The sequence below is a fragment of the Ruegeria profundi genome, from assembly GCF_049800715.1.
GTDB classification, from domain to species: domain Bacteria; phylum Pseudomonadota; class Alphaproteobacteria; order Rhodobacterales; family Rhodobacteraceae; genus Ruegeria; species Ruegeria profundi_A.
Genome location: NZ_JBNAFO010000016.1, coordinates 1 through 52368 on the forward strand (window position 1 = coordinate 1; position 52368 = coordinate 52368).

The window sequence follows — 52368 nt, forward strand, 5'->3', positions numbered from 1 at the left end:
TGTCTGACGTCAGCGCCAATGGGACAGTTTAGGTCGATTTGATAAGAGAGGGTTTCTGGCTCATCGTAACCGCCAAGGAGTGGAGATGAGAAAGAAACCCGGAACCAAGCAGAGCCACGGTGAGAAGGTCGTAAAGGACATTCGCCGTGCGACCCGCAAACAGTATTCCGCAGAAGAGAAGATCAGGATCGTGCTGGACGGCCTAAAAGGCGAGGACAGCATTGCAGAGCTGTGCCGTCGTGAGGTCATCGCGCAGAGCCTTTATTACAGCTGGTCCAAGGAATTTCTGGAGGCCGGCAAGAAACGTCTGGCAGGCGACACGGCCCGCGCGGCAACTTCCACCGAAGTGAAGGATCTGAGACGGGAAGCCCGTGATCTGAAGGAGGTGGTTGCCGAACAGGCTCTTGAACTGCGGTTGCTCAAAAAAAGCATGATCGCGGATGGGGACGACGACGCATGAGATATCCCGCATCCGAAAAACTGGAAGTCATCCGCTTGGTTGAGCAATCGCATCTGCCGACCAAGCGCACTTTGGAGAAGCTGGGCATTCCGAAGACCACCTTCTATCGCTGGTACGACCGATATCTCGTCGGCGGCCCCGAGGCGCTTGAAGATCGTAGACCCACGCCGTCACGGGTCTGGAACCGCATTCCCACGCCAGTGCGCGAGAAGATCAAGGATCTGGCTCTGAAGGAAAGTGAGCTTTCCCCGCGTGAATTGGCTGTTCGCTTCACTGACACAGAAAAGTACTTTGTGTCAGAGGCTTCGGTCTACCGCATCCTCAAGTCTTACGATCTGATCACCAGCCCAGCCTATGTGGTTTTGTCAGCCGCAGACGAGTTCCAGGACAAGACAACACGACCGAACCAACTCTGGCAGACCGATTTTACCTATCTCAAGGTGATCGGCTGGGGCTGGTTCTATCTCAGCACGATCCTGGACGATTACAGCCGCTACATCATCGCCTGGAAGCTTTGCACGACGATGAAGACCGAGGATGTGACCGACACACTGGACCTCGCCCTGCACGCCTCAGGCTGTGATCAGGCAACGGTGCTGCACAAGCCACGTCTGCTCAGCGACAACGGGTCCAGTTACATCTCTGGTGAGCTTGCCGAATGGCTGGAAGATCAGAAAATGGATCATGTTCGAGGGGCACCATACCATCCGCAAACTCAGGGAAAGATCGAGCGCTGGCACCAGACGCTCAAGAACCGCATCCTGTTGGAAAACTACTATCTGCCCGGTGATCTCACGCAGCAGATTGACGCCTTCGTCGAGCACTACAATCACCGGCGTTATCACGAGAGCCTGCAAAACCTCACGCCCGCTGATGTCTACTTCGGACGCGGGCAGACCATTCTAAAACAACGAGAAAGGATCAAACGAAAGACTATCGAAACCCGGCGCTTGCTTCACCGCAAAACCGCCGCATAATCAATCTAACCAGATGAGACAGATACTCTCTTAGATCACGCCGCCATCCGTCCCAAAACCCCTGACAACGGACAGTCTGCTTTGGGCTGATTGCCGTCCTTTGGAGCAATACTGCGGATGGCAGTATTCTTGCGCGAAGGAGACATTGGAGAAAGTTTCGAGGAATGACAGCTCTGCGGACAAAGCGATGGTTCGCTGCGACTGCGCAAGTGTCCGCCCCCGTTCGGTGAGGTTAGGAGGATCGTTTTTGTCCCTCAGGACGTTTCAGCCAGTACAATTCGAAGCACTACGGCACAGACTCTACCATGCGCACTGTCAACGCATATGTTATCATGAATTTGTGGCACAACTTCAATGACCCGCGCGCCAAACGTTTAGAGATTCTTCGCAGCATATTCCTGACAACCGTCGCATCTTCGTGCATGATGAAAAAATAGGCAGGCTCTTTTTGCCTTCCAGGAAGTGCTTGAATTCTCAAGGGGCGCGCTTTGGAAATATTGGTTAGCGGCATAAACACGGTTCTTTGGAACTACGTATTGATCTACGGCCTTCTTGGAACCGGTATCTTTTTTACAATTCGTCTTGGTGCGCTTCAGTTTCTCCATTTTGGGGAAATGTTACGCGTCCTCACGTCTGCGAAGAGCACGGACAAAAGAGGTATTACTCCTTTTCAAGCGCTGACAGTAAGTCTGGCTTCTCGCGTCGGCACTGGAAACCTTGCTGGCGTAGCGGTAGCTCTGACCTTGGGAGGTCCGGGCGCAATCTTTTGGATGTGGATCGTGGCATTGGTTGGAATGGGCACCGCCTATTCCGAAAGTACTTTGGCCCAACTCTACAAAGTCACATCTTCCAACGGAAGGTTCAGAGGAGGTCCTGCGTTCTACATGGCCAACGCCTTGAACGCTCCTTGGGCTGGGGTCATTTTCTCGATCTGCCTGATTGTCAGCTTTGGTTTGGTTTTTGTCGCGGTTCAATCCAATTCGATTGCTGAAGCATTCGAGGGCGCATTCGGTTTAAACAAATTGGTGGTTGGCATAGCGCTGGCCGCAGCCGCAGCGGTAGTCATATTCGGTGGAATAAGAACCATCGCAAAGTTTGCAGAGATCGTTGTACCACTCATGGCAGGTCTCTACCTCTTGCTTGCCTGCGTTGTCGTAGTCCTGAACATTTCCGAAGTACCCGCAATGTTGTGGTCGATTGTTGCCGGGGCATTTGGCCTTCAGGAAGCTGCCGGAGGCGTGACAGGAGGCGTCATGGCTGCTGCGCTTAACGGCATCAAACGGGGACTTTTCTCAAACGAAGCGGGCATGGGCTCGGCCCCAAACATTGCAGCGGTTGCAACACCTGATCCCCACCATCCTGCCAGCCAAGGTTTCGTTCAGGCGTTTGGGTGTTTTGTGGATACGATTTTGGTCGCAACGGCAACTGCCCTGCTCATTCTTCTATCGGGCGCAGTCGAAATTGATGGGCCTACCGGAATGCGACTGACTCAAGACGCGGCGGCGGTCCACTTGGGCGAAATCGGCCGCCACTTTATCGCGATTGCCATCGTCTTCTTTGGCTTCACATCCATACTTGGCAACTACTCCTATGCCGAAAACGCAATGACGTTCCTAAAATTGGAAGGCAAATTGCCGATTTACATCTTGCGATTGGGCTGCCTTTCAATGGTTGTCTGGGGCGCTGTGCAAGCTGTTGCCACAGTGTTCAACTTTGCGGATGCGGCCATGGGAATAATGGCGACCATCAATTTGGTAGCAATAGTGCTGCTGTCTGGAACCGTCTACAAACTAACAGTCGATTATTTCTCGCAACGCCGACAGAACGTTGAACCTCGCTTTGTCGCAAGCAAATTTCCCGAGCTGAGTAAGGGCGTAGATCACACTGTCTGGACGGAGGAGATCCATGCCGACACTCAAAACCACTGAAAGCGAAAAGCTTCAGGAAGTCTTGGACGATATCGCAGATCGCATCGCCGGCATGTCCGAAAGGGGCAAAGTAGCACAGTATATTCCAGAACTCGCCACAGTTGATCTGAACCAATTCGGTATTGCAGTTGCACCAATCAACGGTCCGCTCGTGTCTGCTGGCGACGCGAGCACGCTGTTTTCAATCCAAAGCACCTCAAAAGTTTTCTCGCTTACTTTGGCGCTGCAACAGGTTGGCGCCACCTTGTGGCAGAGAGTTGGCCGAGAACCTTCCGGCGATCCGTTCAATTCGATCGTTCAGCTTGAACACGAGCGCGGAATTCCAAGGAACCCGTTTATCAACCCCGGTGCGATCGTAGTGGCCGATATTCTGCTCGAAAACCGTTCTGCTGACGACGCAATCAACGACCTTTTGACGTTGTGCCGAGAGCTTTCGGAGGACAACTCGATTGAGGTTGATGTGTCGGTTGCGGACTCAGAGATCCGAACCGGTTCCAGAAATCGTGCGCTTGCCCATTTTATGCAGGCGGAAGGCAACCTTAAGTCTCCCGTAGAGGATGTTCTGTCGCTCTACTTTCGCCAGTGTAGCATCGCTATGTCTTGCGAACAGTTGGCGCTAGCAGGTCGTTTTCTTGCGGCGGCGGGTCAAAATCCGGCCACCGGCGCCACAATATTGTCAGCGCAACGAGCGAGAAGAGTTACTGCGCTCATGATGATGTGTGGATCCTACGATGCCTCGGGCGAGTTTGCCTTCCGTGTTGGCTTGCCAGCGAAAAGCGGTGTCGGCGGCGGAATCCTGTGCATTGTACCTGGTATTGCATCTGTTGTTGCCTGGAGCCCCGGGCTCGATCAAAAAGGCAATTCCCATTTGGCAACAATCGCATTTCAAGAACTGGTACGCGCCACGGGGTGGTCCATCTTCGGTCCAAGTGTATGACCCGGATTGGGTGAACCGGGTTCAAATAAATTGTGTTGCGCTTCAATGACCGGCATAGAACACAACTGACGTCAGACCGGAATGGGTGGCGGCGATGTCAGACCAGTGATCCGAGAATAGGTTTCCAGCGCTTTGAGCGGCGATCATCTTTTCATGGATAGAAGCTTAGATAGCGCCCTACGCGCCTCAAACCAAGTTCTTATGACAAGACTGCTCCAAGGGTATCTTCTCGGCAATCAACTCGCGCGACTTGTTATCCAATGGTTATAAGGCCTTAGCTAGATTTTCTGGCAAGACCGAGGCGCTGCTGTCAATCACTCCGCTTTCTGCAAACTGCCGATTAAGCCTGCCTCACAGAAACTCAAAAGGTTCAAGGTCATGCTCTCGCGATCCGCCTCGCCAATGTTTCCGCTTAGGGCCAAAATTCGCCACTGCGACGTACACAGGGCGAGCATTGAAGACACGGCAAACACCAACGCACCCGCAACTCGTTCTGGACTAGCCTCTGGGTGTTTTGAGCACAGCTTTTCTACAACCCGCATGGCCACCGGATCAAAGTGGGTTTTGGCCAAATCTCGCCACCGTGTATCAGCCGAGACAATCGCCACTATTCGTGCATACGCAAGCCACTGAGGATCTCCGCTGAAGGCTCGCGAAACGAGCGGCAGCATGAAGGCTGACAACAAATCACCGACACTCCAGTCCGAATGTGCGTCCAACAATTCAATTCTAGAGAGACGTTCTTCAGACAGCTCAGAAGCTCGACGCGCCACTATTTGCTCGAACAACTCTTCTTTCGGACCCCCGTGAAAATTCACGTTGGCTTTCTGAACACCCGCGCGTTCAGCAATGTCTCGAATTGAAGCGCCCTCGAATCCCCTCTCAGCAAAAACCTGTTCTGCAGCATCGAAGATTCGTTCTCTCGCGGCGACGGATCGCCGCGACGGAGCCCTTTTTCTTTCTTTTACAGCATGTTGTGGCATCTCAAAAACCAGTTTGCCTTATTTAGAACGTTCGTTCAAGATAAATACTGTCGCAGGAGGAGACGCGAATGGAACAGGCGCAGGTGAGAGCGGGCCAGCTGGTTGAGGCAAAGGCCCGCCCCGAAGAGTGTTTTGCTTTGATCGGTGCGGGGCCAATGGGCCTTGCAATGGCAAAGACGCTTGTCGAGCAGGGAGTGCCATTTCAAGGATTTGAACTGGCCGACGATGTGGGTGGTCTGTGGAACATCGATGCACCTCGGTCCACGATGTACGAGACCGCCCATCTCATTTCTTCTAAGCGCATGACGGAATTCACTGATTTCCCGATGCTGGAGGATACGGCAGAATATCCGTCACATCGCGAAATGAAGACCTATTTCCAAGACTTCGCAAAAGCGTTTGACCTGTATCAGCACTTTCATTTCGGAGCTGAAGTTCTCAAGACCGAACCATTGGAACGCGGCGGATGGGAAATAACCTGGCGAGACAAGACCGGCACCCATCATATCCAAAATTTTGCAGGGTTAATGATTGCCAACGGCACGCTGTCAGAACCCAACATGCCCGAATTCCAGGGTGAATTCACAGGTGAGCTCATCCATGCGTCCGAGTACCGCTATCCCACCCAATTTGCCGGTAAGCGCGTTCTGGTTGTTGGCGCGGGCAACTCCGGTTGCGACATAGCGGTCGATGCCATTCACCATGGCGTATCTTGCGACCTCTCTATGCGCCGCGGGTACTACTTTGTTCCCAAATATGTCTTCGGAGTCCCTGCTGACACCATGGGGGGTAAGATCCGCCTGCCCATGTGGCTTAAGCGAAAAGTCGATGGCGCGATCCTGAAATGGTTTGTCGGTGATCCGCAGAAATACGGGTTTCCGAAGCCGGACTACGCTCTTTACGAGTCGCATCCAGTGGTCAATTCCCTCATTCTGTTCCACGCGGGTCATGGCGATCTGAAGGTCCGTCCGGATATTGAGCGTTTGGACGGCAAAACCGTTCATTTCCGCGATGGAACCTCGGCTGAATACGACATGATACTGGCCGCGACCGGGTACAAGCTTCACTACCCATTCATCGACAAGAAACATCTCAATTGGAAGGGTTCCGCGCCTCACCTCTACCTAAACTGCATGCACCCAGAACGAGATGACCTGTTTGTTCTTGGCATGGTTGAAGCATCGGGGTTGGGCTGGCAAGGACGTCATGAGCAAGCCGAAATGATCGCTCGTTACATAGCTGGATTGCGGTCAGGCAACTCTGCGGCGCAGGCAATCCGCTCCACCAAGTCCGATGGATATGAGAGAGCAACAGGAGGTATGAACTACATCGACCTTCCGCGCATGGCCTACTACGTGGACAAAGCGACCTACCGGAGAGAGGTAACGGGCCAAATCGCTGCACTCAAGGCGGCTGAAGTATGAACGGAATAGATCAGGTCGTTCTGAATTTTGATGCCGGAAATCTTAGGGTTCTCAATGCCATCCTAGCGATCGTCATGTTCTCGATCGCGCTGGATTTGCGTACGGACGACTTTCGACGCATTGCAGGTGCACCCAAGCCCCTCATTGTTGGTCTTGTGTCACAGTTTCTGGTACTTCCAGCGCTTACTTTTCTAATGATAGTCGCACTGCGGCCGATGCCATCTGTTGCGATGGGCCTTATCCTCGTTGCTGCGTGCCCTGGTGGGAACATATCAAATTTCATGACCCACCGGGCGAAAGGAAATGTGGCGCTATCGGTTTCAATGACCGCTTTCGCGACGGTCGGAGCCATCGTCGTAACACCCGCAAACATTGCATTTTGGGGTAACCTTTATGGCCCGACGCGCGAGATCCTGCAGCGCACTGAAATCGACCCAGTCGCCGTCGCAATAACGGTCGGGTTCATGCTGATCCTACCATTGGTCCTGGGAATGCTAGTAAACGCGCGGTTAAAACCATTGGCTGATCGCATTCGCCGCCCAATGCAATGGCTCTCAATGGCCATCTTTATTGCCTTCATTGTGCTCGCGCTGGCTGCCAATTGGGCGAATTTTCTTCAGGTCGCCGGAGCCGTCATTGGTCTCGTAGTTGTCCACAATGCGCTGGCATTCCTTGGAGGGTACACAACGGCAACGATCACAGGGTTGTCCGAGCGGGATCGCCGTTCAGTTACAATTGAAACAGGTATTCAGAATTCGGGGCTGGGGCTCATCCTGATCTTTGCCTTTTTTGGAGGAATGGGAGGTATGGCTGTTGCCGCCGCTTTGTGGGGCATATGGCACGCGATTTCTGGCTTGGTTCTTGCGGGCTTCTTCGCAAGGCAGGAGCTTCCGGTATGAAGCGCCTTCTCATCACTGGCGCTGCTGGTGCAGTCGGAACAGCGCTGCTAAGTCGTCTGGCGCATAAGGACAACTATGCCGTCATAGCTACGGATATCCGAGAACCAGCAAAATTGCCGCCTAACGCGCGGTTCATCAAGATAGATGTGACCAGTAGCGACCCACACGACGTCATCATGTCAGAACGCCCCGACACGGTCGTGCATCTTGCTTCGATTGTAACCCCCGGGCCAGACACAACGCGGGACCTCGAGTACCAGGTCGATGTTGAAGGTACGCGGAAAGTTCTTGATGCCTCCATCTCCGCGGGAGTACAGCGACTGGTCGTTACGTCCTCTGGCGCGGCCTATGGCTATCACGCCGACAATCCTGCGCTATTGCGAGAAACGGACGCAATTCGCGGCAATCGGGAATTCGCGTATTCTTGGCACAAAAGACTGGTCGAGGAGATGCTGGCAGACGCGAGAAAAACAGCCCCGGAATTAGAGCAAGTCGTATTGAGGGTTGGGACGGTTCTCGGGAACCATATCGAGAACCAGATAACGTCTCTGTTCCAAAAGCCTCGCCTACTTGGGCTGAAAGGATCAGAAAGCCCCTTTGTCTTCATATGGGACAAGGACCTGGCAGAAATACTGCTGCGCGCATCGACAAACGGGCCTGCGGGCATTTTCAACGTCTCTGGCGACGGTGCGCTTACTGTTTCCCAAATCGCCAAGGCCATGGGCAAGACTGTGCGCTGGTTGCCGCCAAAGTTGGTCAAGATGGCACTGGCCGTGGCCCGACCCGTAGGGCTTTCTCGCTATGGTCCTGAACAAGTTCGATTTCTGCAGTTTCGACCTGTGCTGGACAACACTGCACTTAAGGTGAAGTTCGGCTATCAACCCAAATACTCAAGTGCAGAAGCATTTGAGCTCTGGTGGGAGCACGCGAAGTGAAAAAAACTGCAGTCATAACTGGCGGTGCTGGCGGACTGGGGCAGGCTTTATTTGAGGCATTGCGAGAACAAGGTTGGCATACCGTAATCATTGACCTTACAGGCCCACGCCTCGACGCTTTGGTTGATGACAAAGATCTTAGTGTCTACGCTTGTGACCTGACAAAACCTAAGCAGTGTGCAGATGTATGCACTCAGATTTTGAAGGATAGACCTTCAATTGACATGGTTATTTACAACGCAGGGGTTACGCAAATCTCGGCGTTTTCCGACAGTGACATGAGCTCTCATCGCGACCTTTTTGAGATCAACTATTTTTCTGCAATTGAGTGCGCTCGGCACTTCTTACTTCCACTAAGAAAGTCCAAGGGAACGCATCTGGCGATCTCATCAGTCGCGGGATTTGCGCCGCTTTTCCATAGAACTGCCTACGCCGCTAGCAAGCATGCAATGGAAGGTTTTTTTAAGTCTCTGAGAGCCGAGGAAACCCGTCACGGGGTGTCCGTTACTATTGCTGCACCTTCCTTTGTCGCAACGAATATCGGGCAGACCGAAAAAGATACTAAGGGTTTCGCCCGTCCGGGTTCCGCAACTGACGGTGTTGACTACATGGCGCCACAAGACGCAGCCCAGATCATTCTCCGCGGGGCTCGGAACCGAAAAACATTTGTGCCCGTTGGTCGAGTTGCAACCCTATCGAACGCCATGAACCGGTTAGCTCCGTCGCTCTTCTTCCGCCAAATGATGCGCACAATTGGAAGGAGTTAGTTCTAGAAGGGTGCTGTCAGACGAATTGGAAACAGTCTCAACTAGGCCAGTAGAGCTATCCTTCATTCCGCGCCAAGTTCGCGTTAATCGGCGAGAGCAGCAGAGCTTGTAAGCTTGAAGGCACCTCGGCTGGTGAGAGACCGCTCCTGGTTAAAGTGGTTGTAGAGGGAGGATTGAATGGCGGCGAATTTCTGTAAACTTTGCATACGCCAAAAACGCTGCATCCCGCGTTCTTTTCCTCAATGTCATTCGTGCCACCGACTATCGACCTTTCTGCTTCCAATCCAGCCCGAGACAAAACTATGACCGTTTAGAAATGCCAAAAGTGGTCATTCTGGCTCATTGCAGCATCCCACAAAATGGGCTCTGAGCGGAAGATAAACCGGAGAGTTCGAAAGTCTGCTTGGGAGCGGCGAGCGGACGATCCCGTCCGCCTATTTGGTTACATATCGATGCTTTCGGCAGCATTAAGGGCGTCTTCAAGCTCGACGCCAAGGTAACGGACTGTGCGGTCTACTTTGCTGTGACCGAGCAGAAGTTGAACGGCACGTAGGTTTCCAGTTTTTCTGTATATCAAAGCCGCTTTTGTGCGCCTCAGCGAATGCGTGCCATAGTTAGATGGATCGAGACCAATCGCTAACAATCATTCCCGGACAAGCCTAGCGTATTGCCTTGTTGAATTATGCGTTAAAGCGTGTACACGACTCGGAAAAATATACCGTTTTCCACTCGTGGACGGCGAAGAGATCTAATGCGATACGACTTCACGTTTATTCTCTGTGACTTCAAAATGCACTGGCTTTGAAGTTTTGCTTTGAACAACGGACACCCGATCACGAACAGTATTGCCAACGGCGAGATCGTTAAACCTAAGGCGGACGAGATCGCACCCGCGCTTACTTGCTATCGACGCCAAGATTATACTCAACGAGGTTTCTCAGCTTGTTTGCGAGTTTGAGCCGGGCACGAATGGCCCAGACCTGCTTCTACTGCGATAGCCGCTTCTGTCCGACTAGTCTGCCTTTATCCCAAGGCGGGCGGCGCGTTGTGACAACGGGAAGTAGAATTTTTGGCATCTTCGGTCTCCGCCCATTCCCCTTCGTCCCAAACATCGAGGCCGTGCCGACAGTTGCAGTCTAGTTGCTGCTCGCGTGCCTTCAGCACAGGAAAGTCCTCAGGTTTCAGGAACTGCCACCGCCGGTCTACTTAACCATCAAATCAGCTGCCTGCCGCAACGGGTCGGTGCATTCGTCGAGATTGAACCTCAGCGGGCCAACACCATGATGGAGACTGCCCGCAACGTGGATATGACCAACGGCATAGCTGGTCTGGAAGAACTTGCATCCTCGTTCTACGAACTGGCTGACAGGTTAATGCCCAACGAGACCCACGAAGCCCTGGCCGAAGCGGTGTACCAACACCAAGCTGGGTGTGATGGACGGAAGGTGATGGTTGGCGGCACACCTGTATCACTCGAAGTTGCTGTGAAGCAGCAGATCATACGTTTCATCCGACGTTAGCAACAGCGGGCCTGAGTATCTTGCATGGGGGGGGGGACGTCACTCAAAATTGGTAGGATATCCAAAAACATTGACCGGATTTCAATAGTTAAGTCACTCCGCAAGGCATTACCTAAAAGCTAGCTCGGAATACCGAAACAACCGTAAGATACTTAAGTGATGTATTGACGGAAACTTTTGCTGATTTCGCTCTAGTCATCGCACTGCTGTTCACGCTGTGGCTTTACGTCTATTTGCCCATGCGTATGGCAAGCAACAGGCATCGCAACCCATGGCTGTGGCTTTTGATCAGCATATTTTTCACACCGATTTTCGCAATAATCGGGATACTTTTGTTACAGGAAATCTGCCCCAAAAACCGACGCGAAGGACACGAATTATGCCCGACCACGAAGAAAACGACCTTGGATGGAACAACGCCGTGAATCGCCCTAAGACAAAATGGGAAGCTCGGGCTGATGGGGTAGTCGCCGCGACAAAGCTGACGATACTGGGCGTGATCGTTCTCGCAGCCATTATTGCGATGCTTTCCTAGTGTTTCGCCCTGCTTAGAGAGAAATAAACGAAGCCATCAATTGTTAGAAAAATGAAGAAAACTGAGGTCCGACGTGAATTCCCTTTCAAGCCAGCTGACTAACAAAGGGGCTTCTGCACAGGCAATGGATACACACTAAGGCAAGCGAACGACTGCTAAGGCCGCGGTTCTAGCTACAAGCGTATCAGTTACAAAACGTCCCGCGGTAGCAGCGGGTCGACACGCAGACTCGGTCGCCGAGCAGTCTATATGTGAACAACATCACTGAACACAAAACCGAAAGCCGCCATAGTCAACACTGTAACGAGTTAGCGTTCATGGTGTGTTTCGAACGCGAGATCGGTTTCTCCTCCCTGAGATAGGGGCGCGCTTTGTTTCCAGCGCGCCCCGTCTTTTTTTGGAACGATGTCACTTTTACCGACCCAACTCGGGCTTGCGTAGAAGCCGCGCGGTACGACTTTGTCAAACGCTCTCACCGTCCTACAATTTGGGTGTGAACAAACGAAGCGAATGGCCATGCTGGAAGACAAGCGCAAAGATCTTGATTCGGAGAAGCAGAAACAGCTCCTACGGAAGTTGGTTGAAGATCTGAGTAAACAGCAGATCGACCTTTACTATCAGCCCACAAGCGAAATCGCCGCGTTTCTTGAGAAACAGATCGAAAGCGGTGAGTCTCTTCTGGCAGAAGACAGGGCGCTTCTGCGTCGGTTGAGCCGCCGCGATATCGAAGTGCTTCTCAGTCTACACTGATAGATTTGCCAACATTTTCTGCTAGAGAAAGTGGTGGGCGACCCTGGAATCGAACCAGGCGTGCGTCTCCGCGAGGGAGTTACAGTCCCCTGCCACACCTTGCGGCCTGTCGCCCACTGTCAGGCGTTGCACCTAACGTGGAGGCGTGATTACTAGCGCACCAAAGGAGCGTCAACAGGAAAATACCGCTTTGACGCATGAAATCGAACGCCCGGCCCGGAGGCCAATAAAATGAAGAAACCCAAGTGGGTCGTGGAAAAGGAACAGGCGCGCAAAGCAGCCGCTTCGGAAACGGTTTGGCTGTTTGGTCTGCACGCTGTGCGCGATGCGCTGATGAACCCGAAACGGCAGAAATTGCGCCTGATTGTGACCCGAAATGCCCGTGATAAACTGGCGGAAGCCATTGATTTTGCTGGGATCGAGGCCGAGATGGTCGATCCACGGAAGTTCAACGCTCCGATTGATCAGGGATCAGTCCATCAGGGTGCCGCCCTTGAGGTCAAGCCGCTGGAATGGGGCGGGTTGGCAGAAAACTGCATAGGGCGCGAACACCCTCGAGTGATTTTACTGGATCGGGTGACAGACCCGCACAATGTCGGGGCGATTCTGCGCTCGGCCGAAGTGTTGGGCGCCAGCGCTGTGATCGGGACTCGGCACCATTCCGCGCCTGAGACTGGGGCGCTGGCCAAAACCGCAAGCGGCGCTTTGGAGCGTCAGCCCTATTTGCGGGTTCGCAATCTGGCCGACGCGATTGTCGAGTTGCAGGGCATGGGCTTTCTGGTGCTAGGCCTCGATGGTGAGGCCGAGGATACGATCGAGGCGTCCATAGGGGATCACCGTGATCGTCCCGTGGCGCTGGTGCTGGGTGCAGAAGGCCCCGGATTGCGGCAAAAGACCAAGGAAACCGTGGACAATCTGGTGAAAATTGACGCAGCTGGCGGTTTTGGATCTTTGAACGTCTCAAACGCGGCGGCGATTGCCCTATATGCCTCACGGTACACAGGATAGGAGCGCGTCATCTCTGGCCCATCGAAAATCGCCACCTGCTGCTATTGCGGGACCCGAGCGGCGCTTGTCCTGAAGGGAAAGCAGCGGCACGAGTTGAGCTGTTCCAGTTGCGGCGCACCGTTGCATGACCTCAAGATGCTACCCAAGCGCAAGGTGACCGAAAGCGCGCCCAGGAAACACGCCGTATCCCATACCGCCCCACCGAAATCCAAGCGCAAGAAAAAGAAGAAAACGCTGTTTTCGCGCGTGATGGATGAGGCCTGGGATGTGATCGAGGATATCTTTGACTGATCCTGGGTCTTGGGGGTGATCACAACCGCGTCATCTGGGGTGTCTCGCAGCGCAAAACGTTGCAGATTGAGACGCTGAGTCCATGATTCCGTTATACCTATGCCAATCCGCCACGCTCTCATTGGCGCGCTGAGCGCCACTCTTCTCGCTTCTGCCGCTATTGCGCAGCCCATGCCCGTATATTTCGCGCCCGAGGGGGCTGCGATGGCGGGATACGATCCCGTGTCCTATTTTCAGGGCGACGTACCCGTGCAAGGCCGCCCCGAGATTTCGGTGACGTGGAAGGGAGCCGAATGGCATTTCGCCTCTCTCGAAAATCGCGCGCTTTTTGAGGCGAATCCGCGCGCCTTTGCCCCTCAGTTCGGGGGGTATTGTTCCTATGCGATGGCACAAGGCATCCTCAAGGGAACTGATCCGGGGGCCTGGCAAGTGGTAGATGGGCGCCTATACTTGACGTTTTCGCCTGAAATTGAGCGGAAATGGCGTGAGGATCAGTTGGAATACATCCATCAGGCCGAAGGGAACTGGCCTGAGATTCTGTACCGGGAATAGGCGATCCTCCGCCGTTTGTGAAAAGTCATCACAAAAATGAGCGCGCCCTCTTTTTTTTAACCAAAACATGCCTAAATGTCACAGTGACCGCGGAACGGAACTGCCGCGGGTCATTTCACTGTCCCTCGTTCCAACAACTGGCGCCCAAGGTTTCTTGGGCGCTTTTTTCTTTTTCAGCCGTCGCATAGGGTAGCGGCATGGCTGACTATTCTGATGAGTTCCTGAGATCCATTCTGAAGCGCACCAAGACCGTTGCCGTGGTCGGGGTGTCCATGAACGAGGTGCGGCCGAGTTTCTACGTGGCCCGCTATCTGTCGCTGAAAGGCTTTACCGTGATCCCGGTTAATCCCGGCCATGCGGGAAAGCAACTTTTCGGTCAAACCGTGCGCGCCAGCCTGTCAGAAATTACGAAAGATGTTGATATGGTGGATATCTTTCGCCGCTCTGAGGCCGTGCCTCCGATCGTGGATGAGGCGCTGGAGGTATTCCCATCCCTGCGCACCGTCTGGATGCAGATCGGCGTTGAGCACGCAGAGGCTGCCGCCAAGGCAGAGGCGCGCGGCGTAGATGTGGTGATGAATCGCTGCCCCAAGATCGAATATCAGCGCCTGTTCGGAGAACTGCGCATGGGCGGCTTTAGCACTGGTATCATTTCATCCAAGCTATAGCGTTACTGCGCCGGGTAGGATTTGAGGCGGGCCACCTGCTCTTGCCTGCGCTTTTCCAGAACAACCTCACGCGGGACCCATTCATATCTTGTGTCTTCCTGCAGCGGAGACCAGAAAAGAACCCCGCCATAACGCCACGGGTCCAAAACCACGCCATCATAGAGCGACTCGCCGCGCGCGCTGATAATGGCTGTGCTGTGGTCGATTCGCAGCGGATTGTCGGCGTTGGCAATGGCGCGATGCATGTCCAGCGTTTGGAAGTTCTCTTGCTTCAAGCGCCGCTCGATATCTTCGGCCCAGTGCCAGCATAACCCACGCGGGCGCAGGCCCTTGTTGACCTTGGCATTGTGGATCAACGGAGGGTCGGTGATCTCATATTCGTGCACCAGCTGCGCGGTGTAAGAATACGCAATGCGGGCGGCCCGGTTGGCCTCAGCCGGGTCGATATCGGGACCGAGGCTTTGGATTTCCGAGGCAAGACGCTCAACTTCATCACCGGTGGACGGTGGCGGGGTCGCACAGGCGCCCAAAGTCACGAGGGCCAGAACGCAGGCCAAAGCTCTGATCATTGTGATGTCCCTCGCCCGATAGACCGTGAAACATGATCATAGAACCGCTTCGGCGCGGACGGAAGACTGAGCTTAACTTTTTGGGCGTGCGGCCTTTTCGGCGATACCGCTAAGGCCCTGACGCCGAGCCAGCTCCGACAGCACATCGTCCAGCGCAACGTCGCGCGCGGCCAGCATGACCAGAAGGTGATACAGCACGTCGGCGGCCTCGGCCGTTAGCCCGTCCTTGTCGTTCTTGACGGCTTCGATGATGGCCTCAACAGCTTCCTCGCCGAATTTCTCAGCGCATTTTTCTGGGCCCTTGGCCAGCAGCTTTGCTGTCCAGCTGCTCTCCGGGTCCGCCCCTTTGCGCGCCTCGATTGTGGCGGCCAGATCGTGCAGAATGCTCATGTCAGCCTCATCGGGATACCGGCGGCGGCCATGCGTTCTTTGGCCTCGCGGATGGTGTATTCACCAAAATGGAAGATCGAGGCCGCAAGTACGGCGCTCGCCCCGCCCTCGGTGACGCCTTCGACGAGATGGTCCAGATTGCCAACCCCACCCGATGCGATCACAGGCACATCCACCGCGTCGCTGATTGCGCGGGTTAGCGGCAGGTTGAACCCTGACTTGGTTCCGTCCCGATCCATCGAGGTCAGCAGGATTTCTCCAGCACCTTTGGCGACCACGGTTTTCGCGAACTCGACCGCGTCGATGCCGGTGGGCTTGCGGCCACCATGGGTGAAGATCTCCCATTTTCCGGGGCTGACGGTTTTGGCGTCGATCGCGCAAACGATACACTGGCTGCCGAACTGGTCTGCCGCCTCGGCAATCACATCTGGGTTGGCAACAGCGGCGGAATTGAAGCTGACCTTGTCCGCCCCCGCCAGCAGCAGGGCACGCACATCATCCTTGGTCCGCACGCCACCACCTACGGTCAGGGGAACAAAGCACTGCTCGGCCGTGCGCTGAACCACGTCGAACATGGTGCCGCGGTTTTCATGCGTGGCGTGAATGTCCAGAAAACAGATCTCATCCGCGCCGGCGGCGTCATAGGCCTTGGCCGATTCCACCGGGTCGCCTGCATCGCGCAGACCCACGAAATTCACACCTTTGACCACGCGGCCATCGGCGACATCCAGACAGGGAATGATACGGGTTTTCAGCATGCGCTTTCCTTTGTTGCCCGCACCCTTACCGGCAAAGCCCCGCCGATGCCAGACTTGTGATTGTCACCCCTCTCAAACCTGTGAAAACTGTCCCCAAATTCATCAGGAGATCAACAAGATGCGAAACCTTATTCTGACCACTACCTTCCTTTTTGCAGGAGCAGTTGCCGCAATGGCTGACGATATCATCAAAGTAGAAACCGCAAAATCCGTGCCCGAGGCGCTGGACGCCCTCGAAGCCGCAGTGGGGAACGCAGGCGCGACGGTCTTTGCCCGCATCGACCACGCAGCCGGTGCCGAAAAGGTTGGTACGCCAATTCCGCCCAATCAGGTGCTGATCTTCGGCAACCCAGCCCTCGGGACACCCGCGATGCAGATCGACCCGCGTGCAGGCCTGTTCCTGCCGCTAAAAGTGCAGGCCTATGAGGATGCGAACGGGCAGGTCTGGCTGGCCTATGAAGACCCAAAAGAGACGATGGATGAACTTGACGAGGTCGAAAACTCGCCCGTGATCGAAAAAATGCGCGGCGCGTTGAAGAAACTGACCTCGGCTGCCGCGCAGTAAGGCATTTAGCTCAGGGCGCGAATGGCCTCAGCCAAGTCAATCGCGCCATCATACAGCGCCCGGCCCGAGATAGCGCCGTTCAGTTCAACTCCGCAATCGCGCAGGGCGATGAGATCGTCCAATGAACTGACACCACCCGAGGCAATGACCGGGATGGAGACGGCTTGGGCCAGCGCGGCTGTGGCTTCGATATTCGGGCCTTGCATCGCGCCATCGCGGTTGATGTCGGTATAGATGATTGCCGCAACGCCAGCATCTTCGAAGCTGCGGGCCAGATCGGCGACCTGCACGTCCGTTTCCTCGGCCCAGCCTTTGGTTGCGACCATGCCGTTGCGGGCGTCGATGCCCACTGCGACCTTGCCGGGGAAGGCTTTTGCGGCCTCACGCACCAGATTGGGGTTTTCGACAGCAACGGTGCCAAGAATGACCCGCGCCAAACCCTTTTCGATCCAAGTCTCGATGGTGGCCATGTCCCGGATACCGCCGCCCAACTGGGCGGGCACGTCGCAGGCCTTCAGGATCGCCTCGACCGGAGCGGCGTTGACCGGCTCGCCCGCGAAGGCACCGTTCAAGTCGACAAGGTGCAGCCACTCACATCCTGCATCAACAAAGGCACGGGCCTGCGCGGCCGGGTCTTCATTGAAAACGGTGGCTTTGTCCATTTCACCGCGCAGCAGGCGAACAGCGTTGCCGTCTTTCAGGTCGATGGCGGGATACAGGATCATGTCGGGCGGCCTTATCTGAATGTTACACGGGCGGCGTATCGCACAAGCGGGTTAGCGACGCAAAGTCAATCTTGCCCGAAGCCCGACACCGGGCCAGAGTGAACCCAAATCAGGGAGGTTATCATGAAGAAACTTGCACTTTCGATTGCTTTTGCATCGCTGGCCACAGGCGCGATGGCGGCAGATGCGGCGGATGGGCTGTGGAAAACACAACCCGGCGACACAGGTGGGTACCTGCACGTGTCGATCAGCGAATGCGGCAGCGCAATTTGCGGCACTATCGACAGCGCCTTTGACGGCAATGGCGACCAGATACTGGACTATGAAAACCTGGGCAAACAGATCATCTGGGACATGGTTGCAGAAGGCAGTGGCAGCTATGACAACGGCAAGATCTGGGCCCCCGATCGCGACAAGACCTACAACTCCAAAATGACACTGGACAGCCAGAACCAGCTGACGGTCAAAGGCTGTGTCGCAGGCGGATTGGTCTGCCGGGGGCAGACCTGGACTCGCATTCAGTAACGCCCTACGGCGCCCAAGTCAGGAAGTTGCCGATCATACGCAGGCCAACATCCTGGCTTTTCTCGGGGTGAAATTGCATCCCAAGCATCGTGTCGCGGCCAATCACGGCCGTGACATCCTGCCCATAGTCCACATAAGCCAACCGCTGCGCCGGATCCGCGACGCGAAAATGGTAGGAATGGACGAAATAGACGTGATCGCCTGATTTCACACCGTTAAACACCGGGTGATCGCTATCCAGAACCAGATCGTTCCAGCCCATATGCGGCACCTTGAGCGAAGCGTCAGAAGGCTCGATCCGCAGCACGTCCCCAGCCACCCAATCCAGACCATCGGTTTCGGTATATTCATGGCCTTTTGAGGCCATCAACTGCATCCCAACGCAGATTCCAAGGAAGGGGCGACCTTTCTGTTCAACCGCCTCAACCATCGCATCATAGATGCCCTTGTGTCCACGCAGCTCGGCGGCGCAGGCTGGGAAGGCTCCGTCCCCGGGTAGCACCAGCCGGTCCGCGCGCGCGGCGACATCCGCGTCCGAGGTCACAACGACCTCACCCGCGTCCAGCTCTTTCGCCATACGCTGAAAGGCTTTTTCGGCCGAGTGCAGGTTGCCGCTCTCGTAGTCGATGATCGCGGTGAGCATTTGAGTCCTTTCTGTGCGCAACTTGTCCGAAAACCGGTGCCCACTTTTCGGGTTACGCTTACAACGCGCCCTTCGTTGACGGAATCGCATCCGCCTTGCGTGGGTCGGTTTCGACCGCATCCCGCAGTGCGCGGGCAACGGCCTTAAATGCAGCCTCCGCGATGTGGTGGCTGTTGAAACCGTGCAGCTGGTCGATATGCAGCGTGATGCCGCCATGGGTGCTGAGCGCCTGAAAGAACTCGCGCACCAGCTCGGTGTCGAAGGTGCCGATCTTCTGGGTTGGCAGGTCCACGTTCCAGATCAGGAACGGGCGCGCGGACAGATCCAGCGCACAACGCACCTGAGCGTCGTCCATAGGCAAGTGACACTCGCCATAACGGCGGATGCCCTTCTTGTCGCCCAATGCCTGCGTCAGAGCCTGACCCAGCGCGATGCCGGTATCCTCGACCGTGTGGTGGTCGTCGATGTGATAGTCGCCCTTGGCACGGATCGTCATGTCGATCAGCGAATGACGCGCCAACTGATCCAGCATATGGTCAAAGAAGCCAACGCCGGTCTGGTTGTCATACTGGCCGGTGCCGTCCAGATTGACCTCGACCGAGATCTCGGTCTCGGCGGTCTGACGGCTGATCTTTGCGCTGCGCATGGGCGAATTCCTTTTGCTACAGGCGCGCTTATAGACGGGGTTGGGCGGGTTGATCCAGTGCCCGCAGCGCAATCGGTACAAACTGTTGCAGGGGATTGCACACAGGTCCGGGCCATGCCAGCCTGCCGGAAACTCAAGTCAAAAGGCCCGGCACATGTCCACCTGCGTTTTCATCCAAATCCGCTGCAAACCCGGCACCACCTACAAGGTAGCCGAAGAGATCGCCCTGCGCGAGATTCACTCGGAGCTTTACTCCACCAGCGGCGAATACGACCTACTGCTGAAACTCTATATCCCAGAAACCGAGGATGTCGGCCATTTCATCAACGAACATCTTCTGGTGATTCCAAACATCGAACGATCCTTGACCACGATGACCTTCAAAGCGTTCTGAGATGAACCTGCACTCATGATGCGGCAGAATCGGCCCGGTCGCGAAAGACCTCCGGGCCAATGCCAAACACAGACGCTCAGGCACCGCGTTCAAATCGAAATCAACCAGTTGGAAAGGTTTGTATCTGGAGCGGGCGAGGCGATTCGAACGCCCGACCCTAACCTTGGCAAGGTTATGCTCTACCCCTGAGCTACGCCCGCATCAGATACACATGTTGGTCCGAAGACCTTAACTCAATGGAGCGGGCGAGGCGATTCGAACGCCCGACCCTAACCTTGGCAAGGTTATGCTCTACCCCTGAGCTACGCCCGCGCCGTTGAGTGAGGAGGGATGTATAAATTCCCGCGCGAGCCTGCAAGCGGAAAAAGACAAAAACCTGCAAAAATCTTTCGACGGAATTTCGGGGCTGAAGCGTTAGAGGGGTAACGAGGCTTACAAAGCGAAGGGACGCGTGATGAAATCAAGAGCTTTCGCACAAATGAAGACGGCACTGTTGGCGGCGCTGATTGTTTTCGCGGTATTGCTCTGCCCGCCCGAGGATGATCCGTTGGCCGAGGCCCCCTCCCCTATTTACGAGCGGCAGGTTTTGACTGGATAGGTCATCTTGCCGGGATTTGCCAAAAGGTTGCCGCATTTGGCGCAGCCGTAGTTCAAGCCAACCTCTGCGGACAGGTGGCACGCCTCGATTTACGTGCGATGACTCCAGCAGCCAACAAACCGCTTGTCAGTTACGGCATTTACCGATGAAGGCGCAGGCTGTAACACCGGAGAAAGGAGCCCGGCAAAAACAGGACGAAGATGCAGGTTGTTATCCACGCAGGCGTGGCCTTTTCCGACAATGACCGGTTGATCGAAACCCTAATGGCGAACATCGCGGTTCTAAGCCAGCAGCGGGTCATCCCTCTGGACCTCGCACAGGGGCGGCAGTTCGTGAAAGTAGCCTCGGATTCCATGACGACCGGAGTGCCTCTGCCAGATGTACTGATGGGCTTGAATGAGGTTCTTCCCGACCGCAACACCTGCGATCGCGTTGTCCTGTCGAGCGACAAGGTTTTTGGCCCCAGACGCGCCGCGATTCTGCACGGGCAGTTTTATCCAAATGCGGCCGAGCGGATTGCGTTCCTGGACCGGGTTTTGGAGGCGGATCAAATCGAGCTGTGTTTCGCGCTGGTGAACCCGGCGAGCTTCATCTCGAAATTGCTGATGTCACTGCCCGCAGAGCGGCGGAAAGCCGTTCTGGGGAACACCGACCTGAGCAACCTGAACTGGCTGACCATGGTCCACGACCTGCGAGAAAGAGCTCCGAACGTTCAGATCACGCTCTGGGCCAATGAAGACACTCCGCTTATCTGGGGCGATATCCTCAGAACGCTTGCCAGACTACCCGACAAGGCGGCCCTGCAACATGAATACGCGTTCCTTGCTTCTGTGCTGACGGACGCGGGCCGTGCAGAGCTGACGCAACTGTTGGAACAAATAGCGTGGCAGGATCGGGACATGCTGCGGGATAGTCTGATCCATCTGTTTGATGAACATGCCGACCCGGCGCAGATCGAAGAAGAGCTTGAGATTTCGGGTTGGAATTCCGATGTGGTCAGCGCGTTTTCCGAGATCTACGAACAGGATCTCGCGGCACTACACGCCATGCCGGGCGTAAGGGTGCTGCAGCCCTGAAACGGGCTGCAGCGCATTACATACCCAGAGCTTCCTTATACATTTCGAGAACCGCCTCTTCTTCGGCGATATCATCCTTGTCGCGCTTGCGCAGAGCGACCAATTTGCGCATGACCTTGGTGTCGTAGCCGCGCGCTTTCGCTTCGGCCATGACCTCTTTCTGCTGCTCGGCCAGATCTTTCTTTTCGGCATCCAGACGCTCGATCCGTTCGATGAACTGGCGCAGCTCGCCTGCAGTCACGCGATAGTTGGCGGCGGCCTGATCTTCGGTCATGTCTTCCATGTAGGTCTCTCCCAGAGGCTGAATTGCGATGCTGAGACATCGGGCATGGTGCCGGATACATCGCCGGTGCCCGGGTCGCAAGCACCCAATCCCATGGGCGGGCTTGTCGGCAGGCCCCTGATCCGGTAAGCGCAAAAACACGGCACCAGCAGAGGCAGGCAACCATGTTCGAAATCATTACCTGGGGCGGCGCCGCCCTGTCAGTAGCCGGGCTTGTCGGTCTGATCTGGTGTATTCTTCGCGTAATGAAGGCCCGCAAAGCGGGCCTTTCAGATGACGAACTGCGCGCTGTTGTTCAGGGTGTTCTGCCCTGGAACCTTGGGGCGTTGTTTCTGTCGGTCATGGGGCTAATGCTGGTCATCCTCGGCATTTCGCTGGGATAACCCGACCGATCAGATCGGCAAATTGTCAAACCGCGCTTCCATCGCGTCCTCGCACAGGGCCGCATCCAGTCGGCGCATGCGCGACGGAACATGCATCCCTTGCTGACGCATGCGATCTACGATCTTGCTGAAACTGGGCTGCAGCGCCAATCGGGTATCCAGACACGCGTTCTGAAGTTTTTGCTCTAGCTCTTGCGCTTCGAAATAGAGGTTATCTGTCGTCATTGTAATCCTCCCAATTGTCAGTATCCCCGATATAGGTAACGCGGATACGACACGAAGATGCTACCGGAAACGATGGCGATTTATTGCCCGCTAAAATAGCCTGTTCGGCAAATCTGCGCGTCTGGGTTAAAGTTTAGGCAAATTTCATATGTCGTGCCTTGACGGACATCAAAAACCGAACTGACTCTTGTAACACATTCTGCTTTTCTTATATGTCGTCTTAGTGGAGGAAACCATGAAGCCAAAAGTGAAAGCGTTCTTCGACGACCAGACCTTTACGGTCTCGTACGTCGTCCACGAAGACAGCAGCCGCGCTTGTGCGATTGTCGATAGCGTTCTGGATTTCGATCATGCCTCGGGTCAGACCGGGACAAGCTCTGCCGACCAGATCATCGCTTATGTACACGCCAAAGACCTCAAGACCGAGTGGATTTTGGAAAGCCATGTGCATGCAGACCACCTCTCGGCTGCGCCATATCTGCAGCAGGAACTGGGCGGCAAAATCGGGATCGGACATCACATCGTCGAGGTGCAGGAAACCTTTGGCAAAATCTTCAACGAAGGGACCGAGTTTCAGCGCGATGGCAGCCAGTTTGATGCCCTCTTCCGCGAGGGCGACAGTTTCCACATCGGGCAGATGCGGGGCGATGTGCTGCACACACCCGGTCATACGCCGGCCTGCCTGACCTATGTGATCGGCGATGCCGCTTTTGTCGGCGACACCTTGTTCATGCCCGATTTCGGCACCGCACGATGCGATTTCCCAGGCGGCTCGTCCGAGACCCTTTTTGCTTCAATCCAGAAAATCCTGTCTCTGCCCGATGAGACCCGCATTTTTGTGGGGCACGACTACAAGGCTCCGGGCCGGGATGAGTATGCGTGGGAGACAACGGTGGGTGAGCAAAAGGCGCTGAACATCCATATCGGGCAAGGTCGCAGCATCGAAGAGTTTGTGGAAATGCGGGATGCGCGCGACGCGACACTCTCCAAACCCCGGCTGATTCTGCCGTCGCTTCAGGTCAATATGCGCGCGGGCCAGATGCCCCCGGCCGACGAACAGGGCGATGTTTTCCTGAAGTTGCCGATCAACAAGCTGTGACCCGCGCCAACAGTATAGGATGGACATAGAATGAACCCGGACTGGATATGGGGCCTTTGTGGCGGCATCCTGATCGGCTGCGGCGCTGCGCTTTACCTGCTTGGCAATGGCCGGATCATGGGGGCCAGTGGCATTCTGGGAGGTTTAATCGACGGCCCGGCAAGGCGCGAGAAACTGGTATTTGTCTTGGGGCTGATCGGTATGCCGCTGATCATGAGCCGCCTGATGAGCGAACAGCCTCAAACTCACCTGACAGAAAATCTGGGCCTTTTGGTCGTGGCCGGGCTGCTGGTTGGCATTGGTACGCGTTTGGCCAACGGATGCACATCGGGCCATGGGGTCTGCGGCATCTCTCGGTTTTCTCTACGCGGGATTGTTGCGACCCTTATCTATATCGGTGCCGGAGCGGCGGTTTTGGCCCTGTTCCGCCACGGTTTGGGGGTGATCTGATGCGGTTGTTGATCGCGTTGATATCGGGCGCGCTGTTTGGCGCGGGGCTGTTGCTATCGGGCATGACGGACACACAAAAGGTTCAGGGCTGGCTGGATGTCTTCGGCGCGTGGGACCCGACTCTGGCCTTTGTTATGGGCGGCGCGATTCTTCCCATGTTGGTCGCGTGGCGCGTGACCAAGACCCGCCAACCGTTGACTGGCGGCACATTTCCCGCACCTGCACGGACCGAACTTGACCGAGGGCTGATCCTCGGCTCAGTCCTGTTTGGCGCAGGCTGGGGGTTAGTCGGCCTATGCCCCGGCCCAGCCATGGCGGCACTGTCCTATGGCGGGACCAGCAGCGCCGTCTTTCTGGTGGCAATGGCGGCAGGGATGCGGCTGGCACCGGGGCTGCGCGCGCAACTGGACACGGCGGCCAACGCGGCCTAATCAATTGGCATGGAGATTCGACCAATAACCCCCCGCTACGCCGTCTCCCCGCAGATCACTGTCGAGGACGTGCCCGCCATTGCCGAGGCCGGCTTCGTCAAGGTTATCTGCAACCGACCCAATGCCGAGGTCCCCGAGATCATGCAATCCGATGCCATCGGAGACGCGGTCCGCGCAGCCGGTCTGGAATACGAGGTGCTGGAACTGACCCACCAGACCATGACGCCCGAAAACGTCGCACGGCAGCGGGATATGGCCGAAAATTGCTCTGGCCCGGTTCTGGCATATTGCGCGTCCGGTACGCGTTGCTCGGTCGTCTGGGCTCTGGGTCAATGCGACCAGATGAGTACGGATGAGATTCTGACTGCCACCACCAATGCCGGGTATCAGTTGGATCAGCTGCGCCCCACTCTGGATCAACTGCGCAACACGTCAGACTAGATCAGACCTCCCCATCCTTCGGGCCATCGAGGCCCGCCAGTTGCGAGATTTCCGCGACCATTCGATCGGGTTCAACAAGGCTCAGGTCGTCGTCGAGGGGATCGACGCCTGTAGAGCTCGCGACCAGATCGAGAGGGTCGGACAGGACATCTAAGCCTGTGTCAGCCATATCGCCCCGGACATTGGCCGGGCGACTTTCTATGAATTCAGCGGACTCCAAAGCATCCAGCGCGGGCAGCGGTACGTTTTCGTTCAGCCGAACGGCGCGCATCCCGCCCGACTGCCCCAGACGCCCGACCGAGGCGCGGGTGCGTTCGATCGTCAGAACCTCAGTCCGGTCCAAGCGTGCGCCGGTCAGCGGCAACAGGCTGCCTACCTCAAGCGTAGAAAGATGTGCCAAAGGCAACCTCATCCGGCACACCACGGCGTTCAGCTCGGCCCGGACAACGCCTGATGACTGCTCCAGCCGAGGGCCCGTATCGACGTCCAGCTCGATCTCAGCCTCATCGGGCGCGGGCGGATCAGGCAGCACAATCGTGATCTGACCCTGATGCAACCCGCCTCCAAGTTCCACGGTCAGGTCAAAAACGCGGTAGCTGTCTGCCACCAGCGACAAGATCAGGCCACGCAAATCCGCCGCCCGTGAGGCATACTCATATCCCGTCAGACCCGGCTGATCTGCCGCATCGACCAGCCCGACGGCACGGCGCAATGCATCCTCGACCAGCGGAGCCGCCATGACGGCATCCGTATCCGTAAAGCCCCGCTCTGTGGGCGGGTCCGGTGCAACCTCACCAATGGTTTGGGTCTGTACGATGGCCGAGACGCAGTTCAAATCCAGACAGGCCGCCGCAACCCCCTCTGGCCCGGTGAACTTCAACAGCAACCAATCCTCGGCCAATGTGGCCGCAAGGCCAGCCTGCGCCCGATCTGCCTGTTTCGCCCCGATAACAGCCAGCGGAAGGTTCAAACGCTCACCCGCGGCCCGCGCAAAGCCCAGACGCAACGCCCGCAGGATCGAGCGGGGTCGATCCCCCAAATCCCCCTGCCCCAATGACAATTTACGCGCCAGAGCGGCGCCGGCCGTGTGTGCCATGGCTTCGGTACCATCCGATTTCTTGTCGTGAGTCTTGGTGTAACCCGGCAGAGGTTACGAACTTCTTTAAACCGGACTATTGCGCCGCTTGCCGGTAGGCCAAAGGCAGGCTGACGCGGAACGCAGCACCGCCCTGCCCCGGCAGATATGTGATATCGCCGCCCAAACGGTGCATAATCTCGCGGCAGATCGCCAATCCAAGCCCGGCGCCGCCAGCCTTGTCCCCTCCGACCCGCGCGAATTTCTCAAAGATCATCGACCGCGCCTCAGGCGGCACCCCGCTGCCATTGTCGATGAAGTCCACAACCAGCTGCCCGCCCACATCATGCGCCGAGATCGTCAGAACGGGTTCATCGGCATCACAGTATTTCCGCGCGTTGGAGATGAGGTTGATAAACACCTGCCCCAAGCGGTCGAGATCAGTTTGCAAGGGAATACGCTCAGACGCCTTGCTGCGCCGCACAACGAGCCGTTGATCCGTGCCCGCCAGTGCGCTGGAGATCGACCGATCAAGAACCGAACGCAACGTATCGTCGCCAAGGTTCAGCCTGACCTGCCCGTTCTCAAGAACGCTGAGGTCGAGCAGATCGTCCAGCAGACGTGTCAGGCGAAGCGCCTCGTCGTGAATGATGGCGGCATAGCGGGTCTGTTCTTCACCGCTCAGCCCCTGGGTGTCGCGCATGATCTCGGAAAAGGCCCGGATCGAGGTCATAGGCGTGCGCAATTCATGACTGACCTGGCTGAGGAAGCTGTCCTTCTGCTCGGATATTTGGGTGAGCTTGGCGTTGGCATCGCGCAACTGTCGTGCCGTGCGGCTAAGTTCGGCAGATTTCTCTTCCAACTGGCTGGAGTATTCCAGCAATTGCGCAGATTCGTCAGCAACGGCCAAGAGGTCCTCAACCGAAACCGAGGCACCGCCCACGATCTGCCCGATCATCGCATGTGCCGTGGCCGCCCCTACTGAGCCGCTGAGCTCCCTCTCAAGCCGGGCCAGAAATCCGGGTGTCGGCTCGGGCAAAGGCGAGCGTCCGCCCTGAAGCTCGGCCTCGCGCTGGAACAGTTCCTGGGCGGGTGATGTGCCCAGAATGCGCTGCGTCATGATCATCAGGTCTTCGCTTTGCGCAACCGACCCGGTCCAACCGCGCGGCGCGACCGAGTGGTCAAAGACATTGACGAACTGCGCGCCCTGAAGCCGCTCCAACGGGCTGGGAAAGCTCAGCAGGGACGCAACACAGAACACAATCGCATTCAAGGAAATTGACCACATGACCGAATGCACCATTGGGTCGATACCTTCGATCCCGAACAAGGCCTGAGGTCGCAGCCATGCAATACCGAATGGGCCGTTCAGCAGCACACTCTCGGGCATCCATGCCGCCCCCATTCCGGGTAGAAGCAGGGTGTAGATCCACAGAACAAAGCCCACAGTCAAACCTGCCAGGGCACCGGTTCTGGTGGCCCCGCGCCAGAACAATCCGCCGACCATCGCGGGCAGGATTTGCGAAATACCGCTAAAGGCCACCAACCCGATCGAGGCCAACGCCGCGCCGCCGCCAGACAGACTGTAGTAGAAATAGCCCAGCGCCATTATCGCAGCGATCGAGATACGTCGCGCCATCAATACGATGTTGCGCACGTCTCCGGGCACGGACCCGACCCGCTCATGCGTGTTCAGCCAGATCGGCATTACGACGTGGTTCGAAACCATCGTCGACAGGGCCATTGCCGTTACGATCACCATCGAGGTCGCCGATGAGAACCCTCCGATAAAGGACAGCATCGCCAGCCCGTCCTTGCCTTGCGATAAAGGTACGGTCAGAACGAACAGATCCGGGTTGGACCCTTCCGGCAATAAATCGAGGCCGACAACGGCGATGGGGACAACAAACAGGCTCATCAGCAGCAAGTATAAGGGAAAGGCCCAGGCGGCGGTGCGCAGATGGCCCTCGTCATCATTCTCAACCACCATCACCTGGAACATGCGCGGCAAGCATACAAAGGCGGCGGCGGACAAGAAGATAAAGGTCGTCCAGCGACCGGCATCCACTTGCCATTTACCAATTTCGGAGGCGTCGATCCGCTCCATCATCGGGCCAAAGCCACCGGCAACGCCCCAGACCACGAAGATACCGACAGCCACCAGCGCAAAAAGTTTGACCACCGACTCGACCGCAATGGCTGTGACCACACCGTGGTGGCGTTCATTGGCATCCAGATTGCGGGTGCCGAACAGAATCGCGAACATCGCCAGCCCAGCCGCCACCCAGAAAACGCTGGAGCCTTCGCGGTAGAGGCCCGAGGGGTCGGCCTCGGCAAAGATCGAGAAAGACAGGGTAATCGACTGCAATTGCAGCGCAATATAGGGCGTGCCGCCGATCACAGCCAGAATCGTGACGCACACCGCCAGCGTGTTCGACTTGCCATAGCGCGAGGACAACAGGTCCGCGATCGAGGTCACGCGCTGGCTGCGCCCGACCCGCACCAGTTTGCGCAGCCCCCACCACCAACTGATCATCACCAGCGTCGGCCCGAGGTAGATTGTCACGAACTCCAACCCCGACCGCGCCGCATTGCCGACCGCGCCGTAAAAGGTCCAAGCCGTGCAGTAGATCGAGAGGGACAGCGTGTAGATCAAAGGAGAACGCAGCCATTTGCCCCGTCCGGCCGCTGCCATCCTGTCTGCGGCAAATGCCACGCCGAACAAAAGAACGACATAGCCCAGACAGACCAGAATCAGGATGTTCAGCGTTGCCATCAGCCCGCGTCCGAACCGTGGCTGTCATCCGCGCCAGTGCGCCGGGCGACGAAGCCAAAAATCAGGCTGACCAGAATCAGACCGATCCAACAGGCGAAGATGTAGAAGATGGCTGAAGACAGCGGCACACCGCCGGTTTCAGACTCGGTGTCGGGCCACAGCAGCGGCAGCACCAGCAGCGCACCGCCCAGAAATGGCAGCAACCGAGCCGAATCCGCCAGCCTGCGCCGGCGATAGCTTTGCCGTTCCAGAAACAACGAGGGCCGCGCACCGCGCGACGTGCGGTCCTGACCCACGGGCGACGTCATAACTGCGTCGCCTGCGCATGCAGATCGCGCACAGCGGTCAGCACCTCGGCGTTGGAGAACGGTTTGGTCATGAAGCGGCTGACACCCGCATTCTCGGCCATCTCACGATCTTTCGACTGCCCGCGCGCGGTCAGCATCAGAACCGGCAGGTCCTGCATGTCGTCCAAGGCACGCAGATCGCGCAGAATGTCCATCCCGCTCTTGCCCGGTAGCATCACGTCCAGAATCACCAGATCGGGCTGTGCGCCCTGAATCACCTGAAGCGCATCCGCACCATCGCCGTGTGTCTCGACCTGCCATCCCTCGCGAGTCAGCAAGAACCGGATGGCCTCGGCGATGTTGGGCTCATCCTCAATCAACAGAACCTTACGGCTCATTTGTGTATATCCTCCCGATGACTGGCCTCCACCCCGGAACCGGTCTTCGCCAGATTAAGCGGTTGTTCGGGAACCTGTCAAAAGCCTTCGCTCAGAATTGACGGCTCGCGACGAGAACCGCAATCACCGCTTGGGCAAATCCGGCAGCTTGGCCCGACCCGCGTTGCCTCTGGGTTCGGTTCGGCATCGACCAGTGGCCGTATCAGCATGGCCGCGCGATACGAAGGTTCCTGGTCGTATCCGGACACGCCGTGCGGCCAGGCACAAGCATGGCATTCGAACATTGCGGCGGCACGCCCCTGCTGCGCGACCTGCCGTCTGATCGGAACCAGAGGCCGGTTCAGCGCAGAAAATAGCGGCCAGTGCGGGCAAGCCTCGCCGTGGCGCGGCAGTGACAGGCCGGGGACAGACTTCAGAAACAGGATACTGCCCGAGCCGTCGCAGATCACCAGCCCCACTGGGCGGCTCAACACCCCTTCGGGCAGGCTGGCGAGGCGTCGGAACACAGTCGGCAGATCGACCGAGAATCGCTGCGCCAGTTCCATAGGGTTCGGATCACCATCTGCCAGCGTGGTTTTGAGGGCATCCAGCGGCATGGCCTTGGCGTCAGCCTCACTCTGCTTAAGCCATTCCCCTGCAAGGTTACGTGCAGCGGAGGTATTCAGACCGCCTAGATCAATGACATCTGCCCCCTGACCAGCGTCGAGTTCGGGAAAGCTGTAGCCGCGCGCCTCAAGAAACAGCTCGACCTCTTCCAGCGGCGCGCCACGCGGGTCTTTCGACGTATCGCTTTCGTCCAAATAGGTCACCAGCGCCTTCGAGCTGTCGGCCAGTCGTTCCGCATCCTGATGAAGGTTCTGGTGGAAACGATCCTGCCACTCGGCGTCGATATCCTGCGGGTCGGCCAGAATCGCTGCGGTGGACCGAATCGCCGCTGCGGTCGACAGCACTTCGTGCATTGAGGCTGCCAGATGCGGGTCATGGGTCAATCGGTCCGAAAGCGTTGCAACCGTCCGTTCCAGCGACACTACACGACGATGCATCTGCGCCAATACTCCCGACCAACCAGGAAAGCGGCCTGCAAATTCCTCAAGCGTTTCAATTTCGGCCTGTTGGCCGACTGCATCGGCTGCGGCTTCGCGCAAAGCCGATATCAGGGTCGCTTCGATGCCCTGCGTCAACACGGACGGCTCAACAGCCAGCGCCCCTGCAATATCGACCAGCAATTTGCCCCCGATCCGGCGGCGGTTGTGTTCGATCAGGTTCAGATAGGAAGCCGAGATCCCCACCTGACGCGCAAGCTCTGCCTGCCTCAGACCCGCGATCTGCCGTCTTTCGCGGATCCGGCTACCGGTCAGCAAATCCCGCATGATCAAGGTCCTCAGTCACGTTAAGCTATTTCTGGTCGGTCGTATTTTCAGTTTATCCTATCATTTTCTTGGTGTTATGCATCAGTTTTCAGATTGAGTTGACAAGATTAACAACTTCCGGCCCTCGGCCGCACCGCCAGACGCGCTTCGCCCCTTCTCATTTCCTGCATTTACCGCCACCATATGGGTATGAGCGATCCTGCTTTTGAATATGCACCCATCGGCCTTGTCGAATTGGAAAACCGCATCATTCGACGGTGCAATTTGCAATTTGCGCGCACCTTTGGCGGGGATGAAGCCGAATACAACAACATGCCCTTGCTGCACCTCTACCCCTCGGTCGCGGATTGGGAGAGAATCGGGCAACGCAGCCTGCAAGTGATGCGCGATACCGGCTATTACACCGATGAACGGGTGATGCGACGTCGGAACGGAGACCTGTTCTGGTGCCGCGCGCGTGGACGCTCGCTTACACCTGACGACCCGTTTCGCCATGGAATCTGGAGCTTTTCCGACATCTCGGAGGAGCGGCCGCTGGTGGAACTGACCGTGCGCGAGCGCGAAGTGGCGATCCTGTCCTGCCGCGGCCTGTCTGCTAAGGAAATCGGGATGGAACTGGGCTTGAGTTACCGCACGATTGAGGCCTACCGCGCCCGGCTGCTGGAAAAATTCGGCGCCCGCAAACTGCCGGAACTGGTTGCAAAGCTCTCTGGTATGCCCCTGTAGACACAACTGCCCGTCACAAACCATCCAAACCCCCTATTTTCAGGCACAAACGGCGCTTTCCATGGCTGCTCGCTTGGCTTATAACCCTGCGTAATCAGATCGAAGCCCGCGTAGATACAGACGGGCCAAAGGGGAACCTTCGAGGATACTCATGACAGATACCAAACACGAAGCGGATGTGGCGTTCATCAAAGCCTTGGCCGAATTGCTGCGCGAAAATGACCTGACCGAGTTGCAGGTCAAACGCGAATATGGCGAGGAAGACAGCCTGAACGTGCGCGTCAGCCGCGCAACGCAGGCGGTTGCCGCTCCGGTTCAGGTCGCCGTTCCGGCCGCAGCTGCAGCTCCTGTCGCTGCCGCGCCGGCCCCTGCAGCAGCCCCCGCAGCCCCCGCCGCGGATGTGGAAGACCCGGCCAGCCATCCCGGCGCTGTGACCTCACCCATGGTCGGCACGGTTTACATGCAGCCCGAGCCCGGCGCGCCCTCTTTCGTTTCGGTCGGAGCGTCCGTTTCCGAAGGAGACACGCTGCTGATCGTCGAAGCGATGAAGACGATGAACCACATCCACGCGCCCAAGTCGGGCACCGTGAAACGCATTCTGGTCGGCGATGGCGACGCTGTGGAATTCGGCACCCCTCTGGTCATCATCGAGTAAGGCGGGCCCATGTTCGACAAGATCCTGATTGCCAACCGAGGCGAGATCGCCCTGCGCGTCATCCGCGCCGCGCGCGAGATGGGGATTAAGACGGTCGCCGTCCACTCCACCGCCGACAGCGACGCGATGCATGTGCGCATGGCGGACGAATCGGTCTGCATCGGCCCCCCGCCCAGCCCGCAAAGCTATCTGTCCGTCCCCGCCATCATCTCGGCCTGTGAGATCACCGGCGCGCAGGCGATCCATCCCGGCTATGGCTTCCTATCCGAGAATGCCGAGTTTGTGCAAATCGTCGAAGACCACGACATCACCTTCATCGGCCCCACCGCCGAACATATCCGTGTCATGGGGGACAAGATCACCGCCAAGGACACGATGAAAGCGCTGGGTGTGCCCTGCGTTCCCGGCTCCGACGGTGGCGTTCCAACGTTGGAAGACGCCAAGCGTATCGGTGAGGAATTCGGCTATCCTGTCATCATCAAAGCCACTGCGGGTGGCGGCGGTCGCGGCATGAAAGTCGCGCAGACGGCGGATGAGATGGAAAGCGCCTTCATGACCGCACGTGCCGAAGGCAAAGCCGCCTTTGGCAATGATGAGGTTTATATCGAAAAGTACCTCACCACGCCGCGCCATATCGAGATTCAGGTCTTCGGTGACGGCAAAGGCAATGCCGTCCATCTGGGGGAGCGCGACTGTTCGCTTCAGCGTCGTCACCAGAAGGTGTTCGAAGAGGCCCCCGGTCCCTGCATCACCCCCGAAGAACGCGCCAAGATCGGCAAGATCTGCGCCGACGCGGTGGCCAAGATCAACTATATCGGCGCGGGCACCATCGAGTTCCTGTACGAAAAAGGCGAGTTCTACTTCATCGAGATGAACACCCGCCTACAGGTGGAACACCCGGTGACCGAGGGCATCTTCGGCGTCGATCTGGTGCGCGAACAAATCCGCGTGGCCTCGGGCCTGCCGATGTCGTTCGGGCAGGATGACCTTGAGATCAATGGTCACGCCATCGAGGTTCGGATCAACGCGGAAAAGCTGCCCAACTTCTCGCCCTGCCCAGGCAAGATCAGCGCGTATCACGCACCGGGTGGCCTAGGCGTGCGGATGGATTCGGCGCTCTATGATGGCTACTCGATCCCGCCCTACTACGACTCGCTGATTGCCAAGCTGATCGTTCAGGGCCGCGACCGCGCCGAAGCGCTGGCCCGTCTGGAACGCGCTTTGGGAGAGCTGATCGTAGACGGCATCGACACCACAGTGCCTCTGTTCCACGCACTCTTGCAGGAGCCGGACATCCATAGCGGCGACTACAATATCCACTGGCTGGAGCATTGGCTTGCGGAGAATATGGCCGACTAACCCCACAGGGCCGGTAGGCATGCGCCGCCCGGCCCTTGGATGCTTCCCATGAGCCTGTCACCAGAACTTTTGCTGCATGGCTATTCGATCGGCATTTTCCCGATGGCCGAGCATCGCGATGACCCGGACCTGTTCTGGGTCGACCCCAAATTCCGCGGGGTTTTCCCACTGGACGGTTTCCACATCTCGCGCAGCCTTGCACGGCGGATACGGAGATGCGGCTTTACCATCTCGATCAATCAGGATTTCGAAGGCGTCGTCGATGGGTGTGCCGATCGTGCGGACACATGGATTAACGCCGAGCTGCGCGACCTGTATCGACAGGTGTACAACGCAGGCCAAGCGCATTCTCTGGAAGTATGGGAAGACGACCAGCTTGTCGGAGGCGTTTTCGGAGTGGCTCTGGGCGCTGCGTTCTTTGGCGAGAGCATGTTCTCACGTCGCACCGACGCCTCGAAAATTGCGCTGGCTTATCTGGTGGACCGCCTGCGACAGACCGGTTTTCAGCTATTCGATACACAGTTTCTGACCGCCCATCTAGCCTCACTCGGCGCGATCGAAATCCCCCGGAGTGACTATAGAAAAGCGCTGGAAGAAGCGATTGGTGATAGCGCCGACTTTGCCGCCGAGGTGCCTCAGTCCGCCGATGGGGTGATACAGCGGATCACCCAAACGTCGTAGCGCGAATGGTCCAAAGCGTTCAGCGCCGGAGAGGTCGCGATCATCCAACCGTCGAACAACTGCTCCGCCTTGCCCTGTTCCCATATGGTCAGGAAGGCAAACGCATCCCCGGTCGGGTTATCGACGGGAAAGCGGCAATCCCCCAAGGCGACATCCAGACCAAAGACGGCCTGTGTCTGACCGGTCTGTAGCTCAACATCCACGGTCTGACCGTTGACCTTATCCAGGCCGCGCAACATCGCGCCGGGTCCGGACTGAACCGTTTGCTGTGCCGTCGCGGATGTCGCGGCCAGCGCCAACGCAAATGCCAGAGCGCGCATCATTCGCTGCCGTCTCCGGCGACGAACTTCACCAGCAACGAGATCAGGCTGACCGCGCCCTGCGTATCTTCGATCTGATCGCCGGGCTCAAAATAGAACGGAGACCCGCCGGGCATCACCTCAACAAAATTGCCCCCCAACAGCCCCTCGGACGAAATCACGATGGCACTGTCATCTGGCACGAGGACACCATCCGCGACCGAAAAGGTCGTATCAGCGCGGTAGGTCTCAGGGTTCAGGGTCACGTCGGTAACGGTCCCGATTTTGACACCCGCAAGGCGCACATCGGTGCCGACATTGACACCTTCCAGCGACCGGAAGGACGCGCCCAGCTCATATCCGGCACTGCCTTGCGACAGGCCGGTGGATTGGCTGGCATAAACACCAAACGCGACGGCGCAGGCCAAGACGGCACCGCCGACGAATACTTCGGTCCAGTTGTGGGTCGACATTGCTCGCCTCGTCTTATTCCGGGCTCCAGGCCTCGTAGTCCTTACGCTCAACAGGCTCTGTCCGGCGCAAGGACCCCGCAGGGGTGTAAGCAAGCGCGGTGCCTGTCAGGTTCTCCTGATGCGGTTTTTCCCAGGCCTTGTGCGCCAGCGGTTTGTCTGTCGGCGGCTCATCCCAGGTGCGGTGAAGCCATCCATGCCAATCTGGATCAACCCTACTGGCTTCAGCCTCACCATTGAAAATCACCCAGCGTTTGCTGTCATCGGCGGTTTTATAAAAGACGTTGCCTTCATTGTCCTCGCCAACTTTAACACCTTTACGCGCAGTGAAAATCTGTGTGTTCAGGGTTGCCCCGTTCCACCAGGTTACGGCCCGCAAAAGAGTGTTCAGGATGCCCATGATCCGCCTCCGGCAATTCGGTCCCGAGAAGGTATGACCCAAAGGCGCGCCAAGGTCCAGTACCCGCCTCGAGACTGCGTCACTGCGGCAATAAAGCGGTCACTTCGATTTCGATCCGGTATTTGGGGTCGATCAAACCGCATTCAATCATCGTCGCGGCTGGAGGATTGGCTCCAAAAACCTCGGACAACACGGGCCAGCAAGGCTCGAAATCGGTCCGGTCGGGCAGCATGTAGGTCACACGAACAACATCGGCGAAACCTGCGCCCACCTCATCCAAGGCTTTCCCGATGACGTCCAATGCTGATCTGCATTGATCGACAACGCCACTACCCTGCCCAACAGTGCCGGAAACGTGAACCCACCCTCCGGCCACCACTGCTCGGCAATAGCCAACCTTGCCCTCAAATTCACCACCTGAAGAGATACGCTTGATTGCGGACACGGCTCATTTCTCCGAGAATTTGAATGTCATGAGGTTTTGCGAGGCTCTGCCTCGCGCTCCAGGATATTTATGGCCAGATGAAGTAAAGGATCCCCTGTTCATCCGGCTGGAAATACCTCGGGGGAGGCGCCTGAAGGGCGGCGGGGGCAGCGCCCCCTTACCTCTTAGCCAGCTGACGCCGATTCTGGCACGGCATCCGCATAGATGATCAAGGGTTGCGAGTCAGAGGTCACGGCTTCTTCGTTTACCACCACTTCGGTCACATTTTTGAGGCCCGGAAGTTCGAACATCGTATCCAGCAGGATATCTTCGAGGATCGAACGCAGCCCCCGAGCGCCGGTTTTTCGCTCGATCGCTTTCTTGGCGATCGATTTCAGCGCCTCATCGGTAAAGGACAGTTCAGCATCTTCTAGCTCGAACAAACGCTGGTATTGTTTGACCAGAGCATTCTTGGGTTTGGTCAGGATGGTGACCAGAGCATCCTCGTCCAAATCCTCCAACGTCGCCAGAACCGGCAGACGGCCAACGAATTCCGGGATCAATCCAAACTTCAGCAGGTCTTCCGGCTCGAGGTCCTGGAAGATTTCGCCAACGCCACGCTCGTCATTGTCGCGCACATCAGCGCCAAAGCCCATTGCCGAGCCTTTGCCACGTTGAGCGATGATCCGATCCAGACCGGCAAAGGCACCGCCACAGATAAACAGGATATTGGTGGTGTCCACCTGCAGGAACTCCTGCTGCGGATGTTTACGGCCACCCTGAGGCGGAACCGAGGCGACGGTCCCTTCCATCAGTTTCAGCAGCGCCTGCTGAACACCTTCACCCGAGACGTCACGCGTGATCGACGGGTTTTCGGACTTGCGCGTGATCTTGTCGACCTCGTCGATATAGACGATGCCACGCTGCGCGCGTTCGACATTGTATTCGCTGGCCTGAAGCAGCTTCAGGATGATGTTCTCGACATCCTCACCCACATAACCAGCTTCAGTCAGCGTCGTCGCATCGGCCATGGTGAACGGCACATCCAGAATACGCGCCAGCGTCTGGGCCAGCAGCGTCTTGCCGCAACCGGTCGGGCCGATCAGCAGGATGTTCGACTTGGCCAGTTCAATATCGCTGCCCGCTTTCTGGGCGTGGTTCAGACGTTTGTAGTGGTTGTGGACCGCAACCGACAGAACCCGCTTGGCTGTGGCCTGACCGATCACATAGTCGTCCAGAACCTCACAGATATCCTTGGGTGTCGGTACCCCGTCCGAGGACTTCAGACCGCTGGCCTTTGTTTCCTCGCGAATGATGTCCATGCACAGCTCGACGCATTCATCACAGATGAAAACGGTCGGGCCTGCGATCAGCTTACGCACCTCATGCTGGCTTTTTCCACAAAAGCTGCAGTAGAGCGTGTTTTTGCCGTCACCGCCTGAATTCGTCGCCATGATCTACCTTTCGGGCTTCGTCTCTGCGCCCCTACCTGTGGGGCACGCTTGCGCATGTTCGTGCAGCTTAGGCCAGCGCTCTGGCGGCTACAATCTCAAAATGGCCCCGCGCTTGGCGCGCGGGACGCGTTTCTTAGGCCTCTTCCGTGTCCATCTTGGCACGGTTTTCGACGATCTCGTCGATATGGCCCCAATCCTTGGCCTCTTCGGGACTCATGAAGTTGTCACGATCCAGAGCCTTTTCAACGGCCTTCTTGGTCTGACCCGTGTGACGTACGTAGATGTCATACAAGCGATCTTTTAGCTTCTGCGTCTCGGCAGCATGGATCATGATATCGCTGGCCTGACCCTGATATCCGCCGCTGGGCTGGTGAACCATGATCCGGCTGTTGGGCAACGAAAAGCGCATACCTGTCTCACCGCCGGCCAGCAGAACCGAGCCCATCGAGGCCGCCTGACCGATGACCAATGTGGAACATTTCGGCTTGATGTACTGCATTGTGTCGTAAATCGACAAACCGCTGGTCACCACGCCGCCGGGCGAGTTGATGTAGATCGAGATTTCCTTGTTCGGGTTTTCCGCCTCAAGATGCAGCAACTGCGCGACGATCAAATGGCTCATCCCGTCGTGAATCGGACCGTTGATGAAGATGATCCGCTCTTTGAGCAGGCGCGAGAAAATATCATAGGCGCGCTCCCCCCGGCTGGTCTGCTCAACGACCATGGGCACGAGCGTATTCATATAGGTATCTACTGGATCGAACATTCGGAACCTGCCTGCTTTGCTATGGATCGGGACATTATCCCAACAAGAGTTACCCGAGTCTTAGTGTCGCCACTGGGGGGCTGCAAGGGGGGCCGGCAAGAACGACCTTGCAAACTGTTCGCAAGATACGGCGGCCCACGTCTTCTGTTCCCACCTCACAGGGGCCGAAAACGGCGCTTTTTTGTTCACCGCTTCTCTGATCACAGTATTTTGATGCGTGCATATGGGCGTAAAAGTGCAAAACAAGTAAATTGGATGTACTTATCCGGAAAGCAGTATATGGCTGGCTCCACCCACAGCGGGATAGTAAGGAACGAAGTTTAGATGGCACTCCCCCAAGTAACCCAGGACACCCCTTCAGAAGAGCTTGACCACATGGTCGAAAACGCGGCGAGGGCGGCGAATTTTCTGAAGGCAATTAGCCACGAAGGGCGTCTTATGATCCTGTGCCATCTGGCGTCGGGCGAGAAATCTGTTACCGAGCTTGAGACCCTGTTGTCCGCACGCCAGGCCGCCGTGTCGCAGCAATTGTCGCGCTTGCGGCTGGAGGGGCTGGTGACGCCCCGACGCGACGGCAAAGCGATCTATTACCGACTGGCCGATGACAAGCCCCGTCGGATGCTGGAAACCGTCTATGAGCTGTTCTGCAGCGAAAACACAGGACACTAACAGTTTGCCCGGCAGGCCGCAGACGTAGACTCAGCGCGACCCCCGGTAAACCGCAAAAGTGCTAGCCTCCTCAGTAAGATACTGCTACCGAAGGCCTGATCGAGCATGAAGGAGAAAAACATGATCCGCGCAATTCTGATTGGCCTGAGCCTATTTGCATTGACCGCCTGCGAAACCGCCAAAGGCGCGGGCAAAGACATCGAAAAAGCGGGCGATGCGATCCAAAACGCAGCCTCGGACGTGCAGGAAAACCTCTGATTTATGCCCTCATCTTGCGGGTCGCAGGATAACGCACGCAATATATTGTTGATGCGGCGGACTGAACTGAGTATTATGTACGAACAGGTGCATAGACGCGGCATTGCATCATCTGACGTTAACACGGGGCTCTTTTGCACATGCGAAAGAGCCCCGCTCCCATTCTGACGAGGGGTGGGTGGTAGCCTGCATGAAGCCAGCAAGGGAAAAGGCGTCAGGTGCGCAGACGCGGTCTTTGCATGCGCCCTTGCGGGCATCCCCTGACGCCTTACCCGGACGAAGTTTGTCCTAAGACCACTTCGAACCAGTTGCCCCGGCCCCCGAAGGGACCGCAGCCGCCGCCACAAACTCGAAAGTCGCTGCGACGCACAAAGCCCATTTGAGAGGATGATCCGTCGACCCAAGGCACGAAGCCCCAACTCGATGCACCACCCACCGGTAAGCCCTTGCAAAAGAACGTCAATCCTAAGATCCACCTCCCCTGCGCAGACCCCCTTGGCCTTTGCATCCCGCCTTCTGATCCGAGGAACTCCAGCGGTGAAACCAATCTTGCATTGCACCCGTTATCGGGCAAGAAAATAGCACTGCAGCATGGAAATCAGTCGGGGATAAGTTGTTGATATCTGCCGGGAGGTTACTGTGGATAACTCCGGATTTCTCGACAACCACGTAGGGTTAGAATTGCAAAACTCTTTTCGCCAAATTCTGACCGGAATGTTGCGATTTGCTGCAGGCGCAAAGGGCAACAGACGATAAACTGATCGCAAATTTCAGAAACTGGCAACGCCACAACGTTCGCAAAACCGAATCGTTCGGACTGAAACAGGGCTAAACTCCCTACCTAATCACCTACGCTGTCGAACATATGAGCAAGACGGTTTTCAGAGCGAGGCTTGCGCCCGGTATTGATCCTTAGCCGACGCTTTAAAAAACACCGACCGTGCTGATGTCGGTCGAGGAGGCAAAGCAGATATCTTCGCAAAAGATCGACTGGGCAAATCCTCCCAGCAGAATCTGCGGCATACTGCGGATAGGATGCCATTCTGAAATGGGGCTTGGACCGGACGGCGAATTTTTCACCGCGGGCGACCCCGCGCTGAAGGTTCGCGAGATCCGAATAACCCGGGCCGAGGAACACAGCGTGTAAACCCGGTATGAACTGGATCCTGTCGCGAGCAGCGAAATCACCGTCCGGTCCGCCTCCTCCCTGTGGAGACGAGTTTGCGATATTGAGAAGCGTTCCGACCCGGACGGTTTACCTACTATTCTGTCGTCGTCAAAATCGGACGACAGTCTGTACCCCCTACAGTCCGGCCGGGCCGGAAACGCTTCAGTTCACCTGACGTTCCAGAACGGTGCTGTAGGTTGTTCCAGTCCGCAGGCTACGGAAATCCGCATAAATTCGCCCATCCTCGTAGCGCGCATCGATCAGAGCGTTTACGCCAATCGCCGGCTCGGCCGAGCTTTCGACGATCCCGATCTTTCCAGAACCATCCTGGCTGATGGAACCGGTTGCCTCGTACATCGTCCAGTCATCCATGGCATTGCGTCGCCACATACTCGGCCCCCAGAACACATTGTCGTTCTGAGCCTGAATTTCGAGCACCCATTCCGACTGGTTAAATCGCGGCGCATCACCGGTAGCCGAATTCGACGGCGAAACCGTAGTCTGGCTGGCCGTCCAAATACCGCGCAGATCAGGCGTGGTTTCGGCGACAGCGGCAGTGCCAAGGGCTAGGCTCGTGGCCAGAGCGGCTGCTCCGGCAGTCATAAATCTGGTCATGGTCTCTTTCTCCCTGAAATCGGTGCCATCTCTGGCTGTGTTCAACAGATTGGGAGGAGTGCGACGGGTTACAACTTTCCTGAAGGAACCTTCATCAAGCGTTCATGCTGTGTTTGATCGTGCAGCCCGCTTTCCGCTCTATACATCCGGCGCCTCACTCGGTAAGGAGAGCCCTTCGACGATCATCCGCGTATAAGACGCTCTGAGGGTGACCGCAGCATCCCAATGAGCCGAGCCATGAAACAAACACTTCAAGACGCCCTTGATCGCAAAGGGTATGACACGCTGACCCCTGTCCAAACCGCTGTATCCGCGCCCGACCTGCAAGGCCGCGACATGTTGGTTTCGGCACAGACCGGATCGGGGAAAACCATTGGGTTCGGCCTTGCCATCGCCCCAACCGTTTTGCGCGACGCGGATGTATTCGAAGCGGCTGGCGCGCCTTTGGCGCTGGTCATAGCACCAACGCGCGAGTTGGCGATGCAGGTCAAACGCGAATTGGCATGGCTGTATGCGGATGCAGGCGCGTTCATCGCGTCCTGTGTCGGCGGCATGGATATGCGAGACGAGCGGCGAGCGTTGGCGCGCGGCGCGCATATCGTGGTCGCAACGCCGGGCCGCCTGCGCGACCATATCATGCGCGAGTCGATTGACCTGACCGCCGTGCGCGCCGTGGTTCTGGATGAAGCCGACGAAATGCTCGATCTGGGCTTTCGCGAAGATCTTGAGTTCATTCTGGAACAGACCCCGTCTGAGCGTCAGACACTGCTGTTTTCCGCCACGGTTCCCCGCGCCATCGCCTCCCTCGCCGCCCGCTACCAGCGCGATGCCGAGCGGGTCAGCACCGTCAGCGAGCGCACCCAACATGCCGATATCGAATACCGCGCAATGAATGTGGCCCCGCGAGATGGCGAGAATGCAATAATCAACGTGCTGCGCTTCTATGAGGCCCCCAACGCCATCATCTTTTGCAACACCCGCGCCATGGTCAGCCGCCTAACGGCGCGGCTGTCGAATCGTGGATTCTCGGTCGTGGCCCTGTCCGGAGAGCTGACGCAGAGCGAACGTTCGAACGCGCTGCAAGCCATGCGCGACGGGCGCGCCCGCGTTTGTGCGGCGACCGATGTAGCCGCGCGCGGGATCGACCTGCCGAACCTTGATCTGGTGATCCATGCAGAACTGCCGAACAGCCATGAAACGCTGTTGCACCGCTCGGGCCGAACCGGACGCGCCGGACGGAAAGGCGTCAGCGCGCTGATCGTGCCGCCCGCGTCGTTCAAAAAGGCGCAACGCCTGCTGAAATTCGCCAAGCTGACTGCCGATTGGGGGTCTGCGCCCTCGGCCGATGAGGTTCAGGCGCAGGACATGCAGCGGATGTTCAGCTCGGACGACTGGACCGTGGATGTGACCGAGGGCGAAAGTGCGCTCGTCGACGATCTGGTCTCGCGCTTTTCACCGCAGCAACTGGCGGCGGCCTATCTGCGTCAATACAGGCGCAAACACTCCGCCCCGGAGGAACTGAGCGACGCACAAGATACCGCGCCAAAGCCGAACGTTCCCTTCGGCCCAAGCGTGTGGTTTTCGCTGTCGGAGGGACACAACGAAAACGCCTCACCCCGCTATCTGCTGCCCATGTTGTGCAATGCGGGGAAGATCACCAAGACCGATATCGGTGCGATCCGCATTGCTGACACCGAAAGCTATATCGAGATTCGCGAAAGCAGCGTTGAAGGTTTCCTGAAGGCCATTGGCCCCGAGATGACGGTCGAAGGTACCAAGACCCTGGTGCAACTGGACGCACCGCCCGCCCTTTCCGGTGGTGGCCGCAAAGGTCCCAAGCGCGACTTCAAAGGCAAGAAGCGCCCCGAACGCCCGGCCCGCGCGGCTGAGCCTCAGCCCGCAAAACCACGCCGCAAACCTGCCGAGAAACCCAAGCTAGAGACGCGGCCCAAACGGGATGAGGCCCCCTCGGGCGATCAGCACAAGAAACCTGCGCGCCGTCCGAAAGGCCCGCCTCCGCCCAAAGGCAAGCCAAGCAGCAAGAAAAACCGCGCACGTGCGGCTGCGATGAAGGGTGGCAACGCGATGCCCAAGCGGAAAAAGTAAACCGCCTTAGCGCACGCGGCAGGTTGTGCAAGCGAAGAAATTTATTTTCTTCGCCACACCATATATTGACAACACGCCACCACCAACCCCAATATGGTGTTGCTTCGGTTCTTTCGATTCCTGTTGAAAGCTAAGAGGGAAACCGGTGAAAAACCGGCGCTGCCCCCGCAACTGTAAGCGGAGAGTTCGGCTGAAAACGCCACTGAAAGCGTGCTTTTGGGAAGGTCAGTCCGAACGTCAATCCCGCGAGCCAGGAGACCTGCCGCAAGCAAAGAAAGAGAACCGCGAACGGAGGGTTCGGGGGCGTGTTCAGGGGTCATTTTGCCCGCAGCGTCCTCGGCATTCATTAAAAGGACAGAGGACGACATGAGCATTACCGTATATTCCAAACCCGCATGCGTACAATGCACCGCCACCACCCGCGCGCTGGATGCAAAAGGCATCACATATGACGTCATCGACCTGACCCAGGACGACAGCGCCATGACCCACGTGACCGAGCTGGGTTATCGTCAGGCTCCTGTCGTTGTGGCGGGCAGTGATCACTGGTCGGGGTTCCGCCCGGACATGATCGCCCAACTGGCCTGATCCATGGCCGCGCCGATCCCGGCGCTGGTCTATTTTTCATCGAAATCCGGAAACACCCACCGCTTTGTCTCGCGGCTGGGCCTGACCTCTTTCCGCATTCCGAATGGAATGGACCCGCTGCCCGACGCCGGACACCCCTATGTGCTGATCAGCCCCACCTATGCAGATGGCGAAGGACGCGGGGCGGTTCCGAAACAGGTGATCCGGTTCCTGAACGACCCGGACAGACGCGCCGGGATCGTTGGAGTGATCGGCACAGGCAATCGTAATTTTGGTGCGACCTACGCTTTGGCCGGTCGCATCATCGCCCAGAAATGCAACGTACCGCTGCTCTACACGTTTGAGCTGGCCGGAACAGAGACCGACATCGCCCGCGTCCGCGCCGGGCTGGAAAAACTAGGGAGACACCTATGCTCGACAGCAGCGTAAACGAGCAGGACTATCACGCATTGAACGCGATGCTGAACCTCTACGATGGTGAGGGTAAGATCCGCTTCGATGCCGACCGTATGGCCGCGCGGCAGTATTTCCTGCAGCACGTCAACCAGAACACCGTGTTCTTCCACTCGCTGGATGAAAAGCTCGGGTATTTGGTGTCCGAAGGCTACTACGAAGAGGCCGTTCTGGACCAGTATTCCAAGAACTTCATGCGCAAGATCTGGGATGCGGCCTATGCCAAGAAATTTCGGTTCCCGACCTTTCTAGGCGCATTTAAGTATTACACCTCATACACGCTGAAAACCCGTGACGGGCAGCGGTTCCTGGAACGCTATGAGGACCGCGTCGTCATGACCGCGTTGGCGCTGGCGCGCGGCGATGAGGCGCTGGCCCTGTCCTTCATGGAGGAAATCCTCGACGGTCGCTTCCAACCCGCCACGCCTACCTTCCTGAACGCGGGCAAAGCCTCACGCGGCGAGCTGATCTCGTGCTTCCTGCTGCGGCTTGAGGACAACATGGAGAGCATCGGGCGCGGCATCAACTCGGCCCTGCAACTGTCTAAGCGCGGCGGAGGTGTGGCGCTGCTGCTGACCAACATCCGCGAGCACGGCGCGCCGATTAAGGGCATTGAGAACCAATCCTCGGGCGTGATCCCGGTGATGAAACTGCTGGAGGACAGCTTCTCCTACGCCAATCAGCTTGGCGCGCGGCAAGGTGCGGGTGCGGTGTATCTGAACGCGCACCACCCGGACATCATGCGCTTCCTCGACACCAAGCGCGAAAACGCGGATGAGAAGATCCGTATCAAAACGCTGAGCCTTGGCGTGGTGATCCCTGACATCACTTTCGAGCTGGCGAAGAAAAACGCCGATATGTATCTGTTCTCGCCCCATGACGTGGAAAAGGTCTATGGCGTGCCGTTCTCGGAAATCTCGGTGACCGAGAAATATCACGAGATGGTCGATGACAAGCGCATCCGGAAATCCAAGGTCAATGCGCGTGAATTCTTCCAGACCATTGCCGAGATCCAGTTCGAATCCGGCTATCCCTACGTGATGTTCGAAGACACGGTGAACCGGATGAACCCCATTGCGGGCCGGATCAACATGTCAAACCTGTGCTCCGAGATTTTGCAGGTCAATGAGGCGTCGGAATTCAACGATGACCTCAGCTATGCGCATCTAGGCACGGATATCTCTTGCAACCTCGGCTCGCTGAACATTGCCAAGACGATGGATGGCGGTGATCTGGGCCGTACTGTCGGCGCTGCGATCCGCGCGCTGACGGCGGTGTCCGAAATGTCAGCAATCGACTCGGTGCCGTCGGTGCGTCGAGGCAATGATGAAAGCCACGCAATTGGTCTGGGGCAGATGAACCTGCACGGGTTCCTTGCCCGCGAACATATCCACTATGGCTCGCCTGAGGGGGTCGAGTTCACATCCGTGTACTTCGCAACCGTGGCGTATCACGCGATCCGCACCTCTTGCGATCTGGCGCAGGAACGCAACGCATCATTCAAGGGGTTCGAGAACTCCGACTACGCCTCGGGCACCTTTTTCGACAAATACACCACCCGTGACTGGCTGCCCGAAAGCGAGCGGGTGAAGGCTCTGTTCGATGGCATGACCCTGCCCACAAGCGACGACTGGGCAGCGTTGAAGGCAGATGTGATGAAACACGGCCTTTATAACCGCAACCTTCAGGCGGTGCCGCCGACCGGCTCGATCAGCTATATCAACAATTCGACCTCTTCGATCCATCCCATCGTCTCGAAGATCGAAATCCGTAAAGAGGGCAAGATCGGCCGCGTCTACTATCCGGCGGCTTTCATGAACAATGACAACCTCGAATACTACCGCGACGCCTATGAGATCGGCCCCGAGGCGCTGATCGACACATATGCCGCGGCCACCGAGCATGTGGATCAGGGCCTGTCTCTGACCCTGTTCTTCCCGGCCGAAGCCACGACCCGCGACATCAACCGCGCGCAGATCTACGCGTGGAAGAAAGGCATCAAAACCATTTATTACGTGCGTCTGCGCCAGGAGGCCCTTGAAGGGACCGAGGTGCAGGGCTGCGTATCCTGCTCGCTGTAAGGGGCCACTAACATGAAAGACATGATCCAAACCAAGATCCCCCGCGCCATCAACTGGAACCGGCTGGAGGATGACAAAGACCTTGAGGTCTGGAACCGCCTGACGGTCAACTTCTGGCTACCAGAGAAGGTACCGCTGTCCAACGACATCCAAAGCTGGGCCACGCTGACGGATCACGAAAAGCAGCTGACCATCCGCGTCTTCACCGGCCTGACCCTGCTGGACACGATCCAGAACACGGTCGGTGCCCCTGCTTTGATGCCCGATGCCGTCACTCCGCATGAAGAGGCCGTGCTGACCAACATCGCCTTTATGGAGGCGGTGCACGCGCGCAGCTATTCCTCGATCTTCTCGACGCTCTGTTCGACCAAGGAGATCGACGAGGCCTTCCGTTGGTCCGAAGAAAACCCGCATCTGCAGGCCAAGGCCGAGGCGATCCTGAACACATACGCTCCGGGCAACGATCCGCTGAAACGTAAGATCGCGTCGGTGTTTCTGGAGAGCTTCCTGTTCTATTCCGGCTTCTACCTGCCAATGTACTGGTCCAGTCGCGCCAAGCTGACCAACACCGCCGACCTGATCCGCCTGATCATCCGCGATGAAGCCGTGCATGGTTATTACATCGGCTACAAATTCCAGCGCGGCTACGAGAAGCTCTCTGAGGCCGAACAGCAGGAGTTGAAGGACTATGCCTTTGGTCTGATGTTCGAGCTTTACGGGATCGAGAACCAATACACCGAGGAACTGTATGACGAGCTCGGCCTGACCGAGGACGTGAAGGTCTTCCTCCACTACAACGCTAACAAGGCGCTGCAAAACCTTGGATTCGAGGCCCTGTTCCCGCCGGAAGTTTCCGAAGTGAATCCGGCGATTCTGGCCGCCCTCAGCCCGGATAGCGAGAACCACGACTTCTTCTCGGGCTCTGGCTCCTCTTATGTCATCGGCAAGGCCGTAGCGACCGAGGACGAAGATTGGGATTTCTGATGGCAAAGGACACTCTAACCATCGTTCGGGACTGGCACGAAGCCTTCGAAGTGCCGGTCGTGGACGCACCCGCAATCCCCGAGACGCGTGCACAGATGCGGTTGGCGATCCTCGAAGAGGAAGTCGCGGAGCTGCGCGCAGCGGTGGAGGATGGCAATCTGGTCGAGGTGCTAGATGCCCTGTGTGACATCCAATACGTGCTGGACGGCACCTTTCTGGAATTCGGCCTACACAGTTTCAAACAAGCGGCGATGGAGGAGGTCCATGCCTCGAACATGTCCAAGCTGGGCGCCGATGGGAAACCGGTTCTGCGCGAAGATGGCAAAGTGCTGAAAGGTCCGGCCTTCCGCCGGCCCGACCTCGCCCGCATCCTTGAGGATGGCTAACACCGCCTTGATTGGGACGAATAGCGATCGGTGCAAATGAACAAGGCGGGGAAATCCTCGCCCTTTTACACTTCAACTGATTTTCAACCGGATCAGCTGCAGTTCAACGGCACCGCAAAGCCTGAGCTGCGATCGGATGAGCCCTTGCTGTAGACATCTCCTGCAGGCAGGCAACCGGTAAAGCGTTCGGTCTCTCTGCCAAACGCCGCCCCCACAGAGTTATCGACCCGAGTGCTGTTTGAGCGTGTCCGAACAACTCCGAACAGGGTGCCGTTCACATTCACTGTGCTCAGATACAGGTTCTGGCTGCTTCCCGATAGCTCCACCGCGTTTGCAGGCGACTGACCGCCATTTTCGATTGCCACACCGGCAATCTTATCGATCCCGACCTTGTCGGACAGGACCGAGACGGTGGGCAATTCCGCAAGCTCGGCCGGGACATTGGTCGCTGGCGGTAAGAAGGCAACGGCTCCCGGAACATCGGACACCGTGCGCGGTTCACCATCAATCCCGGTGAACCCGACACCTTGGCGATTGAAGGGGTCTTCACAAGCCGCGAGGGTCAAAACGGCGATTGTCGGTAGCAAGATTTTTTTCATGACGGTCAACATTTTGTGGCGATTTGCTAAACCGTAGCGGTAGCGAGATGCAAAAAGCAAGCCGCGGCAGGTGCGAAGGGGCGTGGCGCTGATGCGTCCCTGCAACGGACCTGTTCCTTTGGCCTGGCGACACCAGCGTATGCGTCACAAAGAAAAAGGGCTCTGACAATTCAGAGCCCTTTTCAAAATATCCAATTGGAACGGCAGATTACTTAATCTTGCCTTCCTTGTACTCGACATGTTTCCGAACGACCGGGTCGTATTTACGAATGGTCATTTTCTCGGTCATCGTACGCGCGTTTTTCTTGGTCACGTAGAAGTGGCCCGTGCCCGCGGTCGAGTTCAGGCGGATCTTGATTGTCGTCGGCTTCGCCATGGTTATCTCCTGCGTCCGAAAAGGCAGGGCCTTCCGGTTGAATTCCTATGAGCGTGCGCTTTTACTCCGTCGCGCGCCCGAGTCAACCGGATTCCGCAAGTGAGGTGCACAAAAGCTGAGTTGCACGCTTGCACCGGATTTGGCGCAATCACGCTTTCGTGATATGGTCGCGCAATTCGGAAGACCCAAAAGCCGGCGCCAAGCCCGGCCCTCGAGGCATCCATATCAGGCTCGACCCTAAAACGGCAGATTACGTTTAAGCGTGTTTGGGGGTTAATCATGACAGAATGGAAACTGCAGGCCGAAGAGCTGGCCAATTGTAACTGCAACTTCGGCTGCCCTTGCCAGTTCAGTGTTCTACCCACCCACGGCAATTGCGAAGCCGTCGTCGTGTTCGATATTGAATCCGGCCACTATGGCGAAACAGATCTTGCCGGTGTGCGGGCAGCAGGCGTGTATCACTGGCCCGGCCCGATCCATGAAGGCAATGGCCAAATGCAGTTGATCATAGATGAAAGCGCCTCTGCCGATCAGCGCGCCGCGTTGCAGGCGATCATGTCCGGCGAAGACACGGATGAAATGGCGACCATGTGGTACGTCTTCAGCGCAATGGCGCCCAAGAAACACGAAACTCTGTACGTTCCGATCGAACTGGACTGGAGCCGCGAGGACCGGACTGGCTATGCGAACGTGACCGGTGTGTTCGATGTGAAAGTCAGACCGATCCCCAATATCGTGACCGGAGACCCGCATCGTGCGGCGTTCCATCTGCCCAACGGGTTCGAATATCGCACCGCCGAGGCGGCGTCGGGTTCAGCCCAGACCACGGGCGCAGCGATCAGTCTGGCCTTCGATGCGACCCACGCGCATCTAGCGCATCTCAACATCTCAGGACATGGGGTTCTGGGCGCTTAGGCAGGATGTCCAATGACTGATTCCCCACCACCGAGCCATTTGGTCGATCGGGTGCTTCGGCATGACCGTAGCGTTGTTCTGGTCTGTGTCGCGCTGATCATTTTGGCGGCATCGTGGTATACGATTGCCGGGGTCGGCATGAACATGACCGCTGTGGACATGACGCGGATGGCCCGCCCAATTGGCAACCCAATGCAGATGGCGACCGAGGTGCATTGGACGGCAACTTATGCCGTGCTGATCTTCCTAATGTGGTGGGTGATGATGATCGCGATGATGACACCCAGCGCCGCCCCTACTGTTCTGCTGTTCATGGCGTTGAAACGGGTCGGGCCGGACAAGGCCAATACGGCGCGGCTGAGCCTGTTTTTTTTGGCCGGCTATCTGGTGGCCTGGGCCTTGTTCAGCGTGCTTGCAACCGGCGCACAATGGTTGCTGGAAGTTGTTGGGCTGTCCGATGGCCCGATGATGACCATCCGCTCTCGGACGGCGGCCGGGTGCGTTTTGATCGCAGCGGGGCTGTACCAACTGTCCAGCCTCAAAACCGCCTGTCTGCGCCACTGCCGTAGTCCGGCGCGTTTTCTAGCCGATCACAACAGACCCTACGCCTATGGCGCATTCCGCACCGGCGCGCTGCACGGAGCCTATTGTCTGGGCTGCTGCTGGGCCCTGATGCTGCTGCTGTTCGTAGGCGGAGTGATGAACATCTATTGGATTGTCGGCGTCGCCATTTACGTCGCGTTGGAGAAGCTGTTGCCGCGCGCCATGTGGCTGGTGCCCACGACGGGCGCGGTGCTGATCGTTCTTGGCGTCTGGCTGGTGGCCGTACCTTAGCACACGCCTCGGATCGGATTTCAGGCCAAAGGACCGGCCCAATCAAAGGTCCCTCAACTTCAGTCAGGAGGCACCCATGCCTATTTTTATCACCTATGCATCCTATTCCCAAAAAGGCGCGAAGGGGATGGTCGGCAAACCATCCGATCGGACGGACGCCGTCAAAGCGCTGTTGAAGAAGGTCGGTGCCAAACTTTTGGCCTTCTACATCACGACGGGCGACAACGACGTGGTTGTCATCAGCGAAGCACCGGACGAGACAGACGCGGTTGCAGTAGGCATGGCGGTTGCCGCCTCGGGCGCGGTATCCAAAATAGAAACCGTAAGGGCTTGGAAAGCGAAGGACTTCGTGGCGGTTCAGAAGAAGGCTGCAAAATTGGTCGGGGCCTACACGCCACCCGGAAACTGACAATTGAATACGCGCGGAGGGCCTGTAAGCCGGATCTTGTTCCGGGGTTGCCCCCTTCGATGACCATTCCTCTAGGCCGCGCATTGCTGCGCGGCTCAAGCTGCCAACCCGGTCCCTCTCGGCCAAGACGCGCTTAGCGGTGGTATCGGCAGACGCCGACCATCCCGCGCGGGGACCCTATTTGGCATTGCTCCCGGTGGGGCTTGCCGTGCCGCCGCTGTTGCCAGCGGCGCGGTGGGCTCTTACTCCACCGTTTCACCCTTACCTTTGACCGAAGTCGCAGGCGGTCTGATTTCTGTGGCGCTTTCCGTCGGGTTGCCCCGCCCGGGCGTTACCCGGCACCGTTGTCTTGTGGAGTCCGGACTTTCCTCTCGGGTCTTGCGACCCCAGCGGCCATCCGGCCCTCCGCGCAGAGGGGTGGGTATGCTGTGTTCCCGGTCGCGTCAAGGGTGGATAGGATGGAGGAAGGGGCCAGCCCCTTCTTGGCCTTTGGCCATTTCATCCCCGAGATATTTTTGGCCAGATGAAGAACGGATCAGGTTGTGCGTGAGGCCGGGCTGAGCGCCTTGAAGTCGGCAGGGGCGAGTGGACCGATGCCCCAGGGGCGGTATCGAAGTCGGATGGCGGACAGAAGCGTCTCGTTCGGGACATCGGCTGTGAAACCTGCGGCGCGGGCCAGTGTGCGGAAGTTGTCGTATGAGATGCCCACCGGGGCAGTTTCGGTTCCGCGTTTAGCGGCCAAGCCCTGACGTTCGAGCCGCTGCCAGTCAAACTTTGCTCCGGGGTCGCTTTTTCGGCCGGGGGCCATGTCGGAATGGCCAATCAAGCCCTCGGGCGGAATCGCCCAGCGCGACATGATCTGAGGCAGGAGGGTTTCCAGCGTTGCCATCTGCAAATCCGAGAAAGGGTGTGCGCCGGTGTTGTCCAGCTCGATCCCGATGGAGCGCGAGTTGATGTCGGTCTGACCATGCCATTCGCCCGCACCGGCGTGCCATGCACGGTCCTCTTCGCGCACCATCTGCCAGAGCATACCGTCAGAACCGATCAAGTAGTGTGCTGAGACCTCGGCTTGTGGGTCACAGAGGCGCTCCAGCGCAGCCTGAGCGCTATCCATCGCGGTGTAGTGCAGGACAATAAGCGTCGGCGTCAGGCCATCGCGGCGGGGGCCGAAATTCGGCGAAGGATGCCAGATCGGCGCAGGCTTAGTTGTTGATGGCACTGCGGAACGGGCTCGGGTCCCAGCTGCAGGCATAGCCGTCGCCATCCGGGTCCAGTCCTTTGCGGTCGCGCTGCGGCCCTCCGTTCGACAGGAAGGCGATCTGGGCCTGGTCCGGCGAGGGGAATTGCGCGCAGTTGCGCTGTGCTTTGGCCAGCAGGTTGAACCCCGCGCGGCTGTAAAGCTGGGTGCCCACCGGGTTGGATGTGCTGAGCGCGTATTGCACGATGTTGGGCTGCCCGTCGCTGCCACGTTCAGGAACGGCTGTTGGGGCGACCACTTCGTAGGTCTGGCGGTTCTGTTCGATACGGGCGGCATCGGATTCGATGCTGCGGCGCTCGGACACGGCTCCGAAATCCTGTTCGTCGGAGATGCCTGTATTGTTGGGTACCGAAGTGACCGTTGGCTGCACCGAAGTACTCGCCAAAGCCGCCGCCGTCTGATTGGCAATATCGGCATTGGCGCCGGTCGCAACGGTTGCGTTCGACGCCGAACCCGGTGCACCTAGGGCCTGTTCCGAAACATCCACCGGGGCGAGCAGCGGGTTTACGACACTCCCTTGCCCGGATAGTTGAGCCTCACGCTGGGCCTGATACTCGGGCGTGTTGAAGTCGGTTCCGCCAATCGGTGTGACCGTATCACAGGCGGCGATCAGCGAGATCGCCGCGATGAGAGGCAAAGAGCGCATGCTGCGCCTCCGTGTCTGGTGTCTTTCAGGCCCGAGGCTTACCACCAT

64 protein-coding genes, 3 tRNA genes, 1 other RNA gene, 2 pseudogenes and 1 riboswitch (1 of these 71 only partly in view) are annotated in these 52368 nt (G+C 57.5%); of the genes and pseudogenes, 38 read left to right on the forward strand and 32 right to left on the reverse strand.

The window, feature by feature from the left end:
• The first annotated feature begins 85 nt into the window (after positions 1-85).
• From ACP15L_RS20020 to ACP15L_RS20030, 3 genes are all read left to right on the forward strand, one after another.
• Positions 86-1437 (forward strand): IS3 family transposase gene (locus ACP15L_RS20020; RefSeq protein WP_425084199.1). Its coding sequence is split into 2 segments (ribosomal slippage): positions 86-422 and positions 422-1437, totalling 1353 coding nucleotides; the frame shifts between segments, so codons are not numbered across the junction.
• A 488-nt stretch (positions 1438-1925) separates the two neighbouring features.
• Positions 1926-3365: an alanine/glycine:cation symporter family protein gene (locus ACP15L_RS20025; RefSeq protein WP_425085537.1), complete on the forward strand. Its 1440-nt coding sequence runs from the start codon at positions 1926-1928 to the stop codon at positions 3363-3365.
• Positions 3343-4302 carry a glutaminase gene (locus tag ACP15L_RS20030; RefSeq protein WP_425085538.1) on the forward strand — a complete coding sequence of 320 codons (960 nt, stop codon included), beginning with the start codon at positions 3343-3345 and terminating at the stop codon, positions 4300-4302. The genes ACP15L_RS20025 and ACP15L_RS20030 overlap by 23 nt, the downstream gene beginning before the upstream one ends.
• 314 nt (positions 4303-4616) lie before the next feature.
• Here the strand turns inward: ACP15L_RS20030 and ACP15L_RS20035 are convergent, their stop codons facing one another.
• Positions 4617-5285, reverse strand: a complete 669-nt coding sequence (locus tag ACP15L_RS20035) for a TetR/AcrR family transcriptional regulator (protein WP_425085539.1) — start codon at positions 5283-5285, stop codon at positions 4617-4619.
• Between the two features lie 68 nt (positions 5286-5353).
• Between ACP15L_RS20035 and ACP15L_RS20040 the strand changes: the two genes are divergently transcribed.
• The 4 genes from ACP15L_RS20040 to ACP15L_RS20055 are packed head-to-tail and all read left to right on the forward strand — an operon-like array spanning position 5354 to position 9310.
• Complete coding sequence (locus tag ACP15L_RS20040) at positions 5354-6709, forward strand: flavin-containing monooxygenase (RefSeq protein WP_425085540.1); 1356 nt, start codon at positions 5354-5356, stop codon at positions 6707-6709.
• Entirely contained in the window at positions 6706-7608 is a 903-nt protein-coding gene (locus tag ACP15L_RS20045; protein ID WP_425085541.1) for a bile acid:sodium symporter family protein, read from the forward strand. Before ACP15L_RS20040 ends, ACP15L_RS20045 begins: the two co-directional genes overlap by 4 nt.
• Positions 7605-8543, forward strand: a complete 939-nt coding sequence (locus ACP15L_RS20050; RefSeq protein ID WP_425085542.1) for an SDR family oxidoreductase — start codon at positions 7605-7607, stop codon at positions 8541-8543. The genes ACP15L_RS20045 and ACP15L_RS20050 overlap by 4 nt, the downstream gene beginning before the upstream one ends.
• Positions 8540-9310, forward strand: a complete 771-nt coding sequence (locus ACP15L_RS20055; protein WP_425085543.1) for an SDR family NAD(P)-dependent oxidoreductase — start codon at positions 8540-8542, stop codon at positions 9308-9310. Before ACP15L_RS20050 ends, ACP15L_RS20055 begins: the two co-directional genes overlap by 4 nt.
• Before the next feature lie 83 nt (positions 9311-9393).
• On the opposite strand, the pseudogene ACP15L_RS20060 reads toward ACP15L_RS20055, so the two are convergent.
• Both ACP15L_RS20060 and ACP15L_RS20065 read right to left on the reverse strand, forming a co-directional pair.
• Positions 9394-9546 (reverse strand): annotated as a pseudogene (locus ACP15L_RS20060) (IS6 family transposase); the annotation flags it as partial.
• Positions 9547-9752: 206 nt separating this feature from the next.
• A pseudogene (locus tag ACP15L_RS20065) lies at positions 9753-10281 on the reverse strand (tyrosine-type recombinase/integrase).
• 309 nt (positions 10282-10590) lie between these two features.
• On the opposite strand from ACP15L_RS20065, the gene ACP15L_RS20070 reads away from it, so the two are divergent.
• The 3 genes from ACP15L_RS20070 (at position 10591) to ACP15L_RS20080 (ending at position 12115) form a co-directional block, all read left to right on the forward strand.
• A complete protein-coding gene (locus ACP15L_RS20070) occupies positions 10591-10830 on the forward strand; it encodes a hypothetical protein (RefSeq protein ID WP_425085544.1) in 240 nt (79 codons plus the stop codon).
• A gap of 379 nt (positions 10831-11209) precedes the next feature.
• Positions 11210-11365 carry a hypothetical protein gene (locus ACP15L_RS20075; protein ID WP_425085545.1) on the forward strand — a complete coding sequence of 52 codons (156 nt, stop codon included), beginning with the start codon at positions 11210-11212 and terminating at the stop codon, positions 11363-11365.
• 510 nt (positions 11366-11875) lie between these two features.
• Positions 11876-12115: a hypothetical protein gene (locus tag ACP15L_RS20080; RefSeq protein WP_419739011.1), complete on the forward strand. Its 240-nt coding sequence runs from the start codon at positions 11876-11878 to the stop codon at positions 12113-12115.
• Between the two features lie 31 nt (positions 12116-12146).
• Here ACP15L_RS20080 and ACP15L_RS20085 read toward each other — a convergent pair.
• A tRNA-Tyr gene (locus ACP15L_RS20085) sits at positions 12147-12230 on the reverse strand.
• A gap of 116 nt (positions 12231-12346) precedes the next feature.
• Between ACP15L_RS20085 and rlmB the strand changes: the two genes are divergently transcribed.
• The 4 genes from rlmB (at position 12347) to ACP15L_RS20105 (ending at position 14634) form a co-directional block, all read left to right on the forward strand.
• Entirely contained in the window at positions 12347-13123 is a 777-nt protein-coding gene (gene rlmB / locus ACP15L_RS20090) for a 23S rRNA (guanosine(2251)-2'-O)-methyltransferase RlmB (protein ID WP_425085546.1), read from the forward strand.
• A gap of 9 nt (positions 13124-13132) precedes the next feature.
• Positions 13133-13414: a hypothetical protein gene (locus tag ACP15L_RS20095; protein ID WP_170480654.1), complete on the forward strand. Its 282-nt coding sequence runs from the start codon at positions 13133-13135 to the stop codon at positions 13412-13414.
• Between the two features lie 171 nt (positions 13415-13585).
• Positions 13586-13966 carry a YHS domain-containing (seleno)protein gene (locus ACP15L_RS20100; RefSeq protein WP_425085547.1) on the forward strand — a complete coding sequence of 127 codons (381 nt, stop codon included), beginning with the start codon at positions 13586-13588 and terminating at the stop codon, positions 13964-13966.
• A 197-nt stretch (positions 13967-14163) separates the two neighbouring features.
• Positions 14164-14634, forward strand: coding sequence for a CoA-binding protein (locus ACP15L_RS20105; RefSeq protein ID WP_425085548.1), 471 nt, complete (start codon positions 14164-14166; stop codon positions 14632-14634).
• Between the two features lie 2 nt (positions 14635-14636).
• Here ACP15L_RS20105 and ACP15L_RS20110 read toward each other — a convergent pair whose 3' ends face one another.
• The 3 genes from ACP15L_RS20110 to hisF all read right to left on the reverse strand — a co-directional run bounded on the left by ACP15L_RS20110 (position 14637) and on the right by hisF (position 16351).
• Complete coding sequence (locus ACP15L_RS20110) at positions 14637-15203, reverse strand: hypothetical protein (RefSeq protein WP_425085549.1); 567 nt, start codon at positions 15201-15203, stop codon at positions 14637-14639.
• 72 nt (positions 15204-15275) lie between these two features.
• Positions 15276-15593, reverse strand: coding sequence for a phosphoribosyl-ATP diphosphatase (locus tag ACP15L_RS20115; protein WP_170374929.1), 318 nt, complete (start codon positions 15591-15593; stop codon positions 15276-15278).
• The gene (gene hisF / locus ACP15L_RS20120) at positions 15590-16351 is read right to left on the reverse strand and encodes an imidazole glycerol phosphate synthase subunit HisF (protein WP_425085550.1); all 762 of its coding nucleotides are present in this window, start codon (positions 16349-16351) and stop codon (positions 15590-15592) included. Before hisF ends, ACP15L_RS20115 begins: the two co-directional genes overlap by 4 nt.
• A gap of 118 nt (positions 16352-16469) precedes the next feature.
• Here hisF and ACP15L_RS20125 point away from each other — a divergent pair, with 118 nt between their 5' ends.
• Complete coding sequence (locus tag ACP15L_RS20125) at positions 16470-16916, forward strand: DUF302 domain-containing protein (protein WP_425085551.1); 447 nt, start codon at positions 16470-16472, stop codon at positions 16914-16916.
• 5 nt (positions 16917-16921) lie between these two features.
• Here ACP15L_RS20125 and hisA read toward each other — a convergent pair whose 3' ends face one another.
• The gene (gene hisA, locus ACP15L_RS20130; protein WP_425085552.1) at positions 16922-17641 is read right to left on the reverse strand and encodes a 1-(5-phosphoribosyl)-5-[(5-phosphoribosylamino)methylideneamino]imidazole-4-carboxamide isomerase; all 720 of its coding nucleotides are present in this window, start codon (positions 17639-17641) and stop codon (positions 16922-16924) included.
• Positions 17642-17764: 123 nt separating this feature from the next.
• Between hisA and ACP15L_RS20135 the strand changes: the two genes are divergently transcribed.
• The gene (locus tag ACP15L_RS20135) at positions 17765-18166 is read left to right on the forward strand and encodes a DUF2147 domain-containing protein (RefSeq protein WP_425085553.1); all 402 of its coding nucleotides are present in this window, start codon (positions 17765-17767) and stop codon (positions 18164-18166) included.
• Between the two features lie 4 nt (positions 18167-18170).
• Here the strand turns inward: ACP15L_RS20135 and hisH are convergent, their stop codons facing one another.
• Together hisH and hisB are read right to left on the reverse strand one after the other, a co-directional pair.
• Entirely contained in the window at positions 18171-18809 is a 639-nt protein-coding gene (gene hisH / locus ACP15L_RS20140; RefSeq protein WP_425085554.1) for an imidazole glycerol phosphate synthase subunit HisH, read from the reverse strand.
• Between the two features lie 58 nt (positions 18810-18867).
• A complete protein-coding gene (hisB, locus tag ACP15L_RS20145; RefSeq protein ID WP_170374919.1) occupies positions 18868-19455 on the reverse strand; it encodes an imidazoleglycerol-phosphate dehydratase HisB in 588 nt (195 codons plus the stop codon).
• Between the two features lie 154 nt (positions 19456-19609).
• Here hisB and ACP15L_RS20150 point away from each other — a divergent pair, with 154 nt between their 5' ends.
• Positions 19610-19849, forward strand: a complete 240-nt coding sequence (locus ACP15L_RS20150) for an Lrp/AsnC family transcriptional regulator (protein ID WP_050602861.1) — start codon at positions 19610-19612, stop codon at positions 19847-19849.
• 125 nt (positions 19850-19974) lie between these two features.
• Here the strand turns inward: ACP15L_RS20150 and ACP15L_RS20155 are convergent.
• Positions 19975-20049, reverse strand: a tRNA-Gly gene (locus tag ACP15L_RS20155).
• A 37-nt stretch (positions 20050-20086) separates the two neighbouring features.
• Positions 20087-20161: transfer RNA gene (locus tag ACP15L_RS20160), tRNA-Gly, on the reverse strand.
• A gap of 486 nt (positions 20162-20647) precedes the next feature.
• Here ACP15L_RS20160 and ACP15L_RS20165 point away from each other — a divergent pair.
• Complete coding sequence (locus ACP15L_RS20165; RefSeq protein WP_425085555.1) at positions 20648-21523, forward strand: hypothetical protein; 876 nt, start codon at positions 20648-20650, stop codon at positions 21521-21523.
• Between the two features lie 16 nt (positions 21524-21539).
• On the opposite strand, the gene ACP15L_RS20170 is transcribed toward ACP15L_RS20165, so the two are convergent.
• On the reverse strand, positions 21540-21806 hold the full coding sequence (locus ACP15L_RS20170) for a DUF2312 domain-containing protein (protein WP_170374913.1): 267 nt from the start codon (positions 21804-21806) through the stop codon (positions 21540-21542).
• A 164-nt stretch (positions 21807-21970) separates the two neighbouring features.
• Between ACP15L_RS20170 and ACP15L_RS20175 the strand changes: the two genes are divergently transcribed.
• Entirely contained in the window at positions 21971-22189 is a 219-nt protein-coding gene (locus tag ACP15L_RS20175) for a hypothetical protein (RefSeq protein ID WP_170468076.1), read from the forward strand.
• A gap of 9 nt (positions 22190-22198) precedes the next feature.
• Here ACP15L_RS20175 and ACP15L_RS20180 read toward each other — a convergent pair whose 3' ends face one another.
• Positions 22199-22414 carry a hypothetical protein gene (locus ACP15L_RS20180; RefSeq protein WP_170468079.1) on the reverse strand — a complete coding sequence of 72 codons (216 nt, stop codon included), beginning with the start codon at positions 22412-22414 and terminating at the stop codon, positions 22199-22201.
• A gap of 235 nt (positions 22415-22649) precedes the next feature.
• Between ACP15L_RS20180 and ACP15L_RS20185 the strand changes: the two genes are divergently transcribed.
• Genes ACP15L_RS20185 through ACP15L_RS20200 form a run of 4 tightly spaced genes read left to right on the forward strand, consistent with a single transcriptional unit; the run spans position 22650 to position 24835 of the window.
• Entirely contained in the window at positions 22650-23513 is an 864-nt protein-coding gene (locus ACP15L_RS20185; RefSeq protein ID WP_425085556.1) for an MBL fold metallo-hydrolase, read from the forward strand.
• 30 nt (positions 23514-23543) lie between these two features.
• Positions 23544-23963, forward strand: a complete 420-nt coding sequence (locus tag ACP15L_RS20190) for a YeeE/YedE family protein (RefSeq protein ID WP_425085557.1) — start codon at positions 23544-23546, stop codon at positions 23961-23963.
• Positions 23963-24394: a DUF6691 family protein gene (locus ACP15L_RS20195; RefSeq protein ID WP_425085558.1), complete on the forward strand. Its 432-nt coding sequence runs from the start codon at positions 23963-23965 to the stop codon at positions 24392-24394. Before ACP15L_RS20190 ends, ACP15L_RS20195 begins: the two co-directional genes overlap by 1 nt.
• A 9-nt stretch (positions 24395-24403) precedes the next feature.
• A complete protein-coding gene (locus ACP15L_RS20200; RefSeq protein ID WP_425085559.1) occupies positions 24404-24835 on the forward strand; it encodes a TIGR01244 family sulfur transferase in 432 nt (143 codons plus the stop codon).
• Position 24836: 1 nt separating this feature from the next.
• Here the strand turns inward: ACP15L_RS20200 and ACP15L_RS20205 are convergent, their stop codons facing one another.
• The 5 genes from ACP15L_RS20205 to ACP15L_RS20225 all read right to left on the reverse strand — a co-directional run bounded on the left by ACP15L_RS20205 (position 24837) and on the right by ACP15L_RS20225 (position 30741).
• Entirely contained in the window at positions 24837-25931 is a 1095-nt protein-coding gene (locus ACP15L_RS20205) for a FliM/FliN family flagellar motor C-terminal domain-containing protein (RefSeq protein WP_425085560.1), read from the reverse strand.
• Between the two features lie 76 nt (positions 25932-26007).
• Complete coding sequence (locus ACP15L_RS20210) at positions 26008-28686, reverse strand: ATP-binding protein (protein ID WP_425085561.1); 2679 nt, start codon at positions 28684-28686, stop codon at positions 26008-26010.
• The gene (locus tag ACP15L_RS20215) at positions 28686-28994 is read right to left on the reverse strand and encodes a hypothetical protein (protein ID WP_425085562.1); all 309 of its coding nucleotides are present in this window, start codon (positions 28992-28994) and stop codon (positions 28686-28688) included. Before ACP15L_RS20215 ends, ACP15L_RS20210 begins: the two co-directional genes overlap by 1 nt.
• Complete coding sequence (locus ACP15L_RS20220) at positions 28991-29371, reverse strand: response regulator (protein WP_170460790.1); 381 nt, start codon at positions 29369-29371, stop codon at positions 28991-28993. Before ACP15L_RS20220 ends, ACP15L_RS20215 begins: the two co-directional genes overlap by 4 nt.
• A 77-nt stretch (positions 29372-29448) precedes the next feature.
• Positions 29449-30741 (reverse strand): helix-turn-helix domain-containing protein, encoded by a 1293-nt coding sequence (locus tag ACP15L_RS20225; protein ID WP_425085563.1) that lies wholly within the window; start codon positions 30739-30741, stop codon positions 29449-29451.
• Between the two features lie 189 nt (positions 30742-30930).
• On the opposite strand from ACP15L_RS20225, the gene ACP15L_RS20230 reads away from it, so the two are divergent.
• From ACP15L_RS20230 to aat, 4 genes are all read left to right on the forward strand, one after another.
• Positions 30931-31467, forward strand: coding sequence for a LuxR C-terminal-related transcriptional regulator (locus ACP15L_RS20230; protein WP_170460784.1), 537 nt, complete (start codon positions 30931-30933; stop codon positions 31465-31467).
• A gap of 151 nt (positions 31468-31618) precedes the next feature.
• Positions 31619-32122 (forward strand): acetyl-CoA carboxylase biotin carboxyl carrier protein, encoded by a 504-nt coding sequence (gene accB / locus ACP15L_RS20235; RefSeq protein WP_170468101.1) that lies wholly within the window; start codon positions 31619-31621, stop codon positions 32120-32122.
• 9 nt (positions 32123-32131) lie between these two features.
• Complete coding sequence (gene accC, locus ACP15L_RS20240; RefSeq protein WP_170691772.1) at positions 32132-33481, forward strand: acetyl-CoA carboxylase biotin carboxylase subunit; 1350 nt, start codon at positions 32132-32134, stop codon at positions 33479-33481.
• Between the two features lie 48 nt (positions 33482-33529).
• On the forward strand, positions 33530-34162 hold the full coding sequence (aat, locus tag ACP15L_RS20245; protein WP_170480277.1) for a leucyl/phenylalanyl-tRNA--protein transferase: 633 nt from the start codon (positions 33530-33532) through the stop codon (positions 34160-34162).
• Here the strand turns inward: aat and ACP15L_RS20250 are convergent.
• From ACP15L_RS20250 to ACP15L_RS20275, 6 genes are all read right to left on the reverse strand, one after another.
• On the reverse strand, positions 34117-34485 hold the full coding sequence (locus ACP15L_RS20250) for a DUF2155 domain-containing protein (RefSeq protein WP_170480279.1): 369 nt from the start codon (positions 34483-34485) through the stop codon (positions 34117-34119). The genes aat and ACP15L_RS20250 overlap by 46 nt on opposite strands.
• On the reverse strand, positions 34482-34934 hold the full coding sequence (gene mlaD / locus ACP15L_RS20255) for an outer membrane lipid asymmetry maintenance protein MlaD (protein ID WP_170468107.1): 453 nt from the start codon (positions 34932-34934) through the stop codon (positions 34482-34484). Before mlaD ends, ACP15L_RS20250 begins: the two co-directional genes overlap by 4 nt.
• 13 nt (positions 34935-34947) lie before the next feature.
• Entirely contained in the window at positions 34948-35331 is a 384-nt protein-coding gene (locus ACP15L_RS20260; RefSeq protein ID WP_170480282.1) for an NADH:ubiquinone oxidoreductase subunit NDUFA12, read from the reverse strand.
• A 79-nt stretch (positions 35332-35410) separates the two neighbouring features.
• Positions 35411-35776 carry a RidA family protein gene (locus ACP15L_RS20265; RefSeq protein ID WP_425085564.1) on the reverse strand — a complete coding sequence of 122 codons (366 nt, stop codon included), beginning with the start codon at positions 35774-35776 and terminating at the stop codon, positions 35411-35413.
• 164 nt (positions 35777-35940) lie between these two features.
• Complete coding sequence (gene clpX / locus ACP15L_RS20270) at positions 35941-37209, reverse strand: ATP-dependent Clp protease ATP-binding subunit ClpX (RefSeq protein WP_170374874.1); 1269 nt, start codon at positions 37207-37209, stop codon at positions 35941-35943.
• A 133-nt stretch (positions 37210-37342) separates the two neighbouring features.
• Positions 37343-37975, reverse strand: a complete 633-nt coding sequence (locus ACP15L_RS20275; RefSeq protein ID WP_170662077.1) for an ATP-dependent Clp protease proteolytic subunit — start codon at positions 37973-37975, stop codon at positions 37343-37345.
• Positions 37976-38299: 324 nt separating this feature from the next.
• Between ACP15L_RS20275 and ACP15L_RS20280 the strand changes: the two genes are divergently transcribed.
• Together ACP15L_RS20280 and ACP15L_RS20285 are read left to right on the forward strand one after the other, a co-directional pair.
• On the forward strand, positions 38300-38644 hold the full coding sequence (locus ACP15L_RS20280; RefSeq protein WP_425085565.1) for an ArsR/SmtB family transcription factor: 345 nt from the start codon (positions 38300-38302) through the stop codon (positions 38642-38644).
• 120 nt (positions 38645-38764) lie between these two features.
• Positions 38765-38902 carry an entericidin A/B family lipoprotein gene (locus tag ACP15L_RS20285; protein ID WP_170374868.1) on the forward strand — a complete coding sequence of 46 codons (138 nt, stop codon included), beginning with the start codon at positions 38765-38767 and terminating at the stop codon, positions 38900-38902.
• A 1330-nt stretch (positions 38903-40232) separates the two neighbouring features.
• On the opposite strand, the gene ACP15L_RS20290 is transcribed toward ACP15L_RS20285, so the two are convergent.
• Positions 40233-40685, reverse strand: a complete 453-nt coding sequence (locus tag ACP15L_RS20290; RefSeq protein WP_209255784.1) for a hypothetical protein — start codon at positions 40683-40685, stop codon at positions 40233-40235.
• A 237-nt stretch (positions 40686-40922) separates the two neighbouring features.
• Between ACP15L_RS20290 and ACP15L_RS20295 the strand changes: the two genes are divergently transcribed.
• From ACP15L_RS20295 to ACP15L_RS20320, 6 genes are all read left to right on the forward strand, one after another.
• On the forward strand, positions 40923-42791 hold the full coding sequence (locus ACP15L_RS20295; protein ID WP_425085566.1) for a DEAD/DEAH box helicase: 1869 nt from the start codon (positions 40923-40925) through the stop codon (positions 42789-42791).
• Positions 42792-42879: 88 nt separating this feature from the next.
• A riboswitch (cobalamin riboswitch) is annotated at positions 42880-43072 on the forward strand.
• Between the two features lie 85 nt (positions 43073-43157).
• The gene (gene nrdH, locus ACP15L_RS20300) at positions 43158-43379 is read left to right on the forward strand and encodes a glutaredoxin-like protein NrdH (protein WP_170374861.1); all 222 of its coding nucleotides are present in this window, start codon (positions 43158-43160) and stop codon (positions 43377-43379) included.
• A 15-nt stretch (positions 43380-43394) separates the two neighbouring features.
• On the forward strand, positions 43395-43808 hold the full coding sequence (gene nrdI, locus ACP15L_RS20305) for a class Ib ribonucleoside-diphosphate reductase assembly flavoprotein NrdI (RefSeq protein ID WP_170719245.1): 414 nt from the start codon (positions 43395-43397) through the stop codon (positions 43806-43808).
• Positions 43790-45913 carry a class 1b ribonucleoside-diphosphate reductase subunit alpha gene (gene nrdE, locus ACP15L_RS20310; RefSeq protein WP_425085567.1) on the forward strand — a complete coding sequence of 708 codons (2124 nt, stop codon included), beginning with the start codon at positions 43790-43792 and terminating at the stop codon, positions 45911-45913. Before nrdI ends, nrdE begins: the two co-directional genes overlap by 19 nt.
• Before the next feature lie 12 nt (positions 45914-45925).
• Complete coding sequence (nrdF, locus tag ACP15L_RS20315; protein ID WP_170374857.1) at positions 45926-46897, forward strand: class 1b ribonucleoside-diphosphate reductase subunit beta; 972 nt, start codon at positions 45926-45928, stop codon at positions 46895-46897.
• Positions 46897-47283, forward strand: coding sequence for a hypothetical protein (locus tag ACP15L_RS20320; RefSeq protein WP_425085568.1), 387 nt, complete (start codon positions 46897-46899; stop codon positions 47281-47283). Before nrdF ends, ACP15L_RS20320 begins: the two co-directional genes overlap by 1 nt.
• Positions 47284-47375: 92 nt before the next feature.
• On the opposite strand, the gene ACP15L_RS20325 is transcribed toward ACP15L_RS20320, so the two are convergent.
• Both ACP15L_RS20325 and rpmG read right to left on the reverse strand, forming a co-directional pair.
• Positions 47376-47882: a hypothetical protein gene (locus ACP15L_RS20325; RefSeq protein ID WP_170374852.1), complete on the reverse strand. Its 507-nt coding sequence runs from the start codon at positions 47880-47882 to the stop codon at positions 47376-47378.
• 208 nt (positions 47883-48090) lie between these two features.
• The gene (gene rpmG / locus ACP15L_RS20330; protein ID WP_037309480.1) at positions 48091-48258 is read right to left on the reverse strand and encodes a 50S ribosomal protein L33; all 168 of its coding nucleotides are present in this window, start codon (positions 48256-48258) and stop codon (positions 48091-48093) included.
• Positions 48259-48537: 279 nt separating this feature from the next.
• On the opposite strand from rpmG, the gene ACP15L_RS20335 reads away from it, so the two are divergent.
• The 3 genes from ACP15L_RS20335 (at position 48538) to ACP15L_RS20345 (ending at position 50416) form a co-directional block, all read left to right on the forward strand.
• Complete coding sequence (locus ACP15L_RS20335) at positions 48538-49173, forward strand: DUF1326 domain-containing protein (RefSeq protein ID WP_425085569.1); 636 nt, start codon at positions 48538-48540, stop codon at positions 49171-49173.
• A gap of 12 nt (positions 49174-49185) precedes the next feature.
• Positions 49186-50007, forward strand: a complete 822-nt coding sequence (locus ACP15L_RS20340) for a DUF2182 domain-containing protein (protein WP_425085570.1) — start codon at positions 49186-49188, stop codon at positions 50005-50007.
• A gap of 76 nt (positions 50008-50083) precedes the next feature.
• Positions 50084-50416 carry a GYD domain-containing protein gene (locus ACP15L_RS20345; protein WP_170460737.1) on the forward strand — a complete coding sequence of 111 codons (333 nt, stop codon included), beginning with the start codon at positions 50084-50086 and terminating at the stop codon, positions 50414-50416.
• 9 nt (positions 50417-50425) lie between these two features.
• Here ACP15L_RS20345 and rnpB read toward each other — a convergent pair.
• The 4 genes from rnpB to gatA all read right to left on the reverse strand — a co-directional run.
• Positions 50426-50825: RNase P RNA component class A (rnpB, locus tag ACP15L_RS20350), an RNA gene on the reverse strand.
• 126 nt (positions 50826-50951) lie between these two features.
• Positions 50952-51635 (reverse strand): N-acetylmuramoyl-L-alanine amidase, encoded by a 684-nt coding sequence (locus ACP15L_RS20355; protein WP_425085571.1) that lies wholly within the window; start codon positions 51633-51635, stop codon positions 50952-50954.
• Positions 51619-52320 (reverse strand): hypothetical protein, encoded by a 702-nt coding sequence (locus ACP15L_RS20360; protein WP_425085572.1) that lies wholly within the window; start codon positions 52318-52320, stop codon positions 51619-51621. Before ACP15L_RS20360 ends, ACP15L_RS20355 begins: the two co-directional genes overlap by 17 nt.
• Positions 52321-52358: 38 nt before the next feature.
• Positions 52359-52368, reverse strand: the final stretch of a protein-coding gene (gatA, locus tag ACP15L_RS20365; protein WP_425085573.1) for an Asp-tRNA(Asn)/Glu-tRNA(Gln) amidotransferase subunit GatA. The gene runs 1478 nt beyond the window's last position; only the last 10 of its 1488 coding nucleotides appear in the window; the start codon falls outside the window, past its right edge — the gene reads right to left on this strand; it ends in the stop codon at positions 52359-52361.

Excerpts from the sequence above, each read along its gene's own strand:
- ACP15L_RS20280 (WP_425085565.1), top strand. The coding sequence starts at position 38,300 with ATGGCACTCCCCCAAGTAACCCAGGACACCCCTTCAGAAGAGCTTGAC.
- ACP15L_RS20225 (WP_425085563.1), bottom strand. The coding sequence starts at position 30,741 with ATGCGGGATTTGCTGACCGGTAGCCGGATCCGCGAAAGACGGCAGATC.
- ACP15L_RS20230 (WP_170460784.1), top strand. The coding sequence starts at position 30,931 with ATGAGCGATCCTGCTTTTGAATATGCACCCATCGGCCTTGTCGAATTG.
- ACP15L_RS20050 (WP_425085542.1), top strand. The coding sequence starts at position 7,605 with ATGAAGCGCCTTCTCATCACTGGCGCTGCTGGTGCAGTCGGAACAGCG.
- ACP15L_RS20075 (WP_425085545.1), top strand. The coding sequence starts at position 11,210 with ATGCCCGACCACGAAGAAAACGACCTTGGATGGAACAACGCCGTGAAT.
- ACP15L_RS20115 (WP_170374929.1), bottom strand. The coding sequence starts at position 15,593 with ATGAGCATTCTGCACGATCTGGCCGCCACAATCGAGGCGCGCAAAGGG.
- ACP15L_RS20080 (WP_419739011.1), top strand. The coding sequence starts at position 11,876 with ATGGCCATGCTGGAAGACAAGCGCAAAGATCTTGATTCGGAGAAGCAG.
- ACP15L_RS20290 (WP_209255784.1), bottom strand. The coding sequence starts at position 40,685 with ATGACCAGATTTATGACTGCCGGAGCAGCCGCTCTGGCCACGAGCCTA.
- ACP15L_RS20150 (WP_050602861.1), top strand. The coding sequence starts at position 19,610 with ATGTCCACCTGCGTTTTCATCCAAATCCGCTGCAAACCCGGCACCACC.
- nrdF (WP_170374857.1), top strand. The coding sequence starts at position 45,926 with ATGAAAGACATGATCCAAACCAAGATCCCCCGCGCCATCAACTGGAAC.
- rpmG (WP_037309480.1), bottom strand. The coding sequence starts at position 48,258 with ATGGCGAAGCCGACGACAATCAAGATCCGCCTGAACTCGACCGCGGGC.
- accC (WP_170691772.1), top strand. The coding sequence starts at position 32,132 with ATGTTCGACAAGATCCTGATTGCCAACCGAGGCGAGATCGCCCTGCGC.
- ACP15L_RS20295 (WP_425085566.1), top strand. The coding sequence starts at position 40,923 with ATGAAACAAACACTTCAAGACGCCCTTGATCGCAAAGGGTATGACACG.
- ACP15L_RS20170 (WP_170374913.1), bottom strand. The coding sequence starts at position 21,806 with ATGGAAGACATGACCGAAGATCAGGCCGCCGCCAACTATCGCGTGACT.
- ACP15L_RS20220 (WP_170460790.1), bottom strand. The coding sequence starts at position 29,371 with ATGAGCCGTAAGGTTCTGTTGATTGAGGATGAGCCCAACATCGCCGAG.
- hisF (WP_425085550.1), bottom strand. The coding sequence starts at position 16,351 with ATGCTGAAAACCCGTATCATTCCCTGTCTGGATGTCGCCGATGGCCGC.
- hisA (WP_425085552.1), bottom strand. The coding sequence starts at position 17,641 with ATGATCCTGTATCCCGCCATCGACCTGAAAGACGGCAACGCTGTTCGC.
- mlaD (WP_170468107.1), bottom strand. The coding sequence starts at position 34,934 with ATGTCGACCCACAACTGGACCGAAGTATTCGTCGGCGGTGCCGTCTTG.
- ACP15L_RS20035 (WP_425085539.1), bottom strand. The coding sequence starts at position 5,285 with ATGCCACAACATGCTGTAAAAGAAAGAAAAAGGGCTCCGTCGCGGCGA.
- hisB (WP_170374919.1), bottom strand. The coding sequence starts at position 19,455 with ATGCGCAGCGCAAAGATCAGCCGTCAGACCGCCGAGACCGAGATCTCG.
- accB (WP_170468101.1), top strand. The coding sequence starts at position 31,619 with ATGACAGATACCAAACACGAAGCGGATGTGGCGTTCATCAAAGCCTTG.
- ACP15L_RS20275 (WP_170662077.1), bottom strand. The coding sequence starts at position 37,975 with ATGTTCGATCCAGTAGATACCTATATGAATACGCTCGTGCCCATGGTC.
- ACP15L_RS20200 (WP_425085559.1), top strand. The coding sequence starts at position 24,404 with ATGGAGATTCGACCAATAACCCCCCGCTACGCCGTCTCCCCGCAGATC.
- ACP15L_RS20100 (WP_425085547.1), top strand. The coding sequence starts at position 13,586 with ATGCCCGTATATTTCGCGCCCGAGGGGGCTGCGATGGCGGGATACGAT.
- ACP15L_RS20180 (WP_170468079.1), bottom strand. The coding sequence starts at position 22,414 with ATGACGACAGATAACCTCTATTTCGAAGCGCAAGAGCTAGAGCAAAAA.
- ACP15L_RS20125 (WP_425085551.1), top strand. The coding sequence starts at position 16,470 with ATGCGAAACCTTATTCTGACCACTACCTTCCTTTTTGCAGGAGCAGTT.
- ACP15L_RS20040 (WP_425085540.1), top strand. The coding sequence starts at position 5,354 with ATGGAACAGGCGCAGGTGAGAGCGGGCCAGCTGGTTGAGGCAAAGGCC.
- ACP15L_RS20360 (WP_425085572.1), bottom strand. The coding sequence starts at position 52,320 with ATGCGCTCTTTGCCTCTCATCGCGGCGATCTCGCTGATCGCCGCCTGT.
- ACP15L_RS20325 (WP_170374852.1), bottom strand. The coding sequence starts at position 47,882 with ATGAAAAAAATCTTGCTACCGACAATCGCCGTTTTGACCCTCGCGGCT.
- ACP15L_RS20205 (WP_425085560.1), bottom strand. The coding sequence starts at position 25,931 with ATGGCACACACGGCCGGCGCCGCTCTGGCGCGTAAATTGTCATTGGGG.
- ACP15L_RS20285 (WP_170374868.1), top strand. The coding sequence starts at position 38,765 with ATGATCCGCGCAATTCTGATTGGCCTGAGCCTATTTGCATTGACCGCC.
- ACP15L_RS20260 (WP_170480282.1), bottom strand. The coding sequence starts at position 35,331 with ATGGGCATCCTGAACACTCTTTTGCGGGCCGTAACCTGGTGGAACGGG.
- ACP15L_RS20210 (WP_425085561.1), bottom strand. The coding sequence starts at position 28,686 with ATGGCAACGCTGAACATCCTGATTCTGGTCTGTCTGGGCTATGTCGTT.
- rlmB (WP_425085546.1), top strand. The coding sequence starts at position 12,347 with ATGAAGAAACCCAAGTGGGTCGTGGAAAAGGAACAGGCGCGCAAAGCA.
- aat (WP_170480277.1), top strand. The coding sequence starts at position 33,530 with ATGAGCCTGTCACCAGAACTTTTGCTGCATGGCTATTCGATCGGCATT.
- ACP15L_RS20340 (WP_425085570.1), top strand. The coding sequence starts at position 49,186 with ATGACTGATTCCCCACCACCGAGCCATTTGGTCGATCGGGTGCTTCGG.
- clpX (WP_170374874.1), bottom strand. The coding sequence starts at position 37,209 with ATGGCGACGAATTCAGGCGGTGACGGCAAAAACACGCTCTACTGCAGC.
- ACP15L_RS20190 (WP_425085557.1), top strand. The coding sequence starts at position 23,544 with ATGAACCCGGACTGGATATGGGGCCTTTGTGGCGGCATCCTGATCGGC.
- ACP15L_RS20215 (WP_425085562.1), bottom strand. The coding sequence starts at position 28,994 with ATGACGTCGCCCGTGGGTCAGGACCGCACGTCGCGCGGTGCGCGGCCC.
- ACP15L_RS20165 (WP_425085555.1), top strand. The coding sequence starts at position 20,648 with ATGCAGGTTGTTATCCACGCAGGCGTGGCCTTTTCCGACAATGACCGG.
- ACP15L_RS20250 (WP_170480279.1), bottom strand. The coding sequence starts at position 34,485 with ATGATGCGCGCTCTGGCATTTGCGTTGGCGCTGGCCGCGACATCCGCG.
- ACP15L_RS20070 (WP_425085544.1), top strand. The coding sequence starts at position 10,591 with ATGATGGAGACTGCCCGCAACGTGGATATGACCAACGGCATAGCTGGT.
- ACP15L_RS20030 (WP_425085538.1), top strand. The coding sequence starts at position 3,343 with ATGCCGACACTCAAAACCACTGAAAGCGAAAAGCTTCAGGAAGTCTTG.
- ACP15L_RS20335 (WP_425085569.1), top strand. The coding sequence starts at position 48,538 with ATGACAGAATGGAAACTGCAGGCCGAAGAGCTGGCCAATTGTAACTGC.
- ACP15L_RS20185 (WP_425085556.1), top strand. The coding sequence starts at position 22,650 with ATGAAGCCAAAAGTGAAAGCGTTCTTCGACGACCAGACCTTTACGGTC.
- ACP15L_RS20175 (WP_170468076.1), top strand. The coding sequence starts at position 21,971 with ATGTTCGAAATCATTACCTGGGGCGGCGCCGCCCTGTCAGTAGCCGGG.
- hisH (WP_425085554.1), bottom strand. The coding sequence starts at position 18,809 with ATGCTCACCGCGATCATCGACTACGAGAGCGGCAACCTGCACTCGGCC.
- ACP15L_RS20195 (WP_425085558.1), top strand. The coding sequence starts at position 23,963 with ATGCGGTTGTTGATCGCGTTGATATCGGGCGCGCTGTTTGGCGCGGGG.
- nrdH (WP_170374861.1), top strand. The coding sequence starts at position 43,158 with ATGAGCATTACCGTATATTCCAAACCCGCATGCGTACAATGCACCGCC.
- ACP15L_RS20045 (WP_425085541.1), top strand. The coding sequence starts at position 6,706 with ATGAACGGAATAGATCAGGTCGTTCTGAATTTTGATGCCGGAAATCTT.
- nrdE (WP_425085567.1), top strand. The coding sequence starts at position 43,790 with ATGCTCGACAGCAGCGTAAACGAGCAGGACTATCACGCATTGAACGCG.
- ACP15L_RS20345 (WP_170460737.1), top strand. The coding sequence starts at position 50,084 with ATGCCTATTTTTATCACCTATGCATCCTATTCCCAAAAAGGCGCGAAG.
- ACP15L_RS20320 (WP_425085568.1), top strand. The coding sequence starts at position 46,897 with ATGGCAAAGGACACTCTAACCATCGTTCGGGACTGGCACGAAGCCTTC.
- ACP15L_RS20105 (WP_425085548.1), top strand. The coding sequence starts at position 14,164 with ATGGCTGACTATTCTGATGAGTTCCTGAGATCCATTCTGAAGCGCACC.
- ACP15L_RS20110 (WP_425085549.1), bottom strand. The coding sequence starts at position 15,203 with ATGATCAGAGCTTTGGCCTGCGTTCTGGCCCTCGTGACTTTGGGCGCC.
- ACP15L_RS20135 (WP_425085553.1), top strand. The coding sequence starts at position 17,765 with ATGAAGAAACTTGCACTTTCGATTGCTTTTGCATCGCTGGCCACAGGC.